At 54.9% G+C, this 52,880-nt stretch carries 51 protein-coding genes and 1 pseudogene; 22 read left to right on the top strand and 30 right to left on the bottom strand.

The features are described 5' to 3' along the window. The 8 genes and pseudogenes from Q371_RS27585 to Q371_RS16025 all read left to right on the top strand — a co-directional run. Window positions 1-432: pseudogene (locus Q371_RS27585) on the top strand (IS4 family transposase); the annotation flags it as partial. Window positions 433-645: 213 nt separating this feature from the next. Continuing rightward, window positions 646-1,176, top strand: a complete 531-nt coding sequence (locus Q371_RS25880; RefSeq protein WP_051964593.1) for a DUF2087 domain-containing protein — start codon at window positions 646-648, stop codon at window positions 1,174-1,176. Next, window positions 1,163-1,516, top strand: coding sequence for a GIY-YIG nuclease family protein (locus Q371_RS16050; protein ID WP_034342052.1), 354 nt, complete (start codon window positions 1,163-1,165; stop codon window positions 1,514-1,516). The genes Q371_RS25880 and Q371_RS16050 overlap by 14 nt, the downstream gene beginning before the upstream one ends. Before the next feature lie 136 nt (window positions 1,517-1,652). Next, window positions 1,653-2,153, top strand: a complete 501-nt coding sequence (locus tag Q371_RS16045; RefSeq protein ID WP_157442757.1) for a hypothetical protein — start codon at window positions 1,653-1,655, stop codon at window positions 2,151-2,153. A gap of 9 nt (window positions 2,154-2,162) precedes the next feature. Then, a complete protein-coding gene (locus Q371_RS16040) occupies window positions 2,163-2,609 on the top strand; it encodes a DUF421 domain-containing protein (RefSeq protein ID WP_034342050.1) in 447 nt (148 codons plus the stop codon). Between the two features lie 22 nt (window positions 2,610-2,631). Then, window positions 2,632-3,474, top strand: a complete 843-nt coding sequence (locus Q371_RS16035; RefSeq protein ID WP_034342049.1) for a VOC family protein — start codon at window positions 2,632-2,634, stop codon at window positions 3,472-3,474. After that, window positions 3,471-3,950, top strand: a complete 480-nt coding sequence (locus Q371_RS16030; RefSeq protein ID WP_034342048.1) for a DUF2243 domain-containing protein — start codon at window positions 3,471-3,473, stop codon at window positions 3,948-3,950. The genes Q371_RS16035 and Q371_RS16030 overlap by 4 nt, the downstream gene beginning before the upstream one ends. Before the next feature lie 293 nt (window positions 3,951-4,243). After that, window positions 4,244-5,479, top strand: coding sequence for an ROK family transcriptional regulator (locus tag Q371_RS16025; RefSeq protein WP_051964591.1), 1,236 nt, complete (start codon window positions 4,244-4,246; stop codon window positions 5,477-5,479). A 70-nt stretch (window positions 5,480-5,549) separates the two neighbouring features. Here the strand turns inward: Q371_RS16025 and Q371_RS16020 are convergent, their stop codons facing one another. Next, window positions 5,550-6,329: a DeoR/GlpR family DNA-binding transcription regulator gene (locus Q371_RS16020; protein WP_051964588.1), complete on the bottom strand. Its 780-nt coding sequence runs from the start codon at window positions 6,327-6,329 to the stop codon at window positions 5,550-5,552. Window positions 6,330-6,583: 254 nt separating this feature from the next. Here Q371_RS16020 and Q371_RS16015 point away from each other — a divergent pair, with 254 nt between their 5' ends. After that, complete coding sequence (locus tag Q371_RS16015) at window positions 6,584-6,901, top strand: hypothetical protein (protein ID WP_157442756.1); 318 nt, start codon at window positions 6,584-6,586, stop codon at window positions 6,899-6,901. Between the two features lie 80 nt (window positions 6,902-6,981). Here Q371_RS16015 and Q371_RS27580 read toward each other — a convergent pair whose 3' ends face one another. Next, on the bottom strand, window positions 6,982-7,287 hold the full coding sequence (locus Q371_RS27580) for a ribbon-helix-helix protein, CopG family (RefSeq protein WP_034342046.1): 306 nt from the start codon (window positions 7,285-7,287) through the stop codon (window positions 6,982-6,984). Window positions 7,288-7,520: 233 nt separating this feature from the next. Between Q371_RS27580 and Q371_RS16005 the strand changes: the two genes are divergently transcribed. Continuing rightward, window positions 7,521-7,790 (top strand): hypothetical protein, encoded by a 270-nt coding sequence (locus Q371_RS16005; RefSeq protein ID WP_157442754.1) that lies wholly within the window; start codon window positions 7,521-7,523, stop codon window positions 7,788-7,790. Between the two features lie 358 nt (window positions 7,791-8,148). Beyond that, the gene (locus Q371_RS16000) at window positions 8,149-8,457 is read left to right on the top strand and encodes a hypothetical protein (RefSeq protein ID WP_034342044.1); all 309 of its coding nucleotides are present in this window, start codon (window positions 8,149-8,151) and stop codon (window positions 8,455-8,457) included. Between the two features lie 302 nt (window positions 8,458-8,759). Here Q371_RS16000 and Q371_RS15995 read toward each other — a convergent pair whose 3' ends face one another. The 13 genes from Q371_RS15995 to pgeF all read right to left on the bottom strand — a co-directional run bounded on the left by Q371_RS15995 (window position 8,760) and on the right by pgeF (window position 24,838). Next, window positions 8,760-9,299 carry a YciE/YciF ferroxidase family protein gene (locus Q371_RS15995; protein WP_245618363.1) on the bottom strand — a complete coding sequence of 180 codons (540 nt, stop codon included), beginning with the start codon at window positions 9,297-9,299 and terminating at the stop codon, window positions 8,760-8,762. A gap of 235 nt (window positions 9,300-9,534) precedes the next feature. Continuing rightward, window positions 9,535-10,176, bottom strand: a complete 642-nt coding sequence (locus Q371_RS15990; RefSeq protein WP_034342043.1) for a metallophosphoesterase family protein — start codon at window positions 10,174-10,176, stop codon at window positions 9,535-9,537. A gap of 63 nt (window positions 10,177-10,239) precedes the next feature. Beyond that, window positions 10,240-11,136, bottom strand: coding sequence for an MBL fold metallo-hydrolase (locus Q371_RS15985; RefSeq protein WP_034342042.1), 897 nt, complete (start codon window positions 11,134-11,136; stop codon window positions 10,240-10,242). Continuing rightward, the gene (locus tag Q371_RS25875; RefSeq protein ID WP_051964586.1) at window positions 11,129-11,848 is read right to left on the bottom strand and encodes a metallophosphoesterase; all 720 of its coding nucleotides are present in this window, start codon (window positions 11,846-11,848) and stop codon (window positions 11,129-11,131) included. The genes Q371_RS15985 and Q371_RS25875 overlap by 8 nt, the downstream gene beginning before the upstream one ends. 251 nt (window positions 11,849-12,099) lie before the next feature. Continuing rightward, a complete protein-coding gene (locus Q371_RS15975) occupies window positions 12,100-13,308 on the bottom strand; it encodes a M16 family metallopeptidase (protein WP_034342041.1) in 1,209 nt (402 codons plus the stop codon). Further along, window positions 13,298-14,524: a M16 family metallopeptidase gene (locus Q371_RS15970; protein ID WP_084571473.1), complete on the bottom strand. Its 1,227-nt coding sequence runs from the start codon at window positions 14,522-14,524 to the stop codon at window positions 13,298-13,300. Before Q371_RS15970 ends, Q371_RS15975 begins: the two co-directional genes overlap by 11 nt. A 73-nt stretch (window positions 14,525-14,597) precedes the next feature. Then, complete coding sequence (locus Q371_RS15965) at window positions 14,598-15,467, bottom strand: LysR substrate-binding domain-containing protein (RefSeq protein ID WP_034342040.1); 870 nt, start codon at window positions 15,465-15,467, stop codon at window positions 14,598-14,600. Between the two features lie 158 nt (window positions 15,468-15,625). Next, complete coding sequence (locus Q371_RS15960) at window positions 15,626-18,802, bottom strand: diguanylate cyclase (RefSeq protein WP_034342039.1); 3,177 nt, start codon at window positions 18,800-18,802, stop codon at window positions 15,626-15,628. 159 nt (window positions 18,803-18,961) lie between these two features. Beyond that, entirely contained in the window at window positions 18,962-19,333 is a 372-nt protein-coding gene (locus tag Q371_RS15955) for an ArsR/SmtB family transcription factor (protein WP_157442752.1), read from the bottom strand. A 62-nt stretch (window positions 19,334-19,395) separates the two neighbouring features. Continuing rightward, a complete protein-coding gene (locus tag Q371_RS15950; RefSeq protein ID WP_034342038.1) occupies window positions 19,396-20,664 on the bottom strand; it encodes a type IV pilus twitching motility protein PilT in 1,269 nt (422 codons plus the stop codon). 294 nt (window positions 20,665-20,958) lie between these two features. Next, window positions 20,959-23,631 carry an ATPase, T2SS/T4P/T4SS family gene (locus Q371_RS15945; RefSeq protein WP_034342037.1) on the bottom strand — a complete coding sequence of 891 codons (2,673 nt, stop codon included), beginning with the start codon at window positions 23,629-23,631 and terminating at the stop codon, window positions 20,959-20,961. Next, window positions 23,628-24,137 carry a YqeG family HAD IIIA-type phosphatase gene (locus Q371_RS15940; RefSeq protein ID WP_245618362.1) on the bottom strand — a complete coding sequence of 170 codons (510 nt, stop codon included), beginning with the start codon at window positions 24,135-24,137 and terminating at the stop codon, window positions 23,628-23,630. The genes Q371_RS15945 and Q371_RS15940 overlap by 4 nt, the downstream gene beginning before the upstream one ends. Further along, window positions 24,134-24,838, bottom strand: coding sequence for a peptidoglycan editing factor PgeF (gene pgeF, locus Q371_RS15935; RefSeq protein WP_034342035.1), 705 nt, complete (start codon window positions 24,836-24,838; stop codon window positions 24,134-24,136). Before pgeF ends, Q371_RS15940 begins: the two co-directional genes overlap by 4 nt. 150 nt (window positions 24,839-24,988) lie before the next feature. Between pgeF and Q371_RS15930 the strand changes: the two genes are divergently transcribed. Then, window positions 24,989-25,774 (top strand): enoyl-ACP reductase FabI, encoded by a 786-nt coding sequence (locus tag Q371_RS15930; RefSeq protein ID WP_034342034.1) that lies wholly within the window; start codon window positions 24,989-24,991, stop codon window positions 25,772-25,774. Window positions 25,775-26,223: 449 nt separating this feature from the next. On the opposite strand, the gene Q371_RS15920 is transcribed toward Q371_RS15930, so the two are convergent. Then, the gene (locus Q371_RS15920) at window positions 26,224-26,469 is read right to left on the bottom strand and encodes a hypothetical protein (RefSeq protein WP_157442751.1); all 246 of its coding nucleotides are present in this window, start codon (window positions 26,467-26,469) and stop codon (window positions 26,224-26,226) included. A 277-nt stretch (window positions 26,470-26,746) separates the two neighbouring features. Between Q371_RS15920 and Q371_RS15915 the strand changes: the two genes are divergently transcribed. After that, complete coding sequence (locus Q371_RS15915) at window positions 26,747-28,195, top strand: hypothetical protein (RefSeq protein ID WP_157442750.1); 1,449 nt, start codon at window positions 26,747-26,749, stop codon at window positions 28,193-28,195. Between the two features lie 316 nt (window positions 28,196-28,511). Beyond that, window positions 28,512-28,730, top strand: a complete 219-nt coding sequence (locus tag Q371_RS15910; protein WP_034342030.1) for a hypothetical protein — start codon at window positions 28,512-28,514, stop codon at window positions 28,728-28,730. 73 nt (window positions 28,731-28,803) lie between these two features. Here the strand turns inward: Q371_RS15910 and Q371_RS15905 are convergent, their stop codons facing one another. The 7 genes from Q371_RS15905 to Q371_RS15875 all read right to left on the bottom strand — a co-directional run bounded on the left by Q371_RS15905 (window position 28,804) and on the right by Q371_RS15875 (window position 36,645). After that, window positions 28,804-29,631, bottom strand: coding sequence for an SDR family oxidoreductase (locus Q371_RS15905; protein WP_034342029.1), 828 nt, complete (start codon window positions 29,629-29,631; stop codon window positions 28,804-28,806). A 68-nt stretch (window positions 29,632-29,699) separates the two neighbouring features. Then, entirely contained in the window at window positions 29,700-30,152 is a 453-nt protein-coding gene (locus Q371_RS15900) for a GNAT family N-acetyltransferase (protein WP_034342028.1), read from the bottom strand. A gap of 54 nt (window positions 30,153-30,206) precedes the next feature. Continuing rightward, entirely contained in the window at window positions 30,207-31,385 is a 1,179-nt protein-coding gene (locus Q371_RS15895) for an MFS transporter (RefSeq protein WP_084571472.1), read from the bottom strand. Window positions 31,386-31,520: 135 nt separating this feature from the next. After that, a complete protein-coding gene (gene folE2, locus Q371_RS15890; RefSeq protein ID WP_051964579.1) occupies window positions 31,521-32,441 on the bottom strand; it encodes a GTP cyclohydrolase FolE2 in 921 nt (306 codons plus the stop codon). 321 nt (window positions 32,442-32,762) lie between these two features. Continuing rightward, window positions 32,763-33,974, bottom strand: a complete 1,212-nt coding sequence (locus Q371_RS15885; protein ID WP_034342026.1) for an adenylosuccinate synthase — start codon at window positions 33,972-33,974, stop codon at window positions 32,763-32,765. A 161-nt stretch (window positions 33,975-34,135) separates the two neighbouring features. After that, complete coding sequence (locus Q371_RS15880; RefSeq protein ID WP_034342025.1) at window positions 34,136-35,386, bottom strand: S41 family peptidase; 1,251 nt, start codon at window positions 35,384-35,386, stop codon at window positions 34,136-34,138. Next, a complete protein-coding gene (locus tag Q371_RS15875) occupies window positions 35,383-36,645 on the bottom strand; it encodes a S41 family peptidase (protein ID WP_169743871.1) in 1,263 nt (420 codons plus the stop codon). The genes Q371_RS15880 and Q371_RS15875 overlap by 4 nt, the downstream gene beginning before the upstream one ends. Before the next feature lie 315 nt (window positions 36,646-36,960). On the opposite strand from Q371_RS15875, the gene udk reads away from it, so the two are divergent. From udk to csaB, 3 genes are all read left to right on the top strand, one after another. After that, a complete protein-coding gene (udk, locus tag Q371_RS15870) occupies window positions 36,961-37,581 on the top strand; it encodes a uridine kinase (protein ID WP_034342023.1) in 621 nt (206 codons plus the stop codon). Window positions 37,582-37,734: 153 nt separating this feature from the next. Next, window positions 37,735-39,528 carry a DUF5693 family protein gene (locus Q371_RS15865; RefSeq protein WP_034342022.1) on the top strand — a complete coding sequence of 598 codons (1,794 nt, stop codon included), beginning with the start codon at window positions 37,735-37,737 and terminating at the stop codon, window positions 39,526-39,528. Then, window positions 39,525-40,508 (top strand): polysaccharide pyruvyl transferase CsaB, encoded by a 984-nt coding sequence (gene csaB / locus Q371_RS15860; RefSeq protein ID WP_034342021.1) that lies wholly within the window; start codon window positions 39,525-39,527, stop codon window positions 40,506-40,508. The genes Q371_RS15865 and csaB overlap by 4 nt, the downstream gene beginning before the upstream one ends. Window positions 40,509-40,565: 57 nt before the next feature. On the opposite strand, the gene Q371_RS15855 is transcribed toward csaB, so the two are convergent. The 3 genes from Q371_RS15855 to Q371_RS15845 form a co-directional block, all read right to left on the bottom strand. Beyond that, on the bottom strand, window positions 40,566-41,852 hold the full coding sequence (locus tag Q371_RS15855; RefSeq protein ID WP_034342020.1) for an alginate O-acetyltransferase AlgX-related protein: 1,287 nt from the start codon (window positions 41,850-41,852) through the stop codon (window positions 40,566-40,568). 104 nt (window positions 41,853-41,956) lie between these two features. Then, window positions 41,957-42,844 carry an ROK family protein gene (locus tag Q371_RS15850; RefSeq protein ID WP_034342019.1) on the bottom strand — a complete coding sequence of 296 codons (888 nt, stop codon included), beginning with the start codon at window positions 42,842-42,844 and terminating at the stop codon, window positions 41,957-41,959. After that, window positions 42,835-43,254, bottom strand: a complete 420-nt coding sequence (locus Q371_RS15845) for a thioesterase family protein (protein WP_034342018.1) — start codon at window positions 43,252-43,254, stop codon at window positions 42,835-42,837. The genes Q371_RS15850 and Q371_RS15845 overlap by 10 nt, the downstream gene beginning before the upstream one ends. Window positions 43,255-43,424: 170 nt before the next feature. Between Q371_RS15845 and Q371_RS15840 the strand changes: the two genes are divergently transcribed. From Q371_RS15840 to Q371_RS15825, 4 genes are all read left to right on the top strand, one after another. Beyond that, window positions 43,425-43,751 (top strand): septum formation initiator family protein, encoded by a 327-nt coding sequence (locus Q371_RS15840; RefSeq protein WP_051964596.1) that lies wholly within the window; start codon window positions 43,425-43,427, stop codon window positions 43,749-43,751. A 73-nt stretch (window positions 43,752-43,824) separates the two neighbouring features. Further along, window positions 43,825-44,883: a M20/M25/M40 family metallo-hydrolase gene (locus Q371_RS15835; RefSeq protein WP_245618361.1), complete on the top strand. Its 1,059-nt coding sequence runs from the start codon at window positions 43,825-43,827 to the stop codon at window positions 44,881-44,883. A 103-nt stretch (window positions 44,884-44,986) separates the two neighbouring features. Then, window positions 44,987-45,445 (top strand): hypothetical protein, encoded by a 459-nt coding sequence (locus Q371_RS15830; RefSeq protein WP_034342016.1) that lies wholly within the window; start codon window positions 44,987-44,989, stop codon window positions 45,443-45,445. A 198-nt stretch (window positions 45,446-45,643) separates the two neighbouring features. After that, complete coding sequence (locus Q371_RS15825; RefSeq protein ID WP_211253853.1) at window positions 45,644-46,177, top strand: hypothetical protein; 534 nt, start codon at window positions 45,644-45,646, stop codon at window positions 46,175-46,177. A 48-nt stretch (window positions 46,178-46,225) separates the two neighbouring features. Here the strand turns inward: Q371_RS15825 and Q371_RS15820 are convergent, their stop codons facing one another. From Q371_RS15820 to Q371_RS15810, 3 genes are all read right to left on the bottom strand, one after another. Continuing rightward, on the bottom strand, window positions 46,226-48,097 hold the full coding sequence (locus Q371_RS15820) for a sensor domain-containing diguanylate cyclase (protein WP_034342014.1): 1,872 nt from the start codon (window positions 48,095-48,097) through the stop codon (window positions 46,226-46,228). A 173-nt stretch (window positions 48,098-48,270) separates the two neighbouring features. Further along, entirely contained in the window at window positions 48,271-49,449 is a 1,179-nt protein-coding gene (locus tag Q371_RS15815) for a prepilin peptidase (protein ID WP_051964578.1), read from the bottom strand. 105 nt (window positions 49,450-49,554) lie between these two features. Continuing rightward, window positions 49,555-51,297: an ABC transporter substrate-binding protein gene (locus tag Q371_RS15810; protein WP_051964576.1), complete on the bottom strand. Its 1,743-nt coding sequence runs from the start codon at window positions 51,295-51,297 to the stop codon at window positions 49,555-49,557. A gap of 301 nt (window positions 51,298-51,598) precedes the next feature. Between Q371_RS15810 and Q371_RS15800 the strand changes: the two genes are divergently transcribed. Then, the gene (locus Q371_RS15800) at window positions 51,599-52,261 is read left to right on the top strand and encodes a PIG-L deacetylase family protein (RefSeq protein ID WP_051964575.1); all 663 of its coding nucleotides are present in this window, start codon (window positions 51,599-51,601) and stop codon (window positions 52,259-52,261) included. A 333-nt stretch (window positions 52,262-52,594) separates the two neighbouring features. Here the strand turns inward: Q371_RS15800 and Q371_RS27775 are convergent. Then, window positions 52,595-52,880: hypothetical protein (locus tag Q371_RS27775; RefSeq protein WP_034342012.1), on the bottom strand; the 286-nt coding region annotated here is incomplete at its 5' end.

Raw genomic sequence — 52,880 nt, 5'->3', positions numbered from 1 at the left:
GAAGTCTCAGAAGTGGTGCATGAAGTGTGCATCAAAGGTCTTCCGGTGTGGGTTCAGGCCACCGTGAGTCTGGAGGGTGACAAGGTGATTGTGATTTCCAACGTTCCAGATGGCCTTTTGCTTGAACGTTATTTGAAAAGGTTCCGGATTGAATGTCTTTTCAAGAACCTCAAGTCTCTGGGTTTTCGGCTGGAGAACACCCACATGACGGATGCTCGGCACCTGGAACGTTTGGTGTGCCTACTGGCAGTGGTGTTCGTGTGGGCGGTGAAACTGGGCGAAAGGGTTCAGATTCCAAAAAAGAAGCATGGCCGGTTGGCCCGGAGTGTCTTCCGGGTGGGGATTTCTCTGCTGCTGGAGTTATTCAGGAAGCCATTTCTGGCTTTACAAGAAGGCCTTCAACTGTTATTTCCCAAACTTGTCGGGTACTGAGGTCTTTGGGTCTGGCTGTTTTCCAAGCAAAAGCCTCAAGGTGAGCTTTTTGCTGAAAGCTGAGGGCTGATCGCTGAACGCTTTTTAAAGCGACCTGCCAAAAGTCAGACTTGAGGCTGACCCTGCGGCTTTCAGAGGCATAAGCACTCTGGCGAATGGCAAAATCTTGTGATGGAGATAGAATCATTTTGATAAGTATCGAAAGGAATGAACATGCTCCAGAGCATCCACATCAAAAGTTTCCTGCTGTTGCAGCAACCGCAACGCCACCTGATCTTGCAAGCCTTGCAAGACGGTCCCCAAACCCTGCCTGAACTGGCTTCCCTGATGCACAACGAGCAGCAAGCCCTGCAACATCTGGACCGTTTGATGGGTGGAGGCGTGGTTCATCACACCGAGAACCAGTACGTGCTGCGTCCACAGGTGCTGGCAGACCTGCAAAAAGCTGCCCAACACCCATGGTTTGAAGAAAGTCCAGCCTTTTTCAAACTGCTGGACAGCACCTTCACCGAACAGGGCACCCTCAAAGCCCTGCCCGCCCAGAGCCAGAAGAAAAACCTGCTGTTGCAGCACCTTGCCCGCCTGTTTGACCCCCAAACCAAATACACCGAAAAAGCAGTCAATGAGACCCTGCTCGGGTTTGTGCGGGACGTGTTCATGGTCCGCAGAAGCCTGATTGACAGTGGTTTTCTGGAACGCACCCCGAGCGGAAGCCAGTACTGGAGACCCCATGACGCAAACTAGAAAATACAAAGGTTTCACCCCCACCATGGGCATCTGGATGGTCAAAAACCTCAAAAATGGCAAAGTCTGGCTTGGGGGCAGTGAGCATGTGCAGGCCAAACTGAACGGTTTCCAGTTTCAGCTCAAAATGGGCAGTTGCATGAACCGCACCCTGCAGCAGGAGTACAACCAGGACGGGCCAGAGCACTTTGTTTTCGAGGTGCTGGATGAACTGAAACCTGATCCCTCCAAACCCGAGGGTTTCGATTACCGTCAGGACCTTAAAGACCTGGAAGAGCTCTGGTTGGAAAAACTGCAGCCTTACGATCCCAACGGTTACCATCGACCCAAAAAAGCCTGAAGACAAACTGACCAAACGCCCAAGAAAAAATGATTCCTGAAAAGGCTTTTCGCTCACAGGTTCATCAGCTCTGCTTCCTACGCTGGATGCAGAGTTGTTTTTTGCATCTGATGATTCAAACCCCGGAGGTCCCAGCGTGGCCGAAATGAGAATGAAAAGGCATGGCGATCTGGACATTGACCACAACCCCAGACACAGTGAAACACAGTGGAAAGTGCAGCACATCGGATGGATCCTGATGATGTTGGTTCTGCTGGCAGGTTTGCTGGGTTTGCTTGGGCCGGGTCCCCTCAGCCACCGAACGTTGGAAAGGGAAAGTCTGGTTGTTCGGTATGACCATTTTTTGCATGTGGATACCCCCACCACCCTTGAGGCGAAAATGCAGCAGGATGCAGACAGTCCCACATTGCTGCTGGACCAGAGTTACCTGCAAGACTTCAAAATCGAGGACATCCACCCGGCCCCTGATCAGGTGTCGATTCAGGAAGGCAAATACCATGTCACGTTTCACCGCCTCACCCGTGGGGCCGTGATCCAGATGCATGTGATTCCCCAGCATTCTGGAGCCATTCAGGGAACCCTGCAACTCGAAGGCCAGAGCGACACCATTCCCATCAAACACTGGATTTACCCTTAAGGAGGGTTCATGGAACCGATTGTGCATGGTGCCATCCTGTATTTTTCATTGATGTTGATTTTCCGTGTCGCCGGAAAACGCAGTCTGGCCCAGACCACCACCTTTGATTTTGTGCTGCTGCTCATCATCAGTGAAACGGTGGACAACTATTTCATGAAGGAAGATTACTCGTTTGTGGGCGTGATTCTGCTGATCATGACCCTGATTGGCCTTGATGTGCTGCTTTCGATGGTCAAACAGAAATCCCCCCTGATCGAACGCTGGATGGACGATGTGCCCGTGATCCTGATTGATGACGGCAAAGTGCTGGAAGAACGCCTGAAAAAATCCCGCATCGACCTCTCAGACATCATGGAGAGTGCCCGCGCCACACAGGGTCTGGAGCGCATCGACCAGATCAAATACGCCATTCTGGAACGCTCTGGTTCCATCTCGGTGATTCCCAGAGAACCCTGACCCCATTCAAAAAGGAGCACCTGTGACCTCACCCATCCGTGATTTGCTGGCCCTGACCCTCGAAGTGAACCACCTGCAGAGCGCCTGTGATTTTTACCAGAAAGTGGTCGGTTTGACCTTGTTGCACCATGACCAGAGCCGCGGAACCTGCACCCTCGGATTCGGTTCTGGGCAAAAACTGCACCTCTGGATGCCCATCACCAGACAGCACAACCAGCCCAGACTGGCTGAACTGCGGGCCAGAGGAGGCACCCACGTCCACTGGGCCATGCAAATTCCCAGAGGCAGCCTGCAAAAAGCCAGAGAGCACCTCGGGAAATGCCATGTGGCATGGCAGGAGGTCAATCTGGCAGGCAAAGACCAGCCTGAAGACCTCGGGATTTACTTCTGGGACCCAGCGGGGCATGGTCTGGAACTCCGTGAAGTGGACTTGCAAGACGAGCGTTTCCCATTGCTGTCTCCCGGTCCAGTCAGAGACCACGGCATGCCTGTGATCGGCCTGCGTGAGGTGGCCCTCGCCTTCGAAGACTTTGAAGCCATGAAACAACGCCTTCCAGAGGTTTATGGGTTTGCTTTCCTGAAAGAGATGGAAGAACGCAATTTCGCCCAGTTCACCCTCGGGCCAGAACCTGAGCAAGACGGAATGTTCACTTGCAGAAGGTGGCTTTACTGCTGGGACCCTCAGGTGGGCATCGCAGACATGCTGGGCGGAGAACACGCCACCGTGCAATTCTGGGCCGATGTGGATGCAGTGGAGGCTCGGGTGAAAAAAGCTGGACTGCCCCACTTCAGGGATGAACAGGGTCTGGTGGTCCGTGATCCAGAAGGTCACGTTTTCGAGTTTGTGGAAGAGGTCCAGCCATGACCACGCAGACACCTTCTGTTTCCAGAGATGCCAGACTTTGGAGGGCTGGAGGGATCTGGTTGGGCATTGGACTGGGTGGTTTCTTCGATGGCATTGTGCTGCACCAGATTTTGCAGTGGCACCACCTGCTCAGCGAGCATTACCACCCCGACACCCTCCAGAACCTGCAAATCAACACCCTTGCAGACGGCTTTTTTCATGCCTTCACATGGATTGCCACGGTGATGGGTTTGTTTCGGGTCTGGAGCGGGACCCGAGGCCAGCACCCTGCATGGTCCACTCGGGTTTTCCTTGGGACTTTGCTGTTGGGATGGGGCGGATTCAATCTGGCAGAGGGCTTGATCAACCACCAGATTCTGGGCATCCACCATGTCCGTCCCGGTCCTGACTGGTTGGCCTACGACATTGGGTTTTTGGTTTGGGGCCTGTTGATGGTGGTGTGGGGGTGGCTCTGGATGCGGAGGGAGAACGTGTAGGGCGCAGCACGCTGCGTCCCTACAATACAAAACCCTTGGTCACTGGGCGAGGCATGCCTCGCCCCTACAAAGACAAAGCCCTTGGCTCCCAAACCAGAGCCTTAAGAAATCCGCGTGGCTCCGCTCTCCACTTTGTTCCCTCAGAGCAAAAACCGTATATGATAAGGAGAACGGGAGCTTTAGGGGTTGGGTGCATGGTCTGCCAGAACAGGCAGAAAATGCGGCCCAGGTCGTTTGTTTTTAGAACAAACAATGCTAAGCTAAAGAAACCTACCCCTACAGGAGTGAGTACCATGCGGTCAGAAACCCTAGACCTGAATGCCATTCGGATGCAGCACACCCTGATTCTGCTGCGCAAACTCTGGTACGAGGACATCTCCCGGGCAGAACTTTCTCGCCGGATCGGGTTGTCCAGAAGTGCCATCTCCAGCATCGTGTCTGAACTGCTCGATGTGAATCTGGTGCTCGAACTCGGCCTCGGGGCCTCACTGGGAGGCCGCAAACCCACCATCCTCAGGCTCAACGACCACGCTGCATACGTGCTGGCCGTGGACATCGGCAAACGCCACCTTGGGGTGGCCTTGCTGGACCTGCGCTGCAACCTCATCGAAGAAACCACCTGCACACACCATCGCGAATACACCCCTGAAGACACCTACGATGAACTCGAACAGGTCTTGCAGGGCTTTCGCAAAAAACACCCCGAGAAAGCAGACCGCATCGCCATGATCGGGGTCAGCATTGCCGGACCGGTCAACTACAAAACCGGACAGGTGATCCAGCCCCCCAACCTGCCGTCATGGAACAACGAACACGTGGCAGCCGCCATTTCCAAACGCTTTGGTATTCCCACCTTTGTGGACAACGATGCCAACCTTGGGGCTCTGGCAGAACTGCATTTCAGTGGCATCAGTGACCAGCACCTGATTTACCTGAAGTGCGCCACTGGCATTGGGGCAGGCATCCTCATTGATGGCAAGATTTACCGTGGGGTCTCGGGTGGGGCCGGAGAAATCGGGCACACCAGCATCAATGAAAACGGCCCTGTGGGTCCCAGCGGTTACCCCGGCAGTCTGGAGAGCTATGTCTCAGGGGCCATGCTCCTGAAGCGCATGCAGGAACTGCTGCCAGAGCACCCCGATTCGGTCCTGACCACGGAGAGCACCCTCCGCGAACTGGCCCTTGCTGCCAGAGCTGGAGATGGGCTGGCCACCCACATCATCACGCAGGCCGGGCAGCACCTCGGGATTGCCATTGCCAATGTGGTGAACCTGTTCAGTCCCAGCGAAGTGATTCTGGGCGGAGACCTCTCTCTGGCCGAAGAAGTGCTGATGGTGCCCCTCAAAAACATGCTGGAACAGCGCACCATGCTGATCAACCGTGAGCAGACCAACGTGCGCCTGACCCGCTTCAACACGCTCACCTCCCTGTACGGTGCAGGTGTGCTGGCCCTCTATGAACTGTTCTCTCCCACCGGCATGAAACACCTGTACGAGGTGGCCCGTCAGCCCATGTTGAGTCGGGTTTAGCCTCTAAAATCCACATCCAACAAAGAACTTCCCCTTTTTCAAGGGGAAGTTTTGATTCAAGCTGTTGTGTTCAGACCAGAGCCGGAGCCACCATCACCTTGAGGCCCGCCTGTTCGAGGGCCTGACGGTGGTGCTCGGCCACCCCATCGTCGGTGATGAGGCCTGTGACCTGACGGACGGTGGCAAAACGGGTCAGGGTGTGTTTGCCCACCTTGCTGTGGTCGGCGAGCACGTAGCAGCGTTCTGCGGCCTGACAGACCACCCGTGCGGCGATGGCCTCGGGTTCGTCGCGCATGGAGAAACCAAACTCGGGGGTGATGCCGGTGCACCCGAGGAACGCCAGATCAAGGCGGTGCTCCTGCAGGGTCTGGCGCACGTTGTCTCCAACCAGTTCGTAGGAGTACATGTTCAGTTGCCCTCCGGCCACAATCACTTTGGTGTGTCCGTGGCTGTACAGTTCCATGGCCACGTTCAGGGCGTTGGTGACCACGGTGATTTTCTTGCCCCTGAGCCAGCGGGCCAGTTCGGTGCAACTGGAACCGCCCGAGAGCCCGATCACCATGCCGGGCTGCACCAGACTGGCGGCCACGGCTGCAATGGCGCGTTTCTCTGGAGCATGTTTTTTGGAAGAGTCCAGAAAAGAAGGCAGGTATTTGACGGGGGTTGCGACGCACACACCGCCCCAGGTGCGCTCCACCAGACCCCGCGATTCGAGGGTCGCAATGTCCCGGCGCATGGTGGCAATCGACACCTGCACCAGCTGGCTGAGGTCTTCCAGACGGCATTCTCCCTTGCGCGTCACCACATCCAGAATCAGAGCATGCCGTTGTTGGGTGCTGAGTTTGCTCACGAGAACTCCTTACAGGTGGGATTGGGATGGAGCAGCCCGAGGTTCGCTCTGAAGCCTGTGCGGGCAGAAGTGCAACTGCAGATGTACTTCCATCATAAGCGAAAAGCATGGATTCGGTCAGTCTTGTTTGCAAGGGTTGGCTTTGTGAATGGTGGCAGATGGTGAGAAGCAAAACCATCTTTGAAGGCTTCTGTGAAGATTCTTGCGGTGATTTTCCCTCTGGGACATACAATCTTGGGACACAGGAGGTCAACATGAACACACAGGAACAACAACTCATTCAGGCCAAACAACAATTTCAAAACAGCATTCAGGACCGTTTCCAGAGCACCGACCTGCAAATCAACCCGGAAACCCCAGATTCCGAAGGTTTTGTGATGGGCAATGCAGATGGCAGCAAACGGGTGCGTGCCGTGTTCCGCTGCGAACAGGATCAGGTGTGCGTGGACCTGTTCCGCCCTCTGGGGGTGGGCTGGGACAACGAGCCTTTTGAAAAGGGCCTGACCGATTTTGACCGGGCCAGTTTCTCGGTGCATGAAGAACTGCAGCGCAACGAACAAAAAATCCAGTGAACCCACAAAAAAACACCCACAAAAAAAGAGCCTGCCAGAGCAGGCTTTTTTGATGTCATCTTTTGAATGCCCACAAGGGGTTATTGCTGATCGTCCTGTTTCTGGTTGGCCTCATGCATCATGTTGTGGGCCTGTTCTCGGGTGGTGGCCCCGAGGATTTGCGCGGTCTGCTTGAGTTCTGCAGGATAGTCTTCGGTGATGGGGAGGCGTCCGTTTTTGATGCGGTCCCGCAGTTCATCGATGGCCAGTTCACGGACCATGGCGGAAACACTCAGGCCTTGCCGTTCGGCGGTGTGGGTGATGAGTTCGAGTTCCACTTTCTCCAGTTGCACGGTGATGTCCATGGGTTGCTGGAGTTCTTTGTTTTCTCGGGATGGGTTGTTCATGGGATGCTCCTTCATTTGCTGGTTTTGCACCAGAGGATCAATTGCTGAAAATCCTGCTTCCCATGAATTATTGAAGCCTGACCATTTGCAAACCATCAAAAGACGTACAATTGCTGATTTTGTTTCAAAGAAACGCCTCACCTGAAGTTGAATTGAAGTTTTCTTCAAAGCTGTCTGAAGGTCTCTCCTCAAAATCATTTTGTTGCGTCAGGTTGAACAGCGAAAATCAATCCATGAAACTGCTGGTGATTTTCATGGTGTCTTTTCTGCTGGGTGTGGCGGTCCGGGCAGTCTGGATCATGGCTTTTCCCTTGCATGTCACAGCCCAGATGGTGGGTCCCCAGAGTGGCAGCCTTTCAGAACTGACGCTCAAAACCCTGATGTCCATGGTGTGGTCGGGTTTGCTGATTGGCATTTTGTGCAGTGGGGTGGCCGCACTGGTGATGCTGGTGCAAACGGTTTTGCACCGCAAAAACACCATCAAAACCATGCGTGACACCTGATTTCTCCAATTGATTCTGGCAGGGAATCCAGCAAAAACCCCCGAGAGATTCTCGAAAACTCGGGGGAAGCCTTGATCAGCTTGATTTCACCTTAGCAGAGCGTTCTGCCTGCTTTTGGTGTGAATGGTTGAGGTTCAATGGTAACAATTGTTAATGTTTGCTAAATCCTGTTCTGGACGCATCAAATCCAGGTTCAGAATCTTAATGAAGCCCCCTTCTGCCAGAGACTTCATTTTCACCGGGAAAGTCTCAGGGGAAGCTCAGGGGTGCTGTCTACAGTGAAAACATCCTTCTTGCTTCAGGCGTGGTCATGCCCCATCATGGGAGTCTGAGGCCGGAATTCTGGAGGGATGTGTCCATGGAACAGAACCGCAACATGCAGACGGACCGTCCGGGGGAACCCCCCAGAGATTATGTGCTGGTGGTGACCCAATCCGGCGACATCGAGACCCTGAGGGTCAGTGACATTTCCAAAGTTGTGGCTGGACCCAGTGCAGACCTGAGCCATGTGTATGTCAGGAAGCCCGAGAGCCAGTTGCTGCGCCTGACCGTGGTCAGAGAACCTGCCCGTGCTTTTCAAAAGCGCTGTGACAACCTGCTGGCCGCTCTGGAGGCTTGCAACTGCGACCTGATCAACAAGTTCTTTGCCCCTCCCAGAGTGGGATAAGCAGTCACCTCAGGTTTCAAAAGCAACAGCATCAAAGCATTGGACAGAAGCACCAGAGTATGTCTCATTTGACGGATCAACGCTGTAAACACAAAAATTCCCCACAAAAATCCCGAGGTGTGCACCCTGAATGACACCTCGGGACTGGGGGAAAAGCTGATTTCAGTTTAGCTGTCCCAGATGAGATGGCTCTGCTGTTCTGATGCTGTTCGTTTTAGGGTTTCCCCATGAAGGTGTCAGAAAAAGGGCAAGAAACAGCAAAAAGCCTGCCCTTTCAGGCAGGCCTTGATTAAAGGCGGGGATCAGCTTTCTGCAGCCCTCTGGTTGATGTTGTGCTCGGCAGCGCTGGTCAGCAACTGGTCGGCCTGTTTCTCCTCTTCGAGGGTGGCCTCCAGAGCAGTGATGGCCTGCTGGTGACCCAGAACCTGAGCCCAGGTGCGCAGGGTGCCGTAAGTGGCGATCTCGTAGTGCTCCACTTTCTGGGCTGCACCGATCAAGGCTGCGTCCAGCACCTCGGGGTCCTGACCTTGCTTTTGCATGATTTCCTCGGCCTCTTTGATCAGGCCACGCATGGCAGGACAGGTTTTGGCTTCGGCGGGTTGCCCGATGGCCTGAAAGACCTGCTCAAGGCGTTGTCTCTGGCGTTCGGTCACCTGAAGGTGCTGCTGAAAAATCTGCTTGAGTTTCTGGGAACTTGCGGCTTGCTGCATTTTGGGAAGGGCGGTCAGCAGTTGGGTTTCCGCATCGTATACATCTTGCAGTTGTTCCAGAAAGGCTTTGTCAAAACCCTGAGAATTCGAGTGCAGTCCCATGCCAGCGTTGGTGTTTCCATTGTTGTTCATGTGGGTTCCTCCTGTAAAGAAACCTGTAAAGAAAATGGATTTCAGAATCAACATTCAAGAATGTCTTCAAGAATGTTTTCTCAATGGATCCTGAAAACCCATTGAGTGAAAAGACACATGCTTTTCACTGCCAGAACCATGTTAATCCTGACCGATTTCTGATTTGACGAAATTTCCTACAAAGTGGGTTGTTTTTCTTGATGTGGAATTGAACCAGAGGGAATGAAAATCACATCTATGAAGAAACAGCCTCATTTTGATCTTCATGAAGTTCCACAATCCGATATCCATAAGCATTGATCACCTGTGTGGGACCATCCTGATACTGGATCTTCTTTCCCTCATATTCGTGAATGTGGCCGTGGACCATCATTTTGGGTTGCTGCTGGTGCATGAAACGGGTCAAATCTGGGCACCCCCGGTGGGCAAAATCTGTGCCTGCATGCTCACCCAGAGGAGGGGCATGGGTCAGGAAGACATCCACTTTCTTGCGCCGCATTTTGAGTTGCACACCCAGACGCCACATGCCCAACTTGCACTGCCAGGGGGTGTAATGACCGTGATCGCTTTCGCGGTACTTGGGAACCCCTCCCCAGCCTGCAATGGTCAGGCCTGCCACTTCAACGATGCGCCCGTGAATGTTCTCCACGCCACCCGGTTCCACCAGTTCATTGTCCATGTTGCGTGTGAACTCGTCCTGGTGGTTTCCCGGCACGTACAGCACAGGAACCGGCATGGTCGAGGCCAGAAACTCCAGATAGTAGGCGGGCAAATCTCCGGCAGCCAGCACCAGATCCACCTCTGGAAGCCCCTGAGGAAAACCCTCACGGTAAACATACGGATGGACGTGGTCCGCCAGCAACAACAAACGCTTCATGTGTCGGCAGTCATTATACGGGGTGCAAGCAAATCGGGGTGGTGATGGGTTGAACAATGGGGTTTACAGCCTCATCCACTCCCAGCGGTTCCCGGTGACCTGTTGCCCCACCTGCCCGAGTTCCAGCAGTTCGGTGAGGTGTGCACTGACCACACTGCGGTTCAGCACCACCGAAGCAGGATTGTGCATGTGCAGGTTCAGGAGGTTGCAGGTGCGGGTCAGGACTTCATCGATGGTGGCCGGGGTGTCCAGAGCTTGCAGCACGGCATCGGTGGTGGTTTGCAGGCTTTGCAGATTGGTTTCGCAGAGGTGTTTCAGGTCATGACAGGGGTTGCCGTGTCCGGGCAAAGTCACCTCGATGCCTTCCAGAGCTTGCAATTTGCGCACGCTGTCTTTCTGGGCTCTGGAATCCACGCAGTAGGTCAGGGGGTGTTTTTGCAGGACCTCCTCACCAAACAGGGCGTCGCTGGCAAAGAGCACGTTTCCCATGCGCACCGCATACATTTCGCAGGCGTGTCCTGGCACCGAAATCAATTCCAGAGGAATCCCGGCAATCTGGGTGAGCCCGGTTTGCGGAATGGCCGCAGCCAGACTGGGTTTGCCCATCAAGAACTTGCCTTGCAGCTCTTTGATGGGTCTGGCCCCAAACAGGTACAGCGGTTCCAGCACAGGGAACTGGATGATGGCCGCCTCCATCGGAGGGGCAAACACCTCGATTTCAGGGTGGCGTTGCAGGATCAGGGCATTGCCACCGTAATGGTCTGCATGCGAATGGGTGTTCAGAATCGCTGCTGGGGTGAGGTTCCAGCTCTGGAGGGCTTTCAGCAGCTTTTTGGCGTGATCGCTGTCCAGACCGGTGTCGATGATCAGGCATTTCCCATACACATCTTCAAGGATGCCGATGTTGACACCACCGGGAAAGAAGTGGATTCCGGGCTCCAGAGTGATCAGGTCAGGCATGGGTGTCCTCCAGCAGGGCTCTGGCGGTCAAGCGGTCCAGAGTGGTGTCTCCATGGTAGGCGTAAAGGGTTCGGGATGGCAGTTCCAGCACCACAAAACGGTTGCTGTGGTAACCCCCCAGATCCAGAAAATAGTGGGTGTCGTCCAGCAGGACCGGGCGGTCAAAAGGGGTGTGGCCGTGTGCACTGAACAGCACCCCCTCTGGAAGGGGTTGCATTTCATGCACGGTGGGACGGTCCCAGATGTGGTGGTCGCCCATCACGGTGTGTTTGTCTTCAGGGGTGATCGCCAGTTTGGGAGGTGCGGCATGGGAAATCAGGGTGTGGTGGTGAACCACGTAAGGTTTGGCGTTTTCGCGGATCCAGAGCAGGTCGTCTTCCAGCTCGGTGTCCCGAAAATCCCGTTCGTGCTGCAAGCCATAACTGCGCAGGGTGGCCAGACCACCGTTGGCGATCCACACGTAAAACACCTCGGTGATGCCGTCCAGAACCCCACGGATGGCGAGGTCCTCGTGGTTGCCCATGCACAATTCAGCCCGGCGGAAATCCACCAGAGCCCGCACTTTTTGCACCACACTGGCGGACTCACGGCCCCGATCAAACAGGTCGCCGATGAACACGTAGTGGTGCTCGGGAAAAGTCTCGACCACCCACTTCAGGTGATGCAGGTTGCCATGAAGGTCAGGAACGACCAGAATCTTGTCTGTGTGCATGAGGACCCCTGATCGGATGGTTTGGTTTCAATCATACGCCCCGATGGGTGGGGATTCCAGTGTGAAGTTAGGCAAAAAGCCAAGAGCCGAGGGCAAGTGCAATCAACAAACTTTCAACAGTCTGTCTTGAGCAAAAAGGTCACCCAGAGGGCTTTTATATTCTTGAACAGCAAAATAAAAAGGCAAAGCCCCTCAAAGCTTTACCTTTCAAGGGGTCGGATTTCTTACTGATCGCTGAACGCTGATCGCTTTTACGGTCCCTGCAAGGTCAGGCTGAACCTCTCGAACATGCCCTGATCCAGCAAAGCCTGTACCTCGGGGAGCGTGACGTTCAGGATCGCCTGTACGGCCTCTTCGGTGCTCAGGTAACGTTCGGTGTACAGGAATTCCAGCCCGAGGTGAAAGAGGCGGTTGTAGGGCGTCTCAAAGCGCAGGGCAGACTGCAAGGCCAATTTGTTGCGTGCTCGGGCCAGTTCGGTTTCGGTGATGCCCTGAGACCGGGCCTCTTGCAGCACCTGATGGAACACCTCCAGAGCCTTTTTGGCTTTTCTGGGAGAGGCAGACAGAAAGCCTTCCAGATAACCGATGCCGTCTCCGTCCACGTGGCTCAGGGAGGCTTCGTCTGCCAGTCCGGGGTGCACCAGAGCCCAGTGCAGCCTGCTGTTGTCTCCGCCGAGCACCTCGACCAGCACATTCATGGCGATGCGGTTGGGATTTGTGGCTGCAAGGCCGGGGGCCATCAGGGCCATGCTGGTGCGGTTCAGTTGCTTTTCCTTCAGGCGTTTCTCTGAGAAGACCGGCTGAAAATCCGGGTGGGCACGTTCCACCTGACTCGGGGTCCATTCAGCGGTTTCCTGTGCCAACTGAGACACCACCTGATTCCAATCAAAAGCCCCTGTGACCGCAAAAATCAGGTTGTTGGGGGCGTAAAAGGCATGGAAGTGCTGCTGCATGGCCTCCACTTGCAGGTTGCCCACACTTTCCAGACTGCCCAGCACATTGCGACCCAGAGGATGGCTGCCCCAGAACTGCTCTCTGGCAGCATCAAAAAGCCGGGAGATGGGATCGTCCTGATACATCTGGATTTCTTCCAGAATGACGTTTTTCTCCATCTCGAAGTCCTCTTTGCGAAAGGCGGGTTTGAGGAGTTCGGTCAGCAGGTGTTGCAGGTCCGGGGCGTGCTCTTTCAGCACCGCAGCGTGGTACACCGTCACTTCTTCGCTGGTGAAGGCGTTGTAGTTGGCCCCCAGAGCATCAAACTGGTGGTTGATCTGCTGGGCACTCAGGGTTTCCGAGCCTTTGAACAGCATGTGTTCCAGAAAGTGCGAAACACCGTTCAGTTCGAGGGGTTCATCTCTGGAACCTGCACGGGCCAGAAAGCCCATGGCGACACTCAGGGCCTCTGGGTTGTGTTCGCCAATGATTTTCAGGCCGTTCGGCAGGGTGGTCTCAAGAAACATGCAAAGCCTCCTGTCCGAGGGTGAACAGCCCGAGCAGTTCAGGCTGCCAGACCTGCAGGGCTTCATGCACCTGCTGCAAAGTGACGTTTTCCACGCAGGCCTGAATCTCCTGCAAAGACCGCACATGCCCGAGTCGCCAGAGGTCACGGGCCATCTGGGCAGCTCTGGAGCGGGAGTTCTCTCCACTCATGATCAGGTCGCTCAGGACCCCCACACGCGCGTGGTGCAACTCGGCTTCAGACACCCCTGCCTTGAGGCCCGCAATCACCTGCAAGGTCACATCGAGGGTTTCTTGTGCTCTGGATGGGGTGCTGGAAGCGTAGGTTTGCAGGTATGCCACATCCCGCACCACCTGAATTCCAGCGTGCACCCCGTAAACCAGACCGCGTTTTTCGCGCACCTCGTCAAACAAACGGCTGGAAGACCCGCCCGAGAGCACATTCACCGCCAGCATGAAGGCGTACCACTCGGGATCGGTGGGCGTGAAGGCTGGATGGGCCAGCAGCAGGTGGGTTTGCTGGCTGGGATGGCTCTGGTGCACCTGAAAAGGGCTCTGGAAGCAGGTTTGGGGGAACGCTGGAGCAGGCACGTTCCAGCTTCCGAAGACCTCCTCTGCCATGCCCTTGAGGCTGGACCAGTCCAGAGGTCCCACCACCGTCAAAACCGCCCCTTGCAAAGACAGCTTTTGGGTTTGCTGAACCGCATCCCGGTGCCGGATGGCTTTCAATCCAGAGGGGGTGCCGCTCGGGTAATGGCCGTAACGGTTGCCCAGCAGGTGCTCGCGGAACAGCACCTGCGCCTGATCGCCCGGCGAATCGGCAACGGTTTCGAGATCGGCGTGGGCCAAGTCTTTGAGGCTTTTCAGTTCGGTCTGGTGCAGGTGCGGCTCTTTCAGAACCGTGCCCAGCAGGTGCAGAACGCTGCTCAGGTGCTCGGGAAGGCAGGAGGTCTTGAAAGGCATGTGCTCGCTGCTGACCCCTCCGGTGCCCCTTCCAGTGGACAGGTCATCCAGCGTGTTCAGCAAGGCCTGCGCCGAAAAGGTTCCGGCCCCACGAAAAATCCACTCGGCCACCAGAGCGCTCAGGCCCTCTTTGCCCTCGGGATCGAGTGCACTGCCAAAAGGCAGGTGAAGTTCCAGACTGACCCCGAGGGTGGAGCGTTCTTCGAGGGCCAGCCTGAAGCCATTGTCAAAAAGGTGCGTATGAATCACAGTCACTGATTGAGTAGTTTACAACTCTGGCGGGGTGGGGAAGGGGAGGGGGGTTACATGGCAGCGGGACTGCCCCAAATCAACCTGTGCCTTTAAGCCAATCGCGGATCTGTTCTCCCGAGGTGTCCCCCTGTCGCCATGCCAGAGCCAGTTCCATTTCAGCAAAGCCTTCCAGAGGCCGAAACACCAGACCCGGAGGCAGGGTCTCTGCCATGAAAGAGGAGGTCAGCCACAGTCCAGTCCCCTGCTCCACCATCACTTCGGCGGTTTCGGATTGGGCAGGTTGATAGACCACCTCTGGCTCAACCCCGAGGTTGTGGAATTGGTCCATCACGTTGCTTTTTTCATGGCCAGACAGCAAAAGCAGGCGTGCGGTGCGCAGGTCTGCTGGTGCAACGTGCTCCTGTGCAGCCAGAGCATGGCTTTCTTTCAGAACCAGCCCCCAATGTCCAGTTTGCAGAACTTCACAGGCCAGTGTTTCGTTTTGCAGCTCCATCAAACGGCCCACAGCCACATCGATGTGCCGGTTCAGCAAAGCCTGTTGCAACGCTGACTCTGGCAGGTTCAGGCGGGTCAGGTTCAGACCCCCCTCGCTGATCAGGCGTCCAAACGTGGCAATGATCAGGGGTTCCAGCTCTGGCGCAAAATACCCCAGACGGACCTGCTCCTGCATGGCTTCCCCGAGGTCTTGCACCTGCTTGAGAAGCTGCAAGGTGTCCCTGAGCAGTTCATTGGCTCCCCGCAGGAGCATTTCGCCCGCAGGGGTAAGCTCCATCTGGTGTGGATGGCGAATGAGCAAGGTCACCCCGAGCATGTCTTCCAGACTGCGCACCTGTTCGCTGAGGTCCCATGCACTCAAAGCCACCTTCTGGGCCGCTCTGGAAAAGTGCAGTTCTTCTGCAACAGCGATGAAGTAGCGCAGGTGTTGCAGCTTCAGTCGGTCAAGCATGGGTTCATGCTAAAGGCTTGTCGGGTCGGGTTTTGTGGGAAATGGGAAGTTTACAGCAGCCGTCCGTTGTCAGCCATCAGCAAAGACCAAAGGGGTTGAGATCCTGCAAAGCAAAAGGGACCAGATTGCTCTGGCCCCTTTCAGTGTGTTGGCTGGTGTTAAGAAATGACCACTTTGTTTTTGCCGGTGCTCTTGGCGTCGCGCATGGCTTCCATGGAGAGGCGCAGGAGGTTCTCGGGTTCATCGGTCTGGGCGGTGCAGGAGATGCCTGCACTGACCGTCACCACCAGATTGGCGGAGATGGTGCCCCAATCGAAGGCTTCCACGGCATTGCGAACTTTTTCGCAGGTCTGGTAGGCGGCAAGGTCCACGGTGTTGAGCATCACGGCCACCAGTTCTTCGCTGCCGTAACGGGCAAGGATGGCGGCTGGACCGATTTCCTGCTTGAGGATTTCGGTGAAGGCCTTGATCACTTCATCGCCAATCTCGTAAGAGAAGCTTTCGTTGATGGTGCGCAGGTTGTCGATGTCGAAAGCCGCAAGGCTCAGGTAGGTGTTGGTGCGCTGGGATTTCTCGATCAGAAAAGGCAGTTGCTGGTCGATGTAGCGGCGGTTGTAGAGGCCGGTCATGGCATCTCGGGTGTTGGCATCGATCTGACCGCGCACATCGGTGATTTCCTGACGGGAGCGGGCTTCCAGTTCCTTGGCCCGGGTTTCCAGAGCTTTGTATTTGTCTTGCAGGGCTTCCAACTGGGCTTGACTGGAGTCTTGCAGCCTTGCATATCCCCACTGTGCCCAGCCCGAGATCGGCAGTTTGCTGCTGGCATCGGACCACTCCAGAGACACCATTTCGTTGGAGAAGTTCTTGATGGTGAGTTCGCTGCGCTCTACATTGCGTGGGCCGGGAAGGTCCATGCGTGGAGGGTTGCCCATCGCCATGGAGGCAGGCATGCCGGTGATGCGCTCCAGTTCGCGGTTCCAGTAAGCGATGTTGCCGTCGTTGTCGATGGCCACCACACCCAGAGGCAGGCTTTGCAGCATCAGTTTGATGCGGTATTCGGCATCTTGCAACTGACGCTGGGCTTTCTCCAGTTGGTCTTCCACAGAAGCCGGACCAGCGCTGGCTGCCGGAGTTGCCGGGGTTTGAGGTTCAGCAGGTGTGCTGGCTGCAGTACCCTCATCGAAAGAAGCCGACTGGGAGAGTTCCAGTTGCTGTTTGGCACGGTTGCTGTCACCCATCAGCTCGAAGACCATGCTCAGTTGCAGGTGGGCCTGCGAGGTGCAGTCTTCGTGCTTGTGGTCTCTGGCGAGGTACAGGGCACGCTGGGTGTATTCCAGAGCCACATCCCCACGTTTTTTGTTGATGTGCACCCGTCCAAGGCCCATGAATGCGCTGTAGGCCGCTTCCCACACCTGAGGGTTGGCCTGACTGTTGTAATTCAGACGCAAACTTTCGCTGTAGTAACGGGTGGAGGAATCGTAGTGTTGCAGGTCTGCCAGTGCAGAACCCAGAATGCTCAGGGCTTCGGCGGTGTAGGCGTCCAGACCGTTGTCGCGCAGGGTGCGAATCAGGTGTTCGCTGTAACGCATGGGGTTGGGAACCGCATCTGCATACGCAGATTGCAGGGCATCCAGAGCTTTGGTTTGCCCTTGCAGCAGGTTCTCCAGACGGCGGTCAAAGCGGGGGGTGGCTTTGGTTTTGGGTACGGCCCCTGCATCTTGCTGGACCCGGTCTGCCTCAGAGAGGTGGTAAGCGGCACGTTTTTCATCGCCCATCTTCTGGAAGATTTCGTGCAGCAACTGGTGGGTCTGGGAGGTGCGGTTGGTGTCCTTGTTGTCGCGGGCCAGAAACAGGCCCCTCTGGGCGTACTCAAGGGCCACATCGGTGCGGTTCTGCTGGAGGTTGAGGTGCCCGAGGGCCATGAAGGTCTGGTGGGCAACGGGCCAGTCTTTGGGGTTTGCGCCGGAGGTGTAGTTCAGGCGCAAACTTTCGCTGTAGTAGCGGGGAGACAGGTCTTCGCGGCCAGACTCTCCGACCACCATCCCGAGGGTCAGGAAGTAACGTGCACCCTGCTCTTGAAGCCCGTGGTCCTGCATGACTTTCAGGGCATGCTCAATGTACACCAGAGGAGACTGGAAGGCTTCTCCGAACTGGGAGGCCAGAGCGCGGTTGGCGTTCTCGTGGCGCAGCACATCGGCGAGGCGGTCATCGTAAGGCACACTCGGGGCAGCGTCGTCCTCTCTCTGCATGGGCAGGGAGGCCTGCTGGGTGTACATCATGGACTCTGCAAGGTGGAAGGTGGCCCGTTCTTCGTTGCCAAGGCTCTCGAAGATGTCGGAAAGCTGGTAGTGTGCCAGAGACTTGTACTGCATCACGCCGTTCTGGTCGGCGAGCATCAGGGCTTTCTGGGTGAATTCCAGAGCAGCTTCGGTCTGTTTGAGTTCCAAGCACACCCGGCCCAGTTCTCGGAAAGCTTCGAAGGCCAGTTGCCAGTTCTGGGGTTCGCCCTTCTGGTAGTTGCGCCCGAGGCTCTCACGGAAGTAGCGCTGTGCAACTTGAGGTTGACCTGCATCCACCATCACAAAGCCCAGAGCGTTCAGCCATGCCACGGCGTGAGCGCTTTGCTGGTGCTCCTCCATGGCCTGCAAACTGCGTTTCACATAAGCAGGAGGATCAGAAAGGGCCTCACCAAAATTCTCTTTGATGCGGGCCACCAGCTGTGGATGGTCGCTTTCACTGAACACATCTTCCAGCATGGGGTGGTAATCCAGATTGGCGTTGCTGGCTGGACTGGAGGTGCTGGCAGCAGGGGTGGCACTTTCTGCGGGACGACCAGAGGCTTCCAGATAGCGTTTGGCCCGGTCTGGATTGCCCATTTTGACAAACAACTGGTACAGCAGGTAATTGCTGTCTGACAGGCGTTGCTGGTCGTTGCGACCCTGTGCCAGTTGCAAAGCCCTCTGGGTGAAATCAAGGGCCACATCGGTGCGGTCTTTGCGCAGGTAGCTGACCCCGAGGTCGTGCAGGCTCTGGAAAGCCACCTCGTAGGAGGTGGGTTCAGGTCCAGTGAAATTGCGTTTCAGGCTTTCGGTGAAGTAGCGGATGGCGGCATCCAGATGGTTGTGGGCCATCATCACTTCCCCGAGTCGCTGGAACACACTGCCCCCCTGAGCGCTCAGTCCGTTCTGGTCCAGCACCTCTTGCACATGGCTGGCATAACCGGCGACATTGCTGGCAGCGTCCGCATAGCGGGACTTGAGGGCTTCAGCCGCATTGGTTTGGTTGTTGAGGAGTTCTCTCAGTCTGCCGTCAAACTCCGAGGGATACTGTTCCATGCGTGTCGTCTCTCCTGGGTGATCCTGATGGATGCTCAAGTGTCGGTGCAGGGCAGGTGGTTCAGGCTGCCCTGAATGACCCTGTGCTTTTGCCAGACCTCTTCAGGGTATTCTAGCAATTTTTTGTGCATAACACAGAAGATCTGACCTCTTGGGCGGTTACAACTCGCTTACTTTTGAGCGGTTTTTGCTCTGACTTTTGGTGGGGTTCTTGTTCTGGCTTTTGCTCTGGTTTTTGGCCACCTTGCGGTACTGCTTCCCGAAACGCTGCACGTCTTTGAAACCCTGCACGTTCAGGTGGTAGTAGGTCAATTTGCCCTGCTTGGCAGACCCAATCAAGCCCGCCTGAAAAAGCAGTTTCAGGTGGTGGCTGATGGTGGGTTGCGACAGGCCCAGCAAATCCTGCAAGTCGGCACTGCACACCCCCAGAGGACTGCGAATGCGTTCAGGCTCTGGGGCGGCCAAAAACATCACAATCTTCAGGCGGTAGGGGTCAGAAAGGGCTTTGAAAACTCCAACGACATGGTCCATGTGTTTGATGTTGTCCAGAAAGGCAAACAAACAGCCCGTGAGGTTTCACGGGCTGAAGAAATTCATTTGCGACCAAAGTTGCCGGGGGTGTTGGGATTGTTGGGATTGTTGGGGGTGGGGGAGGCAGGTGTGGTTGGGGTGGCAGTGCCTCGTCCAAAACCTTGTCCGGGTTGTGCGGCTGCGCCACCTGTGCCACGACCAAAACCGCTGGCTTGTTGTTGCTGGACCTGTTGTGCAGCCATGGAGGGAAGTTGAGGCAGGGTGACACTGTCGCTCTTGAACAGACGGTTGAATTCTTTGGCGTCCACAGAACGCTCCAGGCCCATCTCTTCGGTGATGACACCCTTTTTGGCCAGAGAAGCCAGACAGGCATCCATGGTGACCATTCCGGACTGCATGTTGGTTTGCATGATGCTGGTGATCTGGAAGCTTTTGCCTTCGCGGATCAAGGCACGAACCGCAGGGTTGGCAATCATGATTTCGTAAGCGATCACACGGCCATCTCCGCCTTTTTTGGGCATCAGTTGCTGGGTGACAATGCCCACAAGGTTGTTGGCCAGCTGCACCCGAATTTGCTCCTGTTGTTCCTCAGGGAACACGTCGACAATACGGTCAATGGACTCTGGAGCGGAGTTGGTGTGCAAGGTGCCCATCACCAGGTGCCCGGTTTCTGCGGCGGTCACGGCAGCTTTGATGGTTTCGTAGTCACGCATCTCACCCACCAGAATCACGTCAGGGGCTTGACGGAGCACGGCACGCAGGGCGTTGTTGAAGTCCCAGGTGTCTGCCCCAATCTCACGCTGGTTGACGATGCTGTTCTTGTGGGGGTGTGTGAACTCGATGGGATCTTCGATGGTCACAATGTGTTTCTTCTTGTTGACATTGATCCAGTCGATCATGGAGGCCAGAGTGGTGGATTTGCCCGATCCGGTGGGTCCAGTCACCAGCACCAGACCACGGGGGGCAGAAGCCAGATCCAGCAGGGTGTCTGGCATGCCGAGTTCAGAGAGGCTTTTCACTTCGGTGGGAATCAAACGGAGCACGCCGCCGACCACCCCTTGCTGCATGAACACGTTCACACGGAAACGGCCCAGGTTGCGCATGGCAAAAGAGAAGTCCATCTCGCGTTTTTCTTCAAAAATCTTTTGCTGTCGCTCGTTCATCATGCTGTACATGATGCGTCGGGCGTCCACAGGGGTCACATCTTCAAAGTCTGCACCGGTGTACTGACCGTGAATTTTGAACTGGGGTGGGATGCCCACGGTGATGATGATGTCCGAAGCTTTGCGTTCCACAGAGTAACGCAGGATTTCTGCCAAATCTAAAGCCATAGTTGTCCTCCCGGCGAATGCTGTTCCCATTGTAGCTTTTCGTACGTGCAGATTTCTTACATTAAGTGTGAAAGCCGAGGGCAAAGGGCTGAGGCCCGAGGGCAAGACGGTGTGGCTCTTGCTTAAAGCTCAGGTGAAAGGAGGGCATGCTTGTGCAAAAAAGGGGACCGGAAAGTGGTCCCCTTGGATGATACGCCTCTGCAAATGTATTGACGTTTTGATCTCGGGAATTTACGTTGCGCTCGGCTCTCGGCTTCAGGGCGAGGCACGCCTAGCCCCTACAAGGCTCTCGGCTTACTCGTTGGTGTTCCCCAGAATTTCTTCCAGGGTGGTCATGCCTTGCAGTGCTTTTTCCAGGCCGTCTGTGCGAAGGGTTTTGAGGCCCGATTGCGCAATGGCGATTTCTTTGATTTCGGTGGCGGCTTTGCCGGTGTTGATGCCTTTTTTGACGTGCTCATCGACCACCAGAAGTTCGTGGATGGCCATCCGGCCTTTGTACCCGGTCTGGTTGCACTTGGCGCAGCCTGTACCGCGGTAGAGGGTGGCGTTTCGGATGTCTTTTTCTTGCAGGCCCAGTTTGCGAAGCACTTCAGGATCGGCGCTGATGGCCACTTTGCAGTTCTGGCACACTTTGCGCACCAGACGCTGGGCCAGCACACCGATCAGAGCAGCCGAGATGTTGAAGCTCTCCACGCCCATCTCTTCCAGACGGGTGATGGCACCGGGGGAATCGTTGGTGTGCAAGGTGGCAATCACCAGGTGTCCGGTCAGTGCGGCTTCGGTGGCGATTTGCGCGGTTTCACCGTCACGGATCTCACCGACCATGATGATGTCCGGGTCCTGACGCAAGAACGAACGCAGCGCTTTTGCGAAAGTCATCCCGGCCTGCACATTCACCTGCGTCTGGTTGATGCCTGGGATTTCGTATTCCACGGGGTCTTCCACGGTGGTGGTGTTGCTGTCCGGTGTGGAAATGCGCTTCAGGATCGAGAAGGTGGTGAAGGACTTACCAGAGCCCGTTGGACCGGTGATCAGGAAAATCCCATAAGGTTTTTCGATGGTGTCGATGAACCTCTGGTAGTTGTGTTCGCTGAAGCCCAGTTGCTCCACCTCGGGGATGTTGGAGGCTTTCTGCAAGAGACGCATCACGATCTTCTCGCCATACACGGTGGGCAGGGTGGAAAGACGCAAATCGAGGTCGATGGCCCCTTTTCTGAAGCGCACACGTCCGTCCTGAGGCACACGGCGTTCTGCAATGTCCAGGTTCCCGAGGATCTTGATGCGGGCTGCAATGCTGTTGGCAGCACTCTTGGGCAACTCCTGGTATTCGCGGAGGGCACCGTCCACGCGGAAACGCACTTTCAGGGAAGTGGGGTTGGGTTCGATGTGAATGTCCGATGCTTCTTGCAAGGCCGCTTCACGGATGATGGTGTCCACCACCTTCACGATGGCGTTGTCGTCCAGAGAGTCCAGCACGCTGGATTCTTCTTTGCCGGTGTCTTTGCCACGCAAAGAGGCCAGTTCTTTGTTCAGGGCAGAGATGTCGGTGTTGCCGTGAATCCGCTCGATGGCCTTCAGGATGTCTTTTTCCTGTGCCACCACAGGCACAATGTCTTTGCCGGTCATCACGCGCAGGTCGTCAATGGCAAAAATGTGGCGGGGGTCTTTCATGGCCACCACCAGAGCATTGCCCTGCATGCGCAGAGGAATCACGGTGTAACGGCGTGCGGTGGCCTCAGAAACCATCTGTGCCACAGCCAGTTGGGCCTGCGTTTCATTGAGGTTCACGTAGTCGTAGCCCAGTTGCAAGGCCAGAGACCGTGCAATGGTTTCCTCGCTGATCTTGCCGGACTGCACCAGTGTGTCTTCCAGACGGGTGTTGGAGGATTTCTGGTTGGACAGTGCGGACTCTAGGTCTTCCACTTTCAGGTAGCCGAGGTCCACCAGAATTTCCCCGAGGGGCTTGTTGGATTTGGTGCGCCGCTGGATGCTGAGGCCTTCCAGCAGTTGCTCGCGGGTGATTTTGCCTTGCTGCAAGAGGGCTTCACCCAGAGCGCTTTTCTCTGGGTAGAAGCGTTCAATCAGTTCTTGCAGGGCCAGAGGCAGGATCAATGCCAGTTTGACCGGACGGCCCACAGCACCTTCAATTTCTGCACGGTTGCGGAAATCTGAACTGCCCACCAGCAACGCCCCAGAGTGCTCCTCAAGGGGCACGGCTTGGAGGCGAATGGCATCTGAACGCAACATGTGTCCGAGCACTTCATCGCTGGGTTCGTAGTCTTTGGGGTTGCGGATGAAGGGCACCCCAGCATGTTCGGACAGCACCTCGTACAACTGGTCTTCCGAAATGTATTTCATGCGGACCAGCACCCGCCCCAGGGGCTCACCCGAGTTTTGCTGTTCGGTGAGGGCTTCGGTGAGCTGGCTTTCCTTGATGAAACCCCGCCTGAGCATGATTTGACCCACCTTGGCCACTTCGGAATGTCCGATGTCGGTGACTTCAGGAATGGACAGGTTCAGCTCTGGGTAATGTTTGGCAATGGCCCATTGCAACTGGGAACGCAGGCCCTGATAGGGCTCCACAGAATAGTTGGTGTCGTCTTCTACGGTTTCCAGCGACATGTTGTGGAGGGGGTCCAGAAAGGCCACCTTCAGGATGCGCCGGTTGTGGTCTGCGGCAAAAGGAAAAGCATTTTGCTGTTGTGCGGTCTGGCCGGGCAACAACTGGTAAGCCGAAGGGTCCAGAGGTTCTTTCAGCAAGTCCACCAGTGGGATGCCGAGGTTCTCCTCGATCACTTTGGCAATGCGCCGTTCACTGACGATGTTGTGCTGGATCAAAATGTCACTCAGGCGTCCGCCCCCCATGGCGGTGTGCGCCTCAATGGCACGGTGCAGGTCCTCATCGCTGATCAGACCCTGTTCCAGCAGCATGGCTCCCAATCTACGGTCACTGATGGTCAAACTCATCTGGCATTCTCCTTCAGGAAGTGCAGAACCAGGCGTTCCAGTTTTCTGGTGACTTTGGTGTGCGGCAGGGCGTTGTCACTTAAAGGTGTCACCATCACTGTTCGCATGCCTGCCAGATTCCCACCCAGCACATCGGTAAACAACTGGTCTCCCACCATCGCCACCTCTTCCGGTGGAAGATCCAGGGCCCTGAGGGCCCGTCTGAAAAACTTGGGGAGTGGTTTTGCGGCCAGTCCCACGCCGGGAAACAAAAATTTCTTCACCCAGTAATCCACACGTTCATGCAAAGCGTTGCTGACCATGTAGAGCTTCACATCTGATGCATGCATGGCTTGCACCCACTCTTGGATTTCAGATGCGGTTTCGTTGCTCTTATAGGGTACCAAGGTGTTGTCCAAATCCAAAATCAGCCCCTTGATGCCCCAGTCGTTCAGGAACTCTGGAGAGAGCTCCGTGACATGGCGCACCATCAAAGTGGGCTTCAGAGGCTTAAAAATCCGTTTCACAGTCCGATCACCGCCCACATCCTTCCGGTGACACCTGCATCACGGCGGTAGGAGAAAAAATCTGTTTCCGTGGAGCAGCGTCCAGCCGTCCAGAGTTGATGTTCAGAGAGTCCGGCTTCCAGCAAGACAAAACGGTTGGCTTGCAACAAGTCCAGATGCTGACCTTCGGGAAAACAGCCCTCAGGGAAGCCAGCGTCGCGAAACTGCTTGGAGACCTCTGGGCCAACCCAATATTGTGCAGCGGAAATCCCCGGACCGATGGCCACCTGAATGTGTTGCCGGTCTGCCCCAAGCCGTTCCATGGCCTCCAGGGTGCGTGCTCCAATCCTGCCCACGGTGCCCTTCCAACCGGCATGTGCTGCGCCCACCACACCGTTCACGGGATCGTGAAACAACAGGGGATAGCAGTCTGCCGTGCCAATGGCAAGGGCCAGACCCGGTTCACAGCTCACCAGAGCATCCGCGGTCTGGATGCCTGCCTGTGCTTCCAGCACTTCACAGGAGTGGATCTGGTTCAGGCGGGCCACCTTCTCGGGGTCAAAACCCAGAGCTTGCAAAGCCAGGGTGCGGTTTTGTTGGACCAGAGCAGGATCGTCCTGTCGGTCATCGAAATTCAGGCTGTCAAAAGGAGCTCTGGAAACCCCTCCATGCCGGACGCTGAAGCCGTGTTTTGCTGAAATGAGCGGAGAGGTCAACCACATGGACAGACTGTATTCTATCCAAATTTCGGTTACAAAAAGTTTAAATTGTTCTTTTGATTTCTGATGTGCAGCCACTGCAACCCCCTCCGGGAATTGTGCATGTGCAACTGACATTTCATCCTCAAGAGAGGCCGTGATAACCTACCTAACATGATTGGAATTGATCTCTCCGGTAAAACCGCACTGGTGATGGGTGTCACCAACAGCTACTCTCTGGGTTGGGCCATCGGCGAAAAACTGCTGCAGGCCGGTGCAAAATGCATGTTCAGCTATCAAGGCGAGCGCCTGCAAGCCTCGCTGGAAAAACTGGTTTCCCCGTATGAAGGGACCCTCACAGAGCAATGCGACGTGACCCAGGAAGCCGACCTCGAACGCCTCTTTGCCCGCATCAAAGAGGAATACGGCTCTCTGGACTACATCGTGCATGCAGTGGCTTATGCCCCTCGCGCCAGCATGGAAGGCCGTTTTGTGGAAACCACCCAGGAAGACTGGAACACCGCACTGTCCGTCAGTGCTTACAGTCTGGTGTCGGTGTCCCGCCACGCTGAACCCCTCCTCAACGATGGGGCCAGCATCGTGACCCTGACTTACTACGCCAGCCAGAAAGTGGTGCCCAAATACAACGTGATGGGTGTGGCCAAAGCCGCTCTGGAAGCCTCCACCCGTTACCTCGCCTACGAACTCGGGGCCAAAAATGTGCGTGTGAACGCCATCTCTGCTGGCCCCATGCGCACCGTGGCTGCCAAGAGCATCCCCGGTTTCAGCGGAATGCTCTCCAAAGCCGCTGAAATGGCTGCCATGAAACGCAACGCCACCGCTGAAGAAGTGGGCAAACTCGGGTTGTTCCTGCTCTCCGATCTGGCCAGTGGCATCACCGGAGAGACCACCTATGTGGATGCTGGTTACAACATCATGGGCATGAACCTCGAAGGCTGAGCCTTTTTCCTCTTGTGAAAACCCGCCCAGAGCGGGTTTTTTTATGCCTGAATGGAAAATGAAGGTGGATGGGTTCAAAATTCAGATGGGGCTCAGAACAGCTCAGAATGTGTTCAGTGACCTTCAGAGAAGTTTCAGTCCATGTGTTTAAGCTTGAGACATGAAAGCTTTATTCCGGAGGTCAAGATGCTCTTTCTGATTTCACTCGCAGCAGGTTTAATTCTGGGAACCTTGATTTTTGCACTTGTTTTGCTCACGGATCGATTTTTCAACCACCTCAATCAATCTTTGTTGGACTACAAATTCAAAAAGCAGAGCACCAAGATCTCCGGATCCAGCATCATGAAGCAACCCAATCTGATTTGATTTTATTTATTGATTTGCAAAGCATGAAAAACCCCACCAAATGGTGGGGAATCTTTTTTTCAGTGGTGCAGGGGTACCAAGAATCAATGAAGCGGCGAGAAAATCACTTCCAGAAAGTGCACATCTTTGTCGGTGTACACACCCCTCAGGTCCAGATCATCGATGTAGGTGACCAGACATTTGTGGCCATCGACAGCCACAGGTTCTTCGATGTCATGTGCGTCCAGAAGCATCTGGGCCACATTGGAATCTGCCAGAACCGCCAGTTTGTCTCTCTGGTCGTATGCGTTCACCTTGATGGTGCATCCGAACACTTCTAGAGTTGTCATGCTTCACTGTAGCAGCCTTGGTCTTGCACAACTGTCACCTTTGACCTGAAAAGTCTTCACTGCACACGATGCAAAAAGTTGTCCACAGCTGTGCATAACCCTGTGGACAATTTTAATGTCTAGCACGAATCTGAAGTGGGTCTGAGTTTGTGTGGGTTTTGTGCAAAACCATGAGGGTTTATCCATGAAGATGAATAAGGGATTTTCCTGATTCAGGAGAGGGCTCAAGCAGGATTCATGTCAGGGTCCATGCTGTACAGTGAAAGAACCTATGCGCATGCCCAGAGGTCCCAAACTTGATCGCCTGATCCGGTTCCCGGTGGAATGGAACCAGTTCTACCTGCGGATGGAAGAGGAACGACGGCTCCCTGAACTGCTTGAAGCTCTGGAAGAATTGCCAGAGAGCAGTGTCAGAGACGTGCGCATCGCCCGCATTTGTTTTCGTATGGGCAGAAGACAAGAGGCCAAAGACCTCGTGTACCAACACAAAAGATGCCCTCTGGCTCGGGCCTTTTACTTTTCTTTTTTGGTCAGAAATGTTGATGAAGAGACATTGCGTAAATTTGTAGAAAACTATAAACCACTGGCTTCTTTGGGCAACAGCACATTAAATCTTGAGGCAAAATATCATGACCATATGAATATGGCTGTTGCTGCTCACGTATTGGGGAAAATCCAGTTGGCTAATAAAATGTATTTTGAGGCAATGCAGATCGCTAAAATCATGAAAGACACTCACTCTGAGCGAATCATAAAATATAATATTGCTTGGATGAGATTTTATGAGGGTAAGTTCAAAGAGAGCCTGAGGACTTTTGAAGAAGTATTGAAATCTGTTAAGCCAACCATGAATTTGTACAACCAGTCGATGGAATACATCAGCTGGATCTCTTGGTTAACTGGAGAAGTCCCTAGATACGCTCCTAGATGGATGCAATCTGCTATTGAACTAAGTAAAAATGCTGAAGACTTAGATGAGAATATCGATTATCCAGACTATGCGGCTGTGCCATATATGATTCCTATCATGAACAAGTTGCAAGTCTTGACCAAGGAATTTAATCTCAGATTGCCACTTATGCATGTTGGAGAAAACAGATTGTTTCGTGATGAATTGATCGATAAAATAAGAACAGATGTGGGCGAAGACGTTGGTGAGATCATGGGATTTTTGAGTCGATCCATGCTCTCTCTTGCCGTAAGTATGCAGCAAAATCGCGATTCTGTTCATATTTTAAAATCTGCTTTCAAATGGCCGACCACAGGTATTCCATTGATGAGCATGATTTATTTTTCCAGTCTGATTCAAATACATGCCAACCTGCCAGATATGGAATCTGGTCAAGATGAAGTAAAAAATGCATTCAATCTTCTGCTTCATCAGATGCAATTTTTGGAGAAAGGACAGAAGGATTGGCTGATGATTTGGATGAAAAATTTTACACCAGTGCCATTGTATTTGCTTTCCGAAAAGCTGGGTGTATATCCTGCTCCCCATGATTATGTTATTGTGAAGCCAGAAGGGGTCTATCGTGGCAGTGAAACGGTTGCTCGATATCCCAGATTTTTCATGGTGAGACATGTCAGAGAATTGTTGTCTGGAGGGAAGATCCCTGACAACAATCGCAAGCAAGCATATCGGCATTTCGAAGCCTTGCAGGCCATAGGGTCTCCCTTGGTTATCTATGAACCCATTGTGGAGCCGTTTCGCAAACTTCTTCATTAAAGTGTCACAAGATCTTGGTCTGTTTTGTTGTTCAAGGCTTTAACTTGGAGACATGAAAAGAGCGATGAAGGTACTGGGAACCATTCTGGTTTTGGTTGTTGGAAGTGTGGCTGTCAGCTCTACCACGGCATTTGCTGGTCCTCCCACCACTGGACCCTGCTCTGGAACCTGCTGAGATCTCAATCTCAAAAATCAGATTTTTTACTGATGTTGTGACACCCTTTGGATTTCTTTGTTTTTTTAACAACCATCATTCCCCTTTTTTGCAACCCTGATTCACCCCGAGGTTCCGTATTGTGACAGTACGGAGACCCGCATGCCCCAACCATTGTCACAACTCAGAACCCTGGATTTCGATTTGGGTGAACTGTGCTTTCTGGCCAACCAACTGTCAGAAGCCCAGAGGGCAGAACTTTTGAACAAAGGCATTGTGCTTGCCCGGTGCACCGTGCCCGATCACGAAGGTATTTTTGTGCCTGAAACGCAGCTTCTGGACGCCAAACACATCATTGACCATGACTTTCCCAGAGCCTGATCGGTCTGTGTTTCCTCAACAAAAAACCCCCGACCTTTGAAGTCGGGGGTCTGGTTTTGGTTGTTTTGGTCCCTCAATCCAGTCCGGTGAGTTCTTTGGAGGTGTACCAGAGGCGTGCAGCCAGACCTTCATCGTAGCTGCGGACGCTGGATTTGGTGGCTGCACAGTTGGTGAAGTACTTGCCGGTGACTTCAGACAACTCGGGACTGGTGGCAAGATGGATGCTGGTCTTGGCACCTTGCTCTGGGGTGATCATGATCGGGCGGAACAGTTTGAACATCTTGCTGATCCATCCACCTGCTTCTTTGCCGAAACTGGTTTTGACCACGCCGGGATGCAGGCAGTTGACCGTGACCGGGGTGCCTTTCAGCCTGCGGGCCAGTTCGTAAGTGAACAGCACGTTCATCAGCTTGCTGTCGTTGTAGGCCCGTCCACCGTTGTACCTGCGTTCACGGTACTGGAAGTCGGTGAAGTCGATGTAACCCATCTGGTGCGCTGCACTGCTGACGTTCACAATGCGACCCTGAGGGGCATTCAGCAGGGGGTCCAGCAGCAGGTTGCTGAGCACAAAATAACTCAGGTGGTTGAGGGCAATGGTCATTTCGATGCCGTCCGGGCTTTCCAGACGCTCTCCGAAAATGGCTCCAGCGTTGTTGACCAGCACATCGATGGTGCTGTGCTTGCTTTTGATTTCCTGCGCCATGCGGTGCAGGTCGTCCTGACTGGCAAGGTCTCCGATGTACAGCTCACAGTCTCTGGAGAGGGTTTTGAGGGTTTCTTTGCCTCTGGCAGCATCTCGGGCCAGAAGCAGCACTTTCGCACCCATCTGGGAGAGGGTTTGCGCTGTGACTTTGCCAATGCCTCCGGTGGCTCCGGTGATGACCACGGTTTTGCCTTGCATACGGTCACGTTACACTTCAGCAGGCTTAGAAATCTGTGTCAAATGCAGTGTAGACTTCAAAGCAGACGTTAAAGCAGCTTGCGATACTGCACAAATCCAGAGCGGCTGGCAATCCGGTCATACAGCTTCATGGCGTCCTGATTGGTTTCGTGGGTGAGCCAGTGCACCCTGGAGCAGCCAGCTTGCTGGGCCCTCTGGTACACAAATTCAATCAATTTTCGCCCCACCCCGTCTCCCCGTTTGTCTTGTGACACAAAGAGGTCCTGCAGGTAACAGTAATCCCCAGAGGTCCAGCAGGAGCGGTGGTAAATGAAATGCACCATGCCGATGGCCTGTTCCCCTTCAAAAGCCAGCGCTGCAAACATGGGCTCTTGGGGGTCCAGAAACCTTTGCCACGTGAGGGTGGTGGTTTCTGGTGGGATGTTGGCCTGATAGAAGCTCTGGTAGCCTTCCCAGAGGGGCAGCCATTGGTTGTGGTCTTCTTCTCTGACGGTGCGGATGTGAAGTGAACTCTGGCTCATGCTGCATGTTAAGTCGGAAAGGATGCAGCAGGGCAGATCCAATCCGGGAAAAACTCAGTGGACCACCTGTGCTGAGCGGGTTTTGCGGACTTGCAACAGGGCCAGAGTCAAAGAGAGCCCAGCCAGCACCATCGAGAGCAGGAAAACCCCGGTGTTGTAACGGTCAATGAAAAAGCCCATCAGGAAAGCGGTGAAGCCCGGAAAGAGTTGCATCCCCACTCCGCCATACACGCTGATCAAGAGTTGCCGCGTCTGGTTGCTGAGGGTCTGGGAATACTGGATGAAGGCCAGTTGCATCGCTGCAAAAGTGACCGCATGAAACGTCTGGGAGAGGATCAGAACCAGATAGCCGGGATGGTTGTACCACAGCCACCAGCGCACAAGGGCCAGCATGCCTGCCACCACTGCCACCGAAAAAAAGGAGAACTTCAGGCGGTCTGCGAGCAGAAACGTCACCGACTCTGCCACCACGGCCACAGCAAACACCCGGGACAGTTCGCTGCCTGACATCCCGAGCTTCTCCAGCAACACCGATCCAAAATTGCTGTAAGGGGCATGGGACGCCGAAATCAGAATGATGGTGGCCAGCACTGGAAGCAGCATGAGCAGGTCGGATCTGCGGGCACCAGGAACCTTCTGGACGGTTTGATGTGGGTCTCTGGTCACCTTTGTAAACGTCACTGCTGAGGCAATGAGCTGGGCCACTCCAGTTGCTGTCAGCATCCAGATGGGCACCACACCGTACCCGGCACGGTCCACCAGAGGTCCCAGAATCAGGGTGGTCAGCATGAAGCTGATGGACCCGGCGACCCGCACCAGACCGTAAGTGGGTTTGATGCCATTCAGGGTGGTGGTGGCAGCAATGTCATTCAGGGGCATGAATGTCATCAGGGCAGCACCCAGACCTGCAGTGATGACCGGATAAAGCAATGGAGAGGTTTTTCCCAGCAAGAACAGCAACAGCAGAACCAGAGTGCTGCACAGCCACATCCAGCGGTACAATCCACGGTCTCCCAGACGGTCCACCAGTTTGGACAGAAAAAAAGTGCTGAACACAAAGCTGCCCAGCGCGGTGGCCAGACTGCCCAGACCAATGATGGCCGTGGGAACACCCAGACTCTGGGCGTACAGGGGCAAATAGAGGGCAAAGCAGGCAAAGGCAGAATAAAAAACCACATTCCTGAGCGCCAAAAGCAGGTTCATGTGGGTGACCGTCAAACCCGATGGTCGCATCACGTGTGAAATCCTCGGGGAACAGCAGGACGAAAAGGCATGTGTTCAGCATACCCGTCTGACTGTGCACAAAACAGGGGAGAACCCCTCAAAAAAACCTCCCCTGATTCAGGGGAGGTTGGGCATGTGAAGGGCTTACTTGCGGTAACGCACTCTGGCGATGGCGTCGTGCAGGTGGATGGATTCCTCGTTGCGGCACTCCACAAAGAAGGCAGTCACTTCAGGCATCTCGTAGAGGTCGGCGGCCACCAGACGCACCATGTCTTCCACGAAACGGGGATTCTCGTAGGCGCTTTCTGTGACTTTCTTCTCGTCGGGACGTTTGAGAATCGGGTGCATGCAAGCACTGGCATTGGTCTCCTCGGCTTCCAGCAAGGCTTTTTTCCAGTCCCAATCGGTCTGGGCGTCGGAAAGCTCGATTTCGGCGGTGACCACGCCCCTCTGGTTGTGGGCGCTGTACTCGCTGATTTCTTTGGAGCAGGGGCACAGGGTGGTGACGGTGGCTTTCAGGCCCACGGTGGCGGTGAATCCGGTCACCTCATCAAAGTGCACCCGCATCATGGCCTCGGCGTGCATCAGTCCGGTCAGGCCAGAGACTGGAGCAGGACGCTCGTAGAACCATGGGAAAGTCACTTCGATGGTGGCAGCAGCTTGCTTCATGCGACCTGCGAGTTCCTCTGCAAACTGGCACAGGTTGGGCAAACTGAGTTCCCAGCCTTGCTGGTGGTACAGATCCAGTTGCTCGGTCAGGCGGCTCATGTTGATGCCCTTGGAGTTCTGCACCAGAGAGGTGGTCAGGGCAAAGTTCGCAACGGTGGTTTGCAAGGTGGGATTCAGGGTGGAGCGCACCATCACCGGATGCTTGACGTTGGAAATCCCGACCTGGTCCAGAGAAAACAGAAAGTCTTTGGGGGTGTTTTGCAGGTCCACCATTTTCTCTTTTTCGGTGGGTTTGTTGCCGGGAATGGGATCCACAGAACCGAAAAGGCGGTGGCGTTCCTGTTTGTTGGGAAGACGGGAGGTACCCTGCAAGAGGGTGGGGTTGTGATTTGCCATGTATGTCTCCTTGAGGAGTGTGTTTTGCGCGCCTCGACCCCGAGAAATTCAAGGGAAAATGTCGGTGCAAAGCTTGACGGGAAGCTGACACTCAGCTGTCGTCAAGTATAGGTTCTCATCAGAAACTCAATTGTAAAGTAGCAGGCAAAGCGTACTTTGAAGTTGCGTTCTGGACTACGAAAAGATCCCCCCGCGCATCACCATCCCCCTCGCTTCCCGCATTGCTCTAAGCTTGCCCCCTTGAAAGGGGGTAAAAATCAAAGTCCCCCTGATCTCAGGGGGACCGCCAGAGCGTCAACGATGGCAGGGGGGAGCAGGGGGTTACCAGTGCACTTCGCCGAAGGTTTTTTCACGCTCGGGGCCTGTGGCGAACAGCACCACAGGGCATCCGGTGTGCTCCTCGATCAGGTCAAGGTAAGCCTGGGCTTCTTTGGGCAGGGTTTCGCGGCTGGTGGCCCCTTCGGTGTCGCCCCAACCTTTCATTTCTTTGTAGATGGGCTGGCCTTCAGAGCCGTATCCCACGCACACTTTGAGGGTTTCCAGACCCGAGAGCACATCGACTTTGTTGATGGCGAGGCCATCGAAGCCGTTGAGGTCCACGGCGTATTTCAGCAGTTCAAGGTCCAGCCAGCCCACACGGCGGGGACGTCCGGTGGTGGTGCCGAACTCGTCCCAGGGTTTGGAGCCGTCGCCACGCAGGCGGTGTTCCATTTCGCCGAACACTTCGGTGGCGAAAGGACCGTGGCCCACGCGGGTCTGGAAGGCTTTGGCCACGCCGTACACCTTGTTGATGGCTTTGTGGCTGACCCCGGTGCCCACGATGATCCCGCCCACGGTGGGGTGGGAGCTGGTCACGAAGGGGTAGGTGCCGTAGTTCAGGTCCAGCAAGGTGGCCTGTGCGCCTTCAAACAGGATGTTGCGGTTGTCTTTGACGGCCTGACGCAGCATGGCTCCGGTGTCTGCCACGAAAGGCAGCAGTTTTTCACGGATTTCTTGCAGGTCTTTGAGGGCACCTTCAGGAGAGGTCCAGCCCACTTCCTTGGTGGAGTTGGGTTTGGCTTCGATCAGGTGGGCCAGACGCTCCAGCAGCACGCTGTCGTCTTTCAGGTCGCCCATGCGCACACCCACACGGCGGGCACGGTCTGCATAGGCGGGGCCGATGCCGCGTCCGGTGGTGCCCACGAAGTCTTTGCGGCCATCCACGCTCTTGTGGTGGGGCAACACGAGGTGGGCGTTCTGGCTGATGTACAGGGTGGGGTTCAGGCCACCTTCCAGCAGGGTTTCACGCTCTTGCAGGAACTTCCAGGGGTCAATGACCATGCCATCCCCGAGGATGCTGACCACGCCATCGCGCAGCACGCCACTGGGGAGCAGGTTCAGTTTGTAGGTTTTGCCTTTGGCATTGACGGTGTGACCGGCATTGGCCCCACCCTGATAACGGGCCACAAAGTGCGCATCAGGTGAAAGGAAGTCAATGACTTTTCCTTTTCCTTCGTCTCCCCACTGGGCTCCAATGATTGCGATTCCTGGCATGTGTGTTCTCCTTCGGTTCGGCGCAGGGCCGGAAGTGTAGCTCTGGGTTGCAGCTGTTCAAGCGTGGTCAGGCCGGATGCAAAAAGATGCAAAAAAAAGCACGGTGACCACGCACCGTGACTGAGTGTAACATGTTCAGCTTGAGGGCCTCAGCAACGTGTCTACCTGACCTGCTGAGCAGCCACTTGAAGGGCTTTCTCCAGCATCACATCCCTTCCCTGAAAGGCCAGAGCGTTGGGATCGTCTTGAACGTACACATCTGGGGTCACCCTCTCTGGGTAAGGGGTGTCTTGCACGGTGAGGGTTCGGGTGATGGTGACCACCAGGGTGCCTCCATTGGACAGGTCGTACTGTTCGGTGGTGGTGTTCAACAGGCCCTTGGTGGGTTCACCGATCACCAGACCGCGTTTTTGCAACTGCAAATTGTAGGCAAAAGATTCTGCGGCAGAAGCGGTCTTTTGATTCACCAGAGCGATGATCTGGCCCGTCCAAAGCTGGGCTGTTGGGGCTTTGTAAAAAAAAGGCAAGTAGAGTTTGCCCACCTGACGCACTTTGCCTTCCCAGCCGATCAGGTGTACTTTTTTGCCCGGAAAGCTGTCAATGGATTCCACCTGTTTCATGAAAGCTGAAGAGCTGGAAAGCATTTCCCAAACGTACCCGCCCGGATTGTCACGCAAATCCACAATCAGGGTGTTGAGGTTCTGGTCCTGTGCACTTTTGATCAACTGGTGGATGCGGGCGCTGGTTTTTTCCCAGACATCAAAATCGGGAATGTGCAAAAGCCCAACACCTCTGGGCAGCCCTGCAGTGTACAGCTGGGGCATGAACATCAGGTTCTGGACCTTTCCCTGCAACTGGACTTCTTTGGGAGGGCTTTGTGCTGCGTGGAGGGTCGCTTTGAAGGGTTTGCCACTGCGGATGGTTTCACGCAACAGGTTTTCATTTTCTGGTGTGCAGGCCATGCCATTGACGGCAACAAAGGCATCCCCACGCTTCAAGCCTGCTTTGCCGGCAGGTCCATCCGGTTGAACCACCAGAAGGACATGGGCTTTTTGTGCAGGAAGGTAAGACATGCGGATGCCCAATGTTGGGGGTGCTGTGTTGCCTCCCTGATCGCTCTGGCTTTGTTCTGCTGTTCGATACACCGTATGGGGATCGCCCAGACCACCCAGCAGGTTTTTGAGCTGGCTTTCGGCATCTTGCCAGCTGCATTCTGTTTGACACCTGAGGGACAATGCATGGCGGTTTTTTTGAATCAAAGGTTTCAGGTGATCCAACTGAAACCCGTAATAATGCTTTTCAAGCAACCCGGTGGCTTCATTGAACCATTCCAGGGGTGTGTTGCTTCTGGCTGTGCAGGCGCTCAAAGGCAAGGCCAGAAGCAACACCATCAGGGCAGTCTTAAATGTCATGGTTGGTATTCAAGTTCCTCCAGGGCACGTCTGACCAGAGGGTCCACCAGCGTTCCTGCTCGGGAGGACAGGTCATCGTTCACCAGAATATCTGGTGTGAGCCGCTCGGGGTAGAGGGTGCCGTCTGGAAGTGCAGATTTGATGGTGGTGACCACCAGCAAACCTTGATCGGGCAACTCGTAGGAATCGGCAGCAGTGTTGAGCAGGCCGTAAGTGGGTTCACCAATCACTTTGATGCCCATTTTTTGCAGGTAATAGGCAAAGTATTCGCCACTGGAGGCGGTTTCTCCATTGACCAGCACCACCATTTTCCCGGTCCAGAGTTCAGGCATGCGAATGGTGTAGACGTTGCCAGCAAACTCATCGTTGACGCGCATCTGCAAGGTGCCCTGACGGTATTCCAATCTGGAAGTCTGGTCTTTGCGCACGTTCAGCACCCCCGGATTGGGTGAGAAGGCGGCGGCAGCACTGATCCACTCGATGACCAGTCCGCCTCCATTGTTGCGGAGGTCCAGAATCAACGCATAGAGTTTCTGCTGCCGGGCTTGCCGCACCAGAGCATGCACTTTGCGCCCCACCTGACGGTAAGCTTCGAAATCAGGAATCTGAATCAGGCCCACCCCCTCGGGAAGGCCTCCACCTGTGGTGAGGGTGGGCAGAGGGGCCTGCATGAGCACCTCCCCCTGCAAGGTGAAGGTCAAAAGTTCTTTCCCTCTGCGCACTTTCATCTCAAAAGGGGTGGTTTTTTGTGCATATTCGGCAATCAAATTGCTGCCACCTGAAGGATCATTCCCGAGGGGTTTTCCGTCCACTTCCACCAGCAAATCACCCGGTTTGATGCCTGCTGTGTAAGCTGGACCATCGTCCCTGACAAACAAGACCACCCTTCCCAACCCTCCCGGCAAGGGTGCAGAAGTGACACCAATTCTGGGTGTGGGAGAGTCTTCTCCATTCTGAGCCCGGTCCCGTGAATCGCTTTCTTCGGGATACAGGTAATAGGTGTGTGGATCGGCAAGTTCATTCAGCAGGGCTTCGAGGGTGGAACGGCCCACCTCCACGGGGCAATTGTCGGCCTGCGGTTTGCAGGTGTCTTGCAACTGCTGCCCGTACTGCTGCACCAGAGCAGGCAGGTCTCTGGAACTGTACCCGAAATAGTTTTCCTGCAACGTCTGGGTGGACTGCACATACAGGTCTTCTGCTGGGCTGATGGCGAGACCGACCCCACACAGCAACCACAACACGGTGAGTCTTGCTTTCATGAAAACCATCCTCCTGCACACGTGGACGTGTGCTCAGCGGTCAGAAAATTGCTGGGGTCGGAAAAGCTGCCATTCACGAAGCTCTGGTGGGGCCGGGCAGATGGAGTCGGTGTGTCCAGAGTGTCTTTACTTTAAACCGAAACCCCTGAAAAATCCGTGTGCAGGGTCGCTGATGCAGGGTTTAACTTTTCGAAGGTGGTTTTGCCGTACACTGGTCTGTTCCAAAAGGGAACGTGTTAGGCTGAGGTGGCAAAGCCTGAAGAATTCCACCTGTGAGACGCTTCACCTGGGATGAAGCTGTCAGGAGTGTAGAACGTGCAAAAACCTTTTTTGATTGGCATCGCCGGAGGAACCGGCTGTGGAAAAACCACCGTCACCGAACGGATTGTGAACACCGTCGGTGCAGACCGTGTCGCGGTGGTGGTGCAGGACAACTATTACCGCGATCAATCCCACATGGCCTTTGAAGAGCGCCTCCAGACCAACTATGACCACCCTGCGGCTTTTGACTGGGACTTGCTGTTCAAACACCTCGATGCCCTGATGAACGGGGTTGGGATAGAGATGCCTGTCTATGATTTTGTGAACCACACCCGTGCAGACAGCACCACCCATCTGAGGCCCAGTCCTGTGATTGTTCTGGACGGTATTTTTTCTCTGTACGAAGAAAAAATCCGTGACCTGATGCGCCTGAAAATCTTTGTGGATGCCGATGCAGATGTTCGTTTCATCCGCCGTCTGTCGCGCGACACCGCAGAACGGGGCCGCACCGTACAGAGCGTCATCGACCAGTACCTCGATTACGTGCGCCCGATGCACCTCCAGTTCATAGAGCCCACCAAGCGCTATGCCGATGTGATCATCCCCCACGGTGGGCACAACGAACCTGCTCTGGAGATGCTTTCTGCGCGGATCCAGAGCCTCTCGCAGCACTGAAGCTTGTTTTTCAGGAAGCCTGAATTTCAGGCTTCTTTTTTGTGCTGTCCAGAGACTTTCTTTTCCAGAGTGGGGTTTCATCAGGTACTCTGGAATACGGTTTATGCTCTGCAAGTGATGCAAGAGGAAGGTTGTTGGTGATTCCCTGTGAAAATGCTCAGAACGCTGCTTTATGCGCTGCTGTGTTTAAGTTTGATTCCGGCCCTGATGCTGGGCTGGAACCGCATTCAATTTGAAAGGGCCCAGCAGGTCACGGCCCTGACCCTCGACATGCCCACCCTGCGCGATCAGGCCATTGCCACGGGCAAAACCGAAGATGAACTGCTGCAAGATTACCGTGCCCTCGGGGTGAACGGACTGGCCATCTACGAGGATCTGGTCAAAGACCGCATTGAACGGGGCGAATTGATGGTGCAAGGTGGGTATTCCATCCTGTCCCTGTATCCCAACGCTCCGGTCAAACCCAACTGGGTGTATTACCGCAGCCTCCAACCGGGTTCTGCCGAAGACCTCGCACAACGTTATGTGCTCAAGTCCGAGGAGGTCACCTTCAACGGTCAGAAATGGATTGGCTTCCCCATGGACCTTGCAGCGTTTCCTGCTGGTCCCAACCTGCCCGAGCTGGAAAAGCGCAAGGCTGAGGGTTGGATCATCAGTTATCGCCCATGGAACCACCCTGCAGTCAAAAACCCCGGTCAGTACCTTCCCAAAGTTCCGGTGCTGATTTTCAACGGCCTGAACATCTATGGGTACGATGACCCGGCCAGCCTGCAAGAGTATGGCCAGAGCATCAAACAGTCGGGTGCTGCGGTTTCCCTGATCGAGTTCACCGAGCAAAAAGGGGTTCCAGAGTTGGCACGTGAATTGCCTGCGGTGCGGGTGTTCAGCCTGAGCCGGGAGTACCAGGTCACCCTGACCCCTGAGGATTTTGCCTCCAAGGTGGTGCTGGCTGCCCGTGAACGCAACATGCAGGTGCTGTACATCCGGCCTTTCAACCGCATCTCTGACACCGAGAAGATGCTCAAAAAGATCATGGCCGGTCTGGACCGTGCCGGGTTTGAACTGGGTGCCCCCACCCCAGAGGATTACCAGCCCAACACCTTGCTGCGCATCCTGAGTTGCATTGGCCCTGTGGCTGCACTGGTGCTGGTGGCCCTCAGTTACCCTTTGCGCTGGTTGGGTGTGCTGGCTGCAGTGGGTGCCCTCGGGCTTGCGGTGGTCACCGCTGGACCTTCATGGGGAGCGATGGCCTTGCTGGCTGCGATGGTGTTTCCAGCTCTGGGTTTCTTGTTGCAGCGCAAAACCCCCTGGGATTGGTTGCGGGCCACCTCGATCAGCTTCATGGGGGTGTTCTTCCTGACCGGAATTGGGACCAGTCGGCTCGGGATGCTGGGCATTGAACCTTTCGCTGGTGTTTCCTTGACCCTCCTGATGCCTGTTGCCCTGTACCTGGGCAGCCTGATGCCCAATCAGGACATCCGCAAAACCCTCAAGGACCTGTACAACACCAAAATCCAGCTCGGAGACCTTGCGGTGGCCGGGATCGGTCTGGTGGTGCTGGCTCTGGTGTTCCTGCGCAGAGGCAACGATACAGGTGTGGGGGCCTCCAACGCAGAAATCGAGATCCGCCAACTGGTGCAGGATTCCATGATCCGCCCGAGGTTCAAAGAGATGATCGCCCACCCTGCCGCTTTGCTGGGCCTGACGGGCTTTTTCCCCCAGTACATCACCATTGCGTTGATGCTGGTCGGTGTGATCGGGCAGGCCAGTCTGGTGAACACCTTCGAGCACTTCCACACCCCCTTGCTGATCAGCTTGCTGCGTGCAGTCAATGGTGTGGCTTTCGGTCTGGTGACGGGTCTGATCATGATTCCCGTGGTGCGCTTCATCATCAAATGGTTCGGGCAGTACCGTGAAAACCGTGACAAAGGTCAGGTGCAAGCATGAAGGTCCTCCTGAGCGGTTATTACGGCTTTGACAACACCGGAGATGAAGCCATCTTGCTGGCCATCACCCGAGAACTGAAAGCCATGGGCCACGAACCGATGGTCCTCAGCAACAACCCAGAGCAAACCGAAGCGTTCACAGGCGCAAAAGCCTTCCCTCGCATGAAACCGCAGGGTTTGCTGCCTGCCTTGCTCAAGTGCGATGTGTTGCTCTCTGGCGGAGGAGGCCTCCTGCAAGACAAAACCAGCAGCAGAAACCTGACCTACTACCTCACGGTGATTCAGACCGCCAAGCTGTTTGGAAAGCGGGTGGCGGTGTTCAACCAGAGCATTGGCCCCCTGACCGAAGAAGGCAAAAAGCGCATTCAGGGTCCTTTGCAGCGCACCGTCAACATTGTGCGGGACCAGAAAAGCAAAGGTCTGCTGGACAGCCTCGGGCTGAAATCCCATCTGGGCGGAGATCCTGCCTTGCTGCTCCAACCTTCCAAAACCCTGCCCAGAGACCCCAACCGCGTGGTGATTGCCCCCCGTGGAGACGAAACCGACATCACCGACCGCCTGAAACCCGTGGTGCGAGACCTGACCGCACGGGGATTCAAAGTGCAGGTCATTTCCTTCCACCCTCATGTGGACGATGTGGCCGCTCGCGCTTTGCAACAAGCCGGACAGAACGTGGAGGTGCTCTCCACCAGCGATCCACAACTGGCTCTGGACCACATCTCGGCGGCAGGCCATGTGATCGGGGTGCGCCTGCATGCGGTGATTCTGGCAGCAGCGGCTCGGGTCAAGTTCACCGGCATCCATTACGACCCCAAAGTGGAAGGTTTCTGTGCAGATGCCCTGATGCCCACCTTTCCCAGAGATTTCAACCCTGCAGACGTGCTGAACGTGGTCATCCGTGACACCCAGCCTGATTGGTCCGGGGTTGAGGCCATGACGGTGCGTGCCAGAGAAAGTTTCCGGGTGGCTGTAGAGGGATGAAAAATGGGTTTGTTTTCAGGTGGCTCAATGGACGGATTGAGCCACCTTGTTTGAGGTTCAGTTGGGCAAAGCAGGGAGATTCAGGGTGGAGGACACCAGTGACACTTCAAAATCCACATTTTTGTCGCTGTCAATGTCCACATCCACCGACTTGATCTTTTTGCCTGCTGGCACCACAAAAGCATAGTCTTTGAAGTTTGTTCCATGCCAACGATCAAATTCCATCTTCTGGGTGCTTGCATCGGTGTAAGTGATGTTGAGGATGAAGGCCTTGTCTTCAACATTCAACAGTTTCAGTGTGAAAACCGTCCAGGGACGTTCAGGGATTTGAGCATCAAAATCAACATGCAAACGCTTCCCTTGGCTTTGACCCCGCATGGACCACAATGGCTGTGCATCCTGTCGCACCACATAAGCCAACACCTGATTGAGGTTGTCTGGCCCCAGAGAGTTGATGTCTGCTTCCTGCCGGTTGATCTGGTACAGGGGAAGCTCCCAAATGACCATGGAAGGTGGACGATGCAGGGCAAAGAATTCAAACAAACTGCCCATGGCACCACTTCCATTCAAAGCATGGTTCTCCAGAGGAGCATTGAGGGCCATTGAAAGGGAGTGATCAAAGCCCAGACCAGGTGGTCTCGCGCTGTAACTGGTGCCCAGCAAAACCACTGCAGGTTCCTGATCGGACAGCAGGTCTGAACTGTCTCCGCCCAATGTGTAAGTGTTGAAAACATCCCCTTTCAGTGGAAAATCCTTACAGGCTTTTTGCAGGCTCCGCTCAGATTTGCCAAAGTTTTTGAAGGTCCCGGTGACAGTGATTTTGGCTCCATCCTGCTGAATTTCTCTGGACAGGGCAGGAAATTGCTGCTGGATGGTTTGGGCTGTCACTTGTGCAGCCAGATCCAGTCCAGCCTGGGACCAGTGCACGTCGTAAAGCGTTTCAAACATGAAAGGCTGTTGTTTCCTGAGCTCCACTGCTGGAGGCAACAGGTCAATGGTGAGAATGCGGGTTTTTTGAAATTGCTGAATGACCTGCTGGTAGCTTTTCAGGTAAGCCGTTGGATTGTTGTGTGGCACAAGGTCAGGATTCAGAATGTGTTCCAAATAAGGAATGGGAAGCACAACCAGTTTGCTCCCTTGTTGTTCAAGGGCTTGTTGCAGCACCGACAGGTGAGCCAGGGTTCGTTCAGAAAGAGGACGGTAGACAAAACTCAATCTTGAACGGTGGATGATCTGCCCAGAAGGAAGGATCAAAAAATCTTTTTTGACGGCTTCACAATTGTCCTGGGTCTGGGCAAGGGCTTGTCCTGCAAGCAAAGCAAACAACAAACTGACAACACGCATTTTTGTATTCTAAAGAAAGAAACATGCAAATGGAAAGAACCGTTTTGGCAGCTCAAAACAAAAACCCTCTGCATTGCGCAGAGGGTTCATAGCTTGAAGAGGTCTCAGAACCTGCGGCCTGCCAGAGCAGCACCAATCACACCAGCGTCGGTGCCCAGAGCGGCCAGACGCAACTCGGGACGCACATCGAAGTTGCCCAGTCGGTCGATGGCCACTTCGCGCACGAAGTTCAGGAAGTAATCTCCGACACTGCTGACCCCACCCCCGAGCACGAACACTTCAGGGTCAATGGTGAGTTGCAGGTTGGCCACCAGAATGCCGATGTGGGTCATGGCGGTTTCCACCACCCGTTTGGCAATGGGGTGTCCTTCCTGGGCCAACTGGAAAGCTTCGGCGGTGGTGGTGGGTTTGTTCAGGGCAAAGGTGGCGTCTCTGGCAATGGCGGTGCCACTGCACAGGGCTTCAAGGCCCCCCACCACGCCTGAACCGGCCACGGTGCCGTAAGGCAGGGCAGTCACGTGTCCGATTTCGCCGCCTACACCGTGTGCACCACGGATCACGCGGCCATTGAGCACAATGCCTCCACCGATGCCGGTGGAAATGGTGATGAACACGCTGGAGTCCGTGCCACGACCAGCACCGTACACCCCTTCGCCCAGAGCGGCAGCGTTGGCATCGTTTTCGATGTCTACATGCATGCCGAGTTTCTCAGAGAGGTAGCTGCGCACAGGCACATTTTCAAAGCCGTAGATGTTGGGAGCAAACTTCACCATGCCTTGCTTGAAGTCCAGAGGGCCCGGCAGCCCCACACCCACGGTTTCCACGCCGGGCACGTGCTGCTTGAGTTCTTCCACCTGGCGGGCAATCTGGTCCAGAACGCTGACCCAGCCATCTCTGGGGGTGGGTTCCACGCTCTTGTGGGTGATGGTTCCGTCCTGCACCACTGCAACTGCAATTTTGGTGCCTCCTAGGTCTACGCCGATCAGTGACATTCAACTTCCTCCTGTGGGCCCATGAAGCCCTGTAAAAACTGCCGAACCGGTTCAGGGAGTGGGGCAGCGGTCATTTGTGCAGGATCAATCCCGACCTGCACGCTTTTTGCGGTGGCGCACACCACCCCGTCTGCCAGCACAGAATAGGCCATCTCGAAACTGCTGTTCCCAATGCGGGTGATCAGACTTTCGATTGTAACCTTTTTTCCCAATTTGATCTCGCGCTTGAAATCCAGACTGATGTGGGCCAGAACAAAATTGAAGCTCGGGACGCCACTTTTCAGGGCCTCCTGCACCAGTTGCATTCGGGCCACTTCCAGATACTGAACGTAAGCGGCGTTGTTGATGTGACCAAGCATGTCGGTGTCTCCGAACCTGATCTGAATGTCGGTAACGATGGGCTTGGGCATACGCTTCAGTGTAACAAGGTCACTTCGTCTTTGATGCGTACAAAGATAAATGTCTAGATGGAAAGAGGGCAGTAGGCAGAAAGCAGAAGGCAGAAGGTTTTTCTGCCAAAGGCTTTTTGCTTGCTCCTCCCCACATCAATTCCAGACAAACTTCTTTATACTGTTCTCTGATGAAACGCCCTCCCATCCTCATGGTCATTTTAAGTGTGCTGGCCGGTCTGGGCATCATCCAGATGACTGTGCTCATCGGGTACAGCATTTACCGCACGGTGGAGTTTCACCAGCAGATCAATGAACTGGAAGGTCGGGTGTCCCTGCTCAAACAGGATGTTGCAGACCTCAAAAACATGCGCCAGAAGTCCTACGATCCAGAGTTCCTGCGCCAGTTGGCCCGCTGTCAGGGCTTTGTTGGAGAGAAAGAAGAAATTCTGGTGGACAAAAATGCCCGTCAGGATGTCAACGAAGCCGAGTGCCGTCTTCCAGTCTTGCGCCCTTGAAGTGTGATCTGGGGTGCTCTGGGAAAACCCCTGACCGCTGAAAGCTGACCGGTTGCGTGGTATAACTTGTCTCGTGCTAGATGACCTTGTGCGTATTGCCCGCACCCCTGCGCCGTCCCATCAGGAACACCGTCGGGCTGAACTGGTGTCCACCATGTGGCGGGAGTTGGGGTTTTCTCCAGAGCAGGATGAAGTCGGAAATGTTTTTCTGAAGCTGGGTCCTGCAGAAGGCAAAGCCTTGTTGCTCAGTGCCCACCTGGACACCGTGTTTGGTTTCGATGTCCCACACACTGTGCACGAAAAAAATGGTCGTCTGGTGGGGCCGGGCATCGGAGACAACAGCGCCAGCCTGACCGTGCTCACCCAGTTCCTGAAGAACCTGAAACCAGAGCAGTTGAAAAAACCCCTCTGGGTGCTTGCCAATGTGGGAGAAGAGGGACTTGGAGACCTCAAGGGCATCAAACATTTCCTGCAGCACCACCACCAGAGCATCCACCGCTACATTGCACTGGATGGGTACCTCGGGATGGTGGTCACCCAGACGGTGGGATCCAAACGGTACCGGGTGGTCTTCAAAACACAAGGGGGGCACTCGTGGGGCGACAGTGTGCCTTCTGCCATTCATGCACTGGGGGCTGCCATCACCCAGCTTTATGCCCTGCCTTTGCCCAGAGATCCCCGCACCACCCTGAATGTGGGTACGGTTGCTGGTGGGACCAGTGTGAACACCATTGCAGGCCATGCAGAATTCTTGCTGGATTTGCGTTCTCTGGATGTGCACCACCTCACCCAACTGGAGGCCAAAGCGCTGGACCTCATCCGCAATGCTGCCCGTGAAGTGGGTGCCAGTGTCGACCTCGAACGGGTGGGCAACCGTCCTGCTGGAGACCTCAACAACCATGAACTGGTCAAACTGATCCGCACTGCCGGATCCAGAATGGATCTGGATTTTCGTCAGGTGGCCAGCAGCACCGATGCCAATGCAGCTGTGACTTACGGGATTCCTGCAGTGGCCATGGGGGTTTATCTCGGTGGAAATGCCCACCGCACCGACGAGTGGGTTCAGCCTTCCAGCCTGAAAGTGGGACTCGGGTTGGTGCAGCAGGTGGTGGAGGCTTACCAGAGGCTGTAAACCCAGATCACAATTGCTTTTGCACCCTCATCCGCCCGTCAGCAAGATTTGACTATCATGAGGGGGTAGCCCACAATTCACTGAAGCTACAGAAGGAAGGTTCATGATGAAACATCTTCGTCAATGGGTGATGTCTGCTGCAGTTTTGTTGTCCAGCGTGGCGATGGCAGATCCTGCCACTTCGATTTTCAAGTCCTATCAAGATGTGTACAACCAGGCCAGCAAACTGGTCCCCGGAGCAGAACTCTGGGAGGGTGGCTTCACTTACTTTGATGAGTCCGGCGAAGAGTGGACCTGGGATTACGACGATGCTTTCCTGACCACCGAAGGTGAACGCCTGCTGATTGTGGCTTTCGGTGACGGTGAAGTGCTCACCGACATGGATCTGGTGATCACCGATGTGGCCGGTGCAGAAGTGGCCAAAGATGTCGATGAGGACAACTTTGCTGTGGTGGATTTTGTTGCTCCAGGGGGCACCCTGACCATCACCATGCGCGCTTTTGAAACCAAGCGGGCCAACGAAGGTTACGGCGGGTACATGATCTTCCGCATCGCCAAGTAAGGACCATCACACTTTTACCACCTTCATCCACTTTCAGAACCTCAGGCCCAGCTTTCGCTGGGCTTAAATTTTGCAGTGCTGTAGGGAATTTTATGCCACAGCACATGAGTTTTTTGATGTTTGAAACAAGGATTTGAATTGAATCAATCCTGTATACAGCATTTTCGAGAAAAATGTTATGATGACTGTGTGGCTGGCGTGAAATTTCATCGAACCTGTAGACAGTGTCTCACCGAATGGACCGTGGAAAAGGCCCATGAAGACAGACTTGCCCGAGAAGCAGCAGATGTGGGTGGCATGATGACCGACATCCTGAATGTGGACCTCGGCAAAATGATGCGCAACCGCTTTAAAATTGGGCTTTCCCAGAGTTCCCGGACCAACACCACCCTCAGCAACCGCGCCATTGCGTCCCAGGAACTGAAAAGCATGCGTCGCTGTCCGAGTTGTCGGACCCCCGATTACTACGACGAGAAAATCCTTGAAGTCGCTGAAAAGGTCATTTTCGGTCAGGCTTCTCAACCCGATGCTGTTCCCGTTTTGAACGCAGCAGCATCTTCACCTGCACGTCCTGAACCCACCCCTGCACCGGCATACAACGGTCCCAAAGGGGTCAATGACATTCTGCAGGAGCTGGACAATTTGCTGGATCAACTGACCACCGGAAAAATCAGCTCGGAGGAGTACAGCCAGCGCAGGCAGCAAATCATGAAGTTCATCGAGATGGTCTGAACTTCGCTTGCAAGAACAGCCCTGCAATCAGGGCTGTTCTTTTTTGTGTCATCCCCCCTGAAAAATGAAGGTGTTGCGCTTTTCTTTGGCCTGATACATCGCGTGATCGGCAATGCGCACAATGGTTTGCAGGTCCCGGCCATGCTCGGGGACCAGAGCAATGCCAATGCTGATTCCCACACTGGCAATGCCTTGAGAGAGCGGTACCGGTTCCTGAACCACCTTCAGGATGGTTTGTGCAGTCAGATGGGCCTCTCTGGCATGCACACCCGGCAGCAACAGGCCAAACTCGTCCCCAGAGAGCCGGAACCAGATCCCCGTTTCAGGCGCAGCTTGTTGCATGCGTTGCACCACGGTTCTCAGCAGCACATCTCCAGCTTCATGGCCGAAGGTGTCGTTGACCTGCTTGAAGCGGTCCAGATCCATGAAAAAGAACGAAGCCTGTGGATGCTCGTCCAGCCATTTCTGGCCTTCCGCCCACAGGTAGTGGCGGTTGTACAGTCCGGTCAGGGCATCATGGAAAGCCATGTGACGCACCCGTTCCTCGTGGGTTTTGCGTTCGGTGATGTCGCGCAGGTTGACCACCACCCCCTGAATCACCGGATCGTGCAGCAGGTTGCGGGCAAAAATTTCCAGCCAGACCGGCTCTCCAGAGGTGAGGTAACGGGCTTCAAGCTGCACTTCATGGCCGGGACTGTGCAGCACTTCTTCCCAGAACCGCTGGACATGGGGTTGGTCTTCTGCAACCACCTGCAAAGGCACCCGTTCGCCCAGACGGACTTCAAGCTCGGGCAACAGGTGATGCAAAGAGCCTCCGATGTGCAGGATGCGGGATTGCTCATCGAGCAGCAGCAGGGCATCTGAACTGGTTTCAGAGAGGATCCGGAAGTACTGTTCACGGTTTTGCAATTGCACCCGTGAACCTTCCAGACTGGCCAGTAGGTGGTTGATGTCGTGGCTGAGCATCCCGAGTTCGTCCCGGCTGTTCTCTGGAAGGCGGGCTCTGGGATCCTGGGTCAGACGGATGTCACGCACCGCTTCACTCAGGCCGGCCATCCGGGACAGCACCGTGCGGTTCAGCAGCACCAGAGGCAACAGGGCAGTGAGCAGCATCATGGTCACGATGGTCAGGGTCAAAGAACGGCGGGTGGAGGTCAGCACCGGAGAAAGCACCCGGTTCCCCACAATTTTCAGCACATAAATGGGCTTGTTGTTCACATCCCTGAACAGGGCGTAGGAAGTCAGGCTTTTTGCAGAAGGCACCACCACAAGGGACTCGGTCTTCAGTTGCCGGGTGATTTCGGGTTGCTGTTGCAAAGATTGAAGGGACACCTTCAAGTGGTTGCGTTCTCCAATGGCATTGAGGGTGCTCTGGTGCAAAAAGCGACCCATCAAGAGGTGGCCATTGGCTGGTTTTCGGGACAGGCTGTCCCGAATGGGGGCGACAGAGAAAGCCAGCAAACCGTTCGGTGTGTTGACCAGCCCTTTTTGTTTTTTCTGAAGGTTGGTCACAAACGGTTGGGTCATCCACTCTGGACGGGGCAGATAACTGACCTGCTCCCAGTCCATCCACACTTCTTTGACCAGCTTCAGGTTCAGGTCGTAATAACCAACCACCGACAGACGCAGGCCATGCAGGGCTTCAATGGTGAGGTTGTTGTCCACAAAGGCCTGATTCTGGTTTTCAATGAAGTTGTAAGAGTCGTCCCACACGGCCCAGTCCGCAAAATTGATTTCATAGAGGGTGTTGGCTTCGTATTGCAGGTCTTCCATCACCCGGGTGATGCGGGTGCGTTCGGTGATGCCTTCGGTGTTTTGAAAGGTGGATTTCAGCAATTCCTGCACGAAAACATAAAGCACCAGAGCCACCAGTGCAGCACTGAGCCCCAGAACCAGAAAACTTTTCAAGCGCAAATTCATGATGAAGACCTTCTGCCTTTACGGTTGTATTTTCTCAAATCAGACGTCACAAGACTCTTCAAATGGCGTACAAGATGCATTTTGAGACACAAGGATGAAGAAAAAATAAAGGGAAGCAGATGCTTCCCTCTGGATTGAAAGTTGACCTCCATGAAGAATCCCGAATCAACAAATCACATGCCACCCAGCAGCATTCCAGTGTACCAATCTGTCAGGGCAGGTCCATAAATCAGGGCCACAAACCCCCCAATGGCCAGAAAAGGACCAAATTTGATCTTGCGGTTCCTGGTGATGGCAAAAATCAAAATCCCGAGCACTGCTCCGGCCACAATGGCCAGCACCAGACTGACAAACACATTGGAAATGCCCACAAAAGCCCCAATCATGGCCAGCAATTTGACATCACCAAAACCCATGGCGATGGGATCGTAATCTTCCTCTGGGATGTCGTCTTCGGGCTCTGGGGCAAGCCACCAGTAAAATCCAGCGATCAAGGCAGCGATGCCCGCTCCGGCCAGCAGGTTTTGCAAGCTGACCAGAATGGTGTTGATCAGGTTGGCATCCATGCCCAGATACACTTTCACCCCGAGGCTGATCAGGATGCCCGGCAGGGTGATGAAGTCCGGAATGCGGATGTACCTGCGGGCGGCCAGATTGACCAGCATCGCCAGCATGACTGCACCTGCTGCCCACCACGGACCGAACCACAGGCCCACCAGAGCCCCCAGACTCAGGGTCTGGTAATCGATGGGGGTGGACGGATATTTGGCTTCTTTGAAGCGTCTCAACAGGTAAGAACCGAAATTCCCAACCAGTGTCAGGATGCCTGCTCCATACAGTGCAGCCGTGAAAGCATCTTTGAGGCCGGGCAATTGAAAAAAGTACCCGCCTTGTGTCTGGTTCACCCATGAAAAGCCCAGACCCACCAGCAAACCCACCAGACTGAGCGAGTCAGGAATGGTGTAGGTTTGCAGGTCAATCACGCTGATGGCCAGCAGCACCGTGAAAAAGAAAAACAGCCCGAGCAGGCTGGGACCCACATCCTGTAAAGGAAAAAAGTAAGCCAGCAGGCCATACCCGAGTGCAGAAATGCTCTCGATGATCGGGTACTGGGAGCTGATGGGGGCTTTGCAGTAACGGCATTTTCCACCCAGAGACACCCACGACAGCACCGGAACCAGATCCAGAGGGCTGAGCTGGTGGTCGCACTTCGGGCAATGGCTGGGGGGAAAGGCGATGGATTCGCTCCTTGGAATCCGGTAAATCAGCACGTTGGTAAAAGAGCCGACCAGAGCCCCGAGAATCACAGCAACCGTGATGATGAATGCAGTGGGGTAATCAGTTGGGTTCACGCCCTTCAGTTTACAGTCTTCATACAAAAACACCTCGGGGTGATCCCGAGGTGCATTCTGCTGTGCGTTATCAAGCTGTTCTTTTGCAGGACGGCAGACAGGGGTTCAGTCTTTGCTGATGGTGTAGTAGTAATCGCCAGCGAACATGGGGTTTTTCAGGCGACCCTGCACGTTTTTGTTCTGCACATAGGTGTTGAGGGGCTGCCCCAGAGGGATGAACGCAGCATCTTCGTATCCCTGACGGGCAATTTGCTGGTACAGCTCGGTGCGGCGGTCGTTGTCGGTGCTCGCGACGGCTTCAGTGATGAGTTGATCCAGAGCCTCGTTTTTGTACCCCACTTGCACCCCATAGTTGCCTGTGGACTGCAAAAAGGGTTGTGCGAAGTTGTGAGGATCGGCGTAATCTGCGCCCCAAGCCCCGGCCCACACGGTCATCTGGTTGTTGGAAGCCTGAGAAAGCAACTGGCTGAAGGCCAATTCACGCACTTCAAGCTGGAATTTGGGATTGATTTTCTGAAGGGTGGTTCTCAGGATGTCCAGAGCCCTCTGGCGTCCAATGTTGCCCGAGTTGTAAAACACCGGCAGGGTGAAGCCGTTTTCCCACACCTCGCCGTTCCAGGCTTTCTTGAAGTATTCCGCAGAAGCTTCTGGATCGTAGGTGTAAGCGGGCAAGTCTGCGCTGTAACCGGGCAATCCTTCGATCAGCACGGTGCCTGCACGCTGGCTGAGGTTCTGGGTGACCTCTTTGATGTAGGCGTCGTAATCAAAAGCCGTGGCAAAGCCTTTGCGCACATTGATGTCGCTGAAGAAGTCGGCTGGAATGCCTTTGCCGTCCAGTTTGCCACTGCCCAGATAATTGGTGCCTTGCTTGCTGATCTTCTGGTTCATGAATAACCCGGACAGGTTCAAACCAGAGGCTTTTTCCACGCTGAGCTTGTCGTTTTTCTCCAGTTGGGGCAGGGCTGAGGGGGTCATGGCATTGGGCAGGGCCATGTCGGCGTCTCCAGCCTCCAGCATTTTGATGCGGGTGTTTTCATCGGCGACGCTCTGGATGACCACCCGTTCCAGTTTGGGGGCTTCACGCCAGTAATTTTCATTGCGGATCAGGGAAACCGCCTGTCCCACATCGTAGCGTTCGATGGTGAACGGACCAGAGCCCACAGGCCCCTGATCGAGTTTGCCTGAGCCTTCTGCAAGGTTGGTGAATTCCTGCCAGGTGCCGTCTGTGCCATCCCAATCGCCTTTCTCGATGGCGTCTGCTTTGGAGTAAACGGCGCTCGGGTAGGTGGCCAGCACCCCGAGGAAGGGGGCAAAAGGTTTGGCCAGTTTGAATACCACCGTGTTGCTGTCGGTGGCTTCCACAGACTGGTCAATCTGTTCAAAGCTGAAATTGCCTTCCCGCACAGGTTCAGCCCGGCCCAGAAGGGGTTCGGTCAAAAGCACTGCAGGACCAATGTCCGTCGAGTAAACCATCATCCGCTCGATGGAATATTCCACATCTTCGGCGGTCACAGGCTCCCCATTGGAGAATTTGGCGTCGCTGTTCAGTTTGATGGTGTAAGTGAGGCCGTCTTCGCTGATGCCTCCGTTTTCCACGGTGGGAACTTCGGCAGCCAGCATGGGCACGTACTTGTCGGCGCTTTCGCCATCGTAGAACAGCAGGGTTTCGAGGGTGTTCTGGATCACTTCACCGCAGGCAGAGTCGTAACAGTAAGCGGGATCAAAGCGGGACCAGTCTCCAAAAGACAGGCTGAGCAAAGTGTTGGCATTCTTGTCGCCCTGTCCACCGCAAGACATCAAGGCAGCGGTCAGACCGAGCAGCAAGAAATGTTTTTTCGAGGGTTTCATCACGTGGGTTCCTCCTCGGGGAAACAGGTCCCCAATCCTAGAACTCCAGAGTAGGGTCCTGCACGGCTTCCCACAATGCTTTTTTGATTGAGTAAAGTTTTAAAATTCTCTTGTTTTTCTGTGGTGCGCACAGGGTCAGTCGGGTCCATGCAAAGGATTTTCTGCATGAGGCAACCTGTTTCAGACATGAAATCTTCATGAGATCTGCATGTGTGCTGTCTTTTCGTCTTTCAGCAAAGCGCAAAGACCTGTCTGCAAATGCCCTGCCCTGCTTCCCAGAAACTCGGGTTAAAGTAAAACCATGAAGCTTCTGATGATTTTTCCTCACCCCGACGATGAAGTGTACGGTGCCTCTGGAACCATCCTCAATTTCACCCAAAACGGCGAAACCGTCGGCCTTGTGACCCTCACCCACGGCGAAAAAGGACGCACTCTGGGCCTCGCAGACGGTCCCGAGGAGCTGGCCAGAGTGCGCCATCAGGAGCTGAAAGACTGTGTGGCTGCGCTGGGCATTCAGGTCCATGAGCACCACCACTTTCCAGACGGTGGCCTCAAACAACACGACTTTGAAGAACTGGTGCAGGTGGCCATGCAGGCCATTCAGAAGCACCAACCCGAGATCCTCCTCACCTTTCAGCCCAACGGCAGCAACGGACACCCCGACCACGTCACCACCAGCAAAGTGGTCATCGAGGCTTTCGAACGGCTGGGCAAACCCTGCACATTGTGGTTCTACTCGGGCGATGTGCCCTACAACGAAGAACTTGGGAAGATCCACCTGTACCCCAATGTGCGTTTCAACGTGATCCAGCACATCACCACCAAATTGCGGGCCATCAGCATGCACCGCACACAGGCCCTCTCCACAGTGGATTTTTTCCGTCGTGCAGCAGAACGCATTGCTGAAGAGACCTTCCACCAGTACCACCCAGAGCTGGACGATCAGACGGTGATTCCCACTTAAAGGACAGGGAGCAGGGTCTTCGATCCGCCGAGGGCTGAGAGCCGAGAGCCGAGAGCCGAGAGCCGAGAGCCGAGAGCAAAGTGCTGTACGTACAAAAAACAGTCAAGGGAATTGTGTAGCGGCGAGCGTGTAGAGGGATCGCAAGTTGATCCCTCGTTTTGCACTTTCTGGGGATGCCTCGCCCAGTGGCAAGAATTTTGGTTGAGGGCAAGACAGCACGCTGCGCCTTTCATCGCTTTGACCAAAGCCTTTTTTGTCCTCGGCATCTTCTCTGATTCCCAGGTCAACGCAAAGTCTGAAGTTTGGCAGGCCGACTGAGAAAGCGGTCAGCCGTCAGCCATCAGCGATCAGTGAAAAGCGGATCCAGAGGCTTTTGCTTTCGAGAGCAGCAAGACCAAAAGGCCAAGCTCCATCAGGTTTGGCAAGCTCAACCGACTGGAAGAAGACTTTCCTTCTGGCTGACGGCTGAACGCTGAGGGCTGACGGCTCTTTCTGTTTGCATCGCCCGAACAGCGACTTTGCATCTACCCTGCTCTGATTCCCCCGAAACATCCGTGCTATATTGAAAAACGCATAGAGTGCTTCTTGTGGCCCTCCACAAAAACCAGCTCTTTTTGCA

Source organism: Deinococcus misasensis DSM 22328, from assembly GCF_000745915.1.
GTDB classification, from domain to species: Bacteria; Deinococcota; Deinococci; order Deinococcales; family Deinococcaceae; genus Deinococcus_C; species Deinococcus_C misasensis.
This window is presented reverse-complemented; position numbering and strand designations above follow the sequence as displayed.

Bases quoted from the DNA above. Each gene is read 5' to 3' on its own strand.
- Q371_RS25880 (WP_051964593.1), top strand. From the start codon at position 646: ATGCTCCAGAGCATCCACATCAAAAGTTTCCTGCTGTTGCAGCAACCG.
- Q371_RS16050 (WP_034342052.1), top strand. From the start codon at position 1,163: ATGACGCAAACTAGAAAATACAAAGGTTTCACCCCCACCATGGGCATC.
- Q371_RS16040 (WP_034342050.1), top strand. From the start codon at position 2,163: ATGGAACCGATTGTGCATGGTGCCATCCTGTATTTTTCATTGATGTTG.
- Q371_RS16030 (WP_034342048.1), top strand. From the start codon at position 3,471: ATGACCACGCAGACACCTTCTGTTTCCAGAGATGCCAGACTTTGGAGG.
- Q371_RS16025 (WP_051964591.1), top strand. From the start codon at position 4,244: ATGCGGTCAGAAACCCTAGACCTGAATGCCATTCGGATGCAGCACACC.
- Q371_RS16015 (WP_157442756.1), top strand. From the start codon at position 6,584: ATGAACACACAGGAACAACAACTCATTCAGGCCAAACAACAATTTCAA.
- Q371_RS27580 (WP_034342046.1), bottom strand. From the start codon at position 7,287: ATGAACAACCCATCCCGAGAAAACAAAGAACTCCAGCAACCCATGGAC.
- Q371_RS16005 (WP_157442754.1), top strand. From the start codon at position 7,521: ATGAAACTGCTGGTGATTTTCATGGTGTCTTTTCTGCTGGGTGTGGCG.
- Q371_RS16000 (WP_034342044.1), top strand. From the start codon at position 8,149: ATGGAACAGAACCGCAACATGCAGACGGACCGTCCGGGGGAACCCCCC.
- Q371_RS15995 (WP_245618363.1), bottom strand. From the start codon at position 9,299: ATGAACAACAATGGAAACACCAACGCTGGCATGGGACTGCACTCGAAT.
- Q371_RS15990 (WP_034342043.1), bottom strand. From the start codon at position 10,176: ATGAAGCGTTTGTTGTTGCTGGCGGACCACGTCCATCCGTATGTTTAC.
- Q371_RS15985 (WP_034342042.1), bottom strand. From the start codon at position 11,136: ATGCCTGACCTGATCACTCTGGAGCCCGGAATCCACTTCTTTCCCGGT.
- Q371_RS25875 (WP_051964586.1), bottom strand. From the start codon at position 11,848: ATGCACACAGACAAGATTCTGGTCGTTCCTGACCTTCATGGCAACCTG.
- Q371_RS15975 (WP_034342041.1), bottom strand. From the start codon at position 13,308: ATGTTTCTTGAGACCACCCTGCCGAACGGCCTGAAAATCATTGGCGAA.
- Q371_RS15965 (WP_034342040.1), bottom strand. From the start codon at position 15,467: ATGCTTGACCGACTGAAGCTGCAACACCTGCGCTACTTCATCGCTGTT.
- Q371_RS15960 (WP_034342039.1), bottom strand. From the start codon at position 18,802: ATGGAACAGTATCCCTCGGAGTTTGACGGCAGACTGAGAGAACTCCTC.
- Q371_RS15955 (WP_157442752.1), bottom strand. From the start codon at position 19,333: ATGGACCATGTCGTTGGAGTTTTCAAAGCCCTTTCTGACCCCTACCGC.
- Q371_RS15950 (WP_034342038.1), bottom strand. From the start codon at position 20,664: ATGGCTTTAGATTTGGCAGAAATCCTGCGTTACTCTGTGGAACGCAAA.
- Q371_RS15945 (WP_034342037.1), bottom strand. From the start codon at position 23,631: ATGAGTTTGACCATCAGTGACCGTAGATTGGGAGCCATGCTGCTGGAA.
- pgeF (WP_034342035.1), bottom strand. From the start codon at position 24,838: ATGTGGTTGACCTCTCCGCTCATTTCAGCAAAACACGGCTTCAGCGTC.
- Q371_RS15930 (WP_034342034.1), top strand. From the start codon at position 24,989: ATGATTGGAATTGATCTCTCCGGTAAAACCGCACTGGTGATGGGTGTC.
- Q371_RS15920 (WP_157442751.1), bottom strand. From the start codon at position 26,469: ATGACAACTCTAGAAGTGTTCGGATGCACCATCAAGGTGAACGCATAC.
- Q371_RS15915 (WP_157442750.1), top strand. From the start codon at position 26,747: ATGCCCAGAGGTCCCAAACTTGATCGCCTGATCCGGTTCCCGGTGGAA.
- Q371_RS15910 (WP_034342030.1), top strand. From the start codon at position 28,512: ATGCCCCAACCATTGTCACAACTCAGAACCCTGGATTTCGATTTGGGT.
- Q371_RS15905 (WP_034342029.1), bottom strand. From the start codon at position 29,631: ATGCAAGGCAAAACCGTGGTCATCACCGGAGCCACCGGAGGCATTGGC.
- Q371_RS15900 (WP_034342028.1), bottom strand. From the start codon at position 30,152: ATGAGCCAGAGTTCACTTCACATCCGCACCGTCAGAGAAGAAGACCAC.
- Q371_RS15895 (WP_084571472.1), bottom strand. From the start codon at position 31,385: ATGCGACCATCGGGTTTGACGGTCACCCACATGAACCTGCTTTTGGCG.
- folE2 (WP_051964579.1), bottom strand. From the start codon at position 32,441: ATGGCAAATCACAACCCCACCCTCTTGCAGGGTACCTCCCGTCTTCCC.
- Q371_RS15885 (WP_034342026.1), bottom strand. From the start codon at position 33,974: ATGCCAGGAATCGCAATCATTGGAGCCCAGTGGGGAGACGAAGGAAAA.
- Q371_RS15880 (WP_034342025.1), bottom strand. From the start codon at position 35,386: ATGACATTTAAGACTGCCCTGATGGTGTTGCTTCTGGCCTTGCCTTTG.
- Q371_RS15875 (WP_169743871.1), bottom strand. From the start codon at position 36,645: ATGAAAGCAAGACTCACCGTGTTGTGGTTGCTGTGTGGGGTCGGTCTC.
- Q371_RS15865 (WP_034342022.1), top strand. From the start codon at position 37,735: ATGCTCAGAACGCTGCTTTATGCGCTGCTGTGTTTAAGTTTGATTCCG.
- csaB (WP_034342021.1), top strand. From the start codon at position 39,525: ATGAAGGTCCTCCTGAGCGGTTATTACGGCTTTGACAACACCGGAGAT.
- Q371_RS15855 (WP_034342020.1), bottom strand. From the start codon at position 41,852: ATGCGTGTTGTCAGTTTGTTGTTTGCTTTGCTTGCAGGACAAGCCCTT.
- Q371_RS15850 (WP_034342019.1), bottom strand. From the start codon at position 42,844: ATGTCACTGATCGGCGTAGACCTAGGAGGCACCAAAATTGCAGTTGCA.
- Q371_RS15845 (WP_034342018.1), bottom strand. From the start codon at position 43,254: ATGCCCAAGCCCATCGTTACCGACATTCAGATCAGGTTCGGAGACACC.
- Q371_RS15840 (WP_051964596.1), top strand. From the start codon at position 43,425: ATGAAACGCCCTCCCATCCTCATGGTCATTTTAAGTGTGCTGGCCGGT.
- Q371_RS15830 (WP_034342016.1), top strand. From the start codon at position 44,987: ATGATGAAACATCTTCGTCAATGGGTGATGTCTGCTGCAGTTTTGTTG.
- Q371_RS15820 (WP_034342014.1), bottom strand. From the start codon at position 48,097: ATGAATTTGCGCTTGAAAAGTTTTCTGGTTCTGGGGCTCAGTGCTGCA.
- Q371_RS15810 (WP_051964576.1), bottom strand. From the start codon at position 51,297: ATGAAACCCTCGAAAAAACATTTCTTGCTGCTCGGTCTGACCGCTGCC.
- Q371_RS15800 (WP_051964575.1), top strand. From the start codon at position 51,599: ATGAAGCTTCTGATGATTTTTCCTCACCCCGACGATGAAGTGTACGGT.